The 56519-nt window shown below is 71.3% G+C and carries 55 protein-coding genes and 1 tRNA gene; 23 read left to right on the top strand and 33 right to left on the bottom strand.

The window, feature by feature from the left end; genetic code table 11:
- Positions 1-158 precede the first annotated feature (158 nt).
- Positions 159-602, top strand: coding sequence for a GNAT family N-acetyltransferase (locus OG352_RS17750; RefSeq protein ID WP_329218067.1), 444 nt, complete (start codon positions 159-161; stop codon positions 600-602).
- A 34-nt stretch (positions 603-636) separates the two neighbouring features.
- On the opposite strand, the gene galK is transcribed toward OG352_RS17750, so the two are convergent.
- From galK to galT, 3 genes are read right to left on the bottom strand one after another with little or no spacing between them, the layout of a single operon-like run.
- Positions 637-1800 carry a galactokinase gene (gene galK / locus OG352_RS17755; protein WP_329218069.1) on the bottom strand — a complete coding sequence of 388 codons (1164 nt, stop codon included), beginning with the start codon at positions 1798-1800 and terminating at the stop codon, positions 637-639.
- Complete coding sequence (gene galE / locus OG352_RS17760) at positions 1801-2802, bottom strand: UDP-glucose 4-epimerase GalE (protein ID WP_329218070.1); 1002 nt, start codon at positions 2800-2802, stop codon at positions 1801-1803. It abuts the gene before it with no gap.
- Complete coding sequence (gene galT / locus OG352_RS17765) at positions 2799-3869, bottom strand: galactose-1-phosphate uridylyltransferase (RefSeq protein ID WP_329218072.1); 1071 nt, start codon at positions 3867-3869, stop codon at positions 2799-2801. Before galT ends, galE begins: the two co-directional genes overlap by 4 nt.
- Before the next feature lie 123 nt (positions 3870-3992).
- Here galT and OG352_RS17770 point away from each other — a divergent pair, with 123 nt between their 5' ends.
- Complete coding sequence (locus tag OG352_RS17770) at positions 3993-5693, top strand: sodium:solute symporter family protein (protein ID WP_329218074.1); 1701 nt, start codon at positions 3993-3995, stop codon at positions 5691-5693.
- Positions 5694-5729: 36 nt separating this feature from the next.
- Complete coding sequence (locus tag OG352_RS17775; protein ID WP_329218076.1) at positions 5730-6113, top strand: hypothetical protein; 384 nt, start codon at positions 5730-5732, stop codon at positions 6111-6113.
- Positions 6114-6137: 24 nt separating this feature from the next.
- On the opposite strand, the gene OG352_RS17780 is transcribed toward OG352_RS17775, so the two are convergent.
- A complete protein-coding gene (locus OG352_RS17780; protein ID WP_329218078.1) occupies positions 6138-6929 on the bottom strand; it encodes a hypothetical protein in 792 nt (263 codons plus the stop codon).
- Between OG352_RS17780 and OG352_RS17785 the strand changes: the two genes are divergently transcribed.
- Positions 6930-7424, top strand: coding sequence for a DUF5753 domain-containing protein (locus OG352_RS17785; protein WP_329218080.1), 495 nt, complete (start codon positions 6930-6932; stop codon positions 7422-7424).
- An 8-nt stretch (positions 7425-7432) separates the two neighbouring features.
- A complete protein-coding gene (locus OG352_RS17790; RefSeq protein WP_329218081.1) occupies positions 7433-7687 on the top strand; it encodes a DUF397 domain-containing protein in 255 nt (84 codons plus the stop codon).
- Here the strand turns inward: OG352_RS17790 and OG352_RS17795 are convergent.
- From OG352_RS17795 to rsmI, 15 genes are all read right to left on the bottom strand, one after another.
- Positions 7684-8355 carry a helix-turn-helix transcriptional regulator gene (locus OG352_RS17795; RefSeq protein WP_329218083.1) on the bottom strand — a complete coding sequence of 224 codons (672 nt, stop codon included), beginning with the start codon at positions 8353-8355 and terminating at the stop codon, positions 7684-7686. The two genes, OG352_RS17790 and OG352_RS17795, sit on opposite strands and share 4 nt — an antisense overlap.
- A gap of 234 nt (positions 8356-8589) precedes the next feature.
- The gene (locus OG352_RS17800) at positions 8590-10389 is read right to left on the bottom strand and encodes an outer membrane protein assembly factor BamB family protein (protein ID WP_329218085.1); all 1800 of its coding nucleotides are present in this window, start codon (positions 10387-10389) and stop codon (positions 8590-8592) included.
- Positions 10390-10458: 69 nt separating this feature from the next.
- Positions 10459-12354, bottom strand: coding sequence for an outer membrane protein assembly factor BamB family protein (locus tag OG352_RS17805; protein WP_329218086.1), 1896 nt, complete (start codon positions 12352-12354; stop codon positions 10459-10461).
- A 191-nt stretch (positions 12355-12545) separates the two neighbouring features.
- Positions 12546-14363: an ABC-F family ATP-binding cassette domain-containing protein gene (locus OG352_RS17810; protein WP_329218088.1), complete on the bottom strand. Its 1818-nt coding sequence runs from the start codon at positions 14361-14363 to the stop codon at positions 12546-12548.
- A 149-nt stretch (positions 14364-14512) separates the two neighbouring features.
- On the bottom strand, positions 14513-16534 hold the full coding sequence (locus OG352_RS17815; RefSeq protein WP_329218089.1) for a sensor histidine kinase: 2022 nt from the start codon (positions 16532-16534) through the stop codon (positions 14513-14515).
- A 346-nt stretch (positions 16535-16880) separates the two neighbouring features.
- Positions 16881-17660, bottom strand: coding sequence for an MHYT domain-containing protein (locus OG352_RS17820; RefSeq protein ID WP_329218090.1), 780 nt, complete (start codon positions 17658-17660; stop codon positions 16881-16883).
- A gap of 235 nt (positions 17661-17895) precedes the next feature.
- Positions 17896-18186: a hypothetical protein gene (locus OG352_RS17825; protein ID WP_329218091.1), complete on the bottom strand. Its 291-nt coding sequence runs from the start codon at positions 18184-18186 to the stop codon at positions 17896-17898.
- Between the two features lie 223 nt (positions 18187-18409).
- On the bottom strand, positions 18410-18775 hold the full coding sequence (locus tag OG352_RS17830; protein ID WP_329218093.1) for a DUF6193 family natural product biosynthesis protein: 366 nt from the start codon (positions 18773-18775) through the stop codon (positions 18410-18412).
- Positions 18776-18803: 28 nt separating this feature from the next.
- Entirely contained in the window at positions 18804-18986 is a 183-nt protein-coding gene (locus OG352_RS17835) for a hypothetical protein (protein WP_329218094.1), read from the bottom strand.
- A 111-nt stretch (positions 18987-19097) separates the two neighbouring features.
- Positions 19098-20003, bottom strand: coding sequence for a 4-(cytidine 5'-diphospho)-2-C-methyl-D-erythritol kinase (locus OG352_RS17840; protein ID WP_329218095.1), 906 nt, complete (start codon positions 20001-20003; stop codon positions 19098-19100).
- Positions 20000-20911 carry a 16S rRNA (adenine(1518)-N(6)/adenine(1519)-N(6))-dimethyltransferase RsmA gene (gene rsmA, locus OG352_RS17845; RefSeq protein ID WP_329218096.1) on the bottom strand — a complete coding sequence of 304 codons (912 nt, stop codon included), beginning with the start codon at positions 20909-20911 and terminating at the stop codon, positions 20000-20002. Before rsmA ends, OG352_RS17840 begins: the two co-directional genes overlap by 4 nt.
- Positions 20912-21002: 91 nt before the next feature.
- Positions 21003-22412 carry a ubiquitin-like domain-containing protein gene (locus tag OG352_RS17850; protein ID WP_329218098.1) on the bottom strand — a complete coding sequence of 470 codons (1410 nt, stop codon included), beginning with the start codon at positions 22410-22412 and terminating at the stop codon, positions 21003-21005.
- A 124-nt stretch (positions 22413-22536) separates the two neighbouring features.
- The gene (locus OG352_RS17855) at positions 22537-23436 is read right to left on the bottom strand and encodes a TatD family hydrolase (RefSeq protein ID WP_329218100.1); all 900 of its coding nucleotides are present in this window, start codon (positions 23434-23436) and stop codon (positions 22537-22539) included.
- Between the two features lie 49 nt (positions 23437-23485).
- On the bottom strand, positions 23486-23914 hold the full coding sequence (locus OG352_RS17860; RefSeq protein ID WP_329218102.1) for a hypothetical protein: 429 nt from the start codon (positions 23912-23914) through the stop codon (positions 23486-23488).
- Positions 23915-24192: 278 nt separating this feature from the next.
- A complete protein-coding gene (gene rsmI / locus OG352_RS17865) occupies positions 24193-25089 on the bottom strand; it encodes a 16S rRNA (cytidine(1402)-2'-O)-methyltransferase (protein ID WP_329218104.1) in 897 nt (298 codons plus the stop codon).
- A gap of 73 nt (positions 25090-25162) precedes the next feature.
- Between rsmI and OG352_RS17870 the strand changes: the two genes are divergently transcribed.
- From OG352_RS17870 to OG352_RS17880, 3 genes are all read left to right on the top strand, one after another.
- A complete protein-coding gene (locus OG352_RS17870; RefSeq protein ID WP_329218106.1) occupies positions 25163-26926 on the top strand; it encodes a dolichyl-phosphate-mannose--protein mannosyltransferase in 1764 nt (587 codons plus the stop codon).
- A gap of 154 nt (positions 26927-27080) precedes the next feature.
- Positions 27081-28721: a penicillin-binding transpeptidase domain-containing protein gene (locus OG352_RS17875; protein WP_329218107.1), complete on the top strand. Its 1641-nt coding sequence runs from the start codon at positions 27081-27083 to the stop codon at positions 28719-28721.
- 177 nt (positions 28722-28898) lie between these two features.
- On the top strand, positions 28899-30581 hold the full coding sequence (locus OG352_RS17880) for a penicillin-binding transpeptidase domain-containing protein (RefSeq protein WP_329218109.1): 1683 nt from the start codon (positions 28899-28901) through the stop codon (positions 30579-30581).
- A gap of 32 nt (positions 30582-30613) precedes the next feature.
- On the opposite strand, the gene OG352_RS17885 is transcribed toward OG352_RS17880, so the two are convergent.
- Positions 30614-30970 carry an SsgA family sporulation/cell division regulator gene (locus tag OG352_RS17885; RefSeq protein WP_329218111.1) on the bottom strand — a complete coding sequence of 119 codons (357 nt, stop codon included), beginning with the start codon at positions 30968-30970 and terminating at the stop codon, positions 30614-30616.
- Between the two features lie 249 nt (positions 30971-31219).
- On the opposite strand from OG352_RS17885, the gene OG352_RS17890 reads away from it, so the two are divergent.
- The 6 genes from OG352_RS17890 to OG352_RS17915 all read left to right on the top strand — a co-directional run bounded on the left by OG352_RS17890 (position 31220) and on the right by OG352_RS17915 (position 36187).
- Positions 31220-32296: an energy-coupling factor ABC transporter permease gene (locus OG352_RS17890; protein WP_329218113.1), complete on the top strand. Its 1077-nt coding sequence runs from the start codon at positions 31220-31222 to the stop codon at positions 32294-32296.
- 4 nt (positions 32297-32300) lie between these two features.
- The gene (gene cbiQ, locus OG352_RS17895; protein ID WP_329218114.1) at positions 32301-33062 is read left to right on the top strand and encodes a cobalt ECF transporter T component CbiQ; all 762 of its coding nucleotides are present in this window, start codon (positions 32301-32303) and stop codon (positions 33060-33062) included.
- Positions 33050-33808 (top strand): energy-coupling factor ABC transporter ATP-binding protein, encoded by a 759-nt coding sequence (locus tag OG352_RS17900; protein ID WP_329218115.1) that lies wholly within the window; start codon positions 33050-33052, stop codon positions 33806-33808. Before cbiQ ends, OG352_RS17900 begins: the two co-directional genes overlap by 13 nt.
- Positions 33805-34281 carry a MarR family winged helix-turn-helix transcriptional regulator gene (locus OG352_RS17905; protein ID WP_329218117.1) on the top strand — a complete coding sequence of 159 codons (477 nt, stop codon included), beginning with the start codon at positions 33805-33807 and terminating at the stop codon, positions 34279-34281. The genes OG352_RS17900 and OG352_RS17905 overlap by 4 nt, the downstream gene beginning before the upstream one ends.
- A gap of 171 nt (positions 34282-34452) precedes the next feature.
- On the top strand, positions 34453-34926 hold the full coding sequence (locus OG352_RS17910) for an organic hydroperoxide resistance protein (protein ID WP_329218119.1): 474 nt from the start codon (positions 34453-34455) through the stop codon (positions 34924-34926).
- Positions 34927-34975: 49 nt separating this feature from the next.
- The gene (locus tag OG352_RS17915) at positions 34976-36187 is read left to right on the top strand and encodes a serine hydrolase domain-containing protein (RefSeq protein ID WP_329218121.1); all 1212 of its coding nucleotides are present in this window, start codon (positions 34976-34978) and stop codon (positions 36185-36187) included.
- A 39-nt stretch (positions 36188-36226) separates the two neighbouring features.
- Here OG352_RS17915 and OG352_RS17920 read toward each other — a convergent pair whose 3' ends face one another.
- Positions 36227-36520 (bottom strand): DUF1876 domain-containing protein, encoded by a 294-nt coding sequence (locus OG352_RS17920; RefSeq protein WP_329218123.1) that lies wholly within the window; start codon positions 36518-36520, stop codon positions 36227-36229.
- 140 nt (positions 36521-36660) lie between these two features.
- Complete coding sequence (locus OG352_RS17925; RefSeq protein WP_329218125.1) at positions 36661-40044, bottom strand: S41 family peptidase; 3384 nt, start codon at positions 40042-40044, stop codon at positions 36661-36663.
- A gap of 139 nt (positions 40045-40183) precedes the next feature.
- Between OG352_RS17925 and OG352_RS17930 the strand changes: the two genes are divergently transcribed.
- Entirely contained in the window at positions 40184-40807 is a 624-nt protein-coding gene (locus OG352_RS17930; RefSeq protein ID WP_329218127.1) for a TetR/AcrR family transcriptional regulator, read from the top strand.
- Between the two features lie 191 nt (positions 40808-40998).
- On the top strand, positions 40999-43242 hold the full coding sequence (locus OG352_RS17935) for an MMPL family transporter (RefSeq protein WP_329218128.1): 2244 nt from the start codon (positions 40999-41001) through the stop codon (positions 43240-43242).
- 171 nt (positions 43243-43413) lie between these two features.
- On the opposite strand, the gene OG352_RS17940 is transcribed toward OG352_RS17935, so the two are convergent.
- Positions 43414-43881, bottom strand: a complete 468-nt coding sequence (locus tag OG352_RS17940) for an ATP-binding protein (RefSeq protein WP_329218129.1) — start codon at positions 43879-43881, stop codon at positions 43414-43416.
- Positions 43882-44023: 142 nt separating this feature from the next.
- Between OG352_RS17940 and OG352_RS17945 the strand changes: the two genes are divergently transcribed.
- The gene (locus tag OG352_RS17945) at positions 44024-44878 is read left to right on the top strand and encodes a helix-turn-helix domain-containing protein (RefSeq protein ID WP_329218130.1); all 855 of its coding nucleotides are present in this window, start codon (positions 44024-44026) and stop codon (positions 44876-44878) included.
- Positions 44875-45123: a DUF397 domain-containing protein gene (locus tag OG352_RS17950; protein ID WP_329218131.1), complete on the top strand. Its 249-nt coding sequence runs from the start codon at positions 44875-44877 to the stop codon at positions 45121-45123. Before OG352_RS17945 ends, OG352_RS17950 begins: the two co-directional genes overlap by 4 nt.
- 60 nt (positions 45124-45183) lie before the next feature.
- Here OG352_RS17950 and OG352_RS17955 read toward each other — a convergent pair whose 3' ends face one another.
- From OG352_RS17955 to OG352_RS17970, 4 genes are all read right to left on the bottom strand, one after another.
- Positions 45184-45390, bottom strand: coding sequence for a hypothetical protein (locus OG352_RS17955; protein ID WP_329218132.1), 207 nt, complete (start codon positions 45388-45390; stop codon positions 45184-45186).
- A gap of 91 nt (positions 45391-45481) precedes the next feature.
- Complete coding sequence (locus OG352_RS17960; RefSeq protein WP_329218134.1) at positions 45482-46390, bottom strand: SDR family oxidoreductase; 909 nt, start codon at positions 46388-46390, stop codon at positions 45482-45484.
- On the bottom strand, positions 46387-47277 hold the full coding sequence (locus OG352_RS17965) for an alpha/beta fold hydrolase (protein WP_329218135.1): 891 nt from the start codon (positions 47275-47277) through the stop codon (positions 46387-46389). Before OG352_RS17965 ends, OG352_RS17960 begins: the two co-directional genes overlap by 4 nt.
- On the bottom strand, positions 47274-48842 hold the full coding sequence (locus OG352_RS17970) for a flavin-containing monooxygenase (RefSeq protein ID WP_329218136.1): 1569 nt from the start codon (positions 48840-48842) through the stop codon (positions 47274-47276). Before OG352_RS17970 ends, OG352_RS17965 begins: the two co-directional genes overlap by 4 nt.
- A gap of 135 nt (positions 48843-48977) precedes the next feature.
- On the opposite strand from OG352_RS17970, the gene OG352_RS17975 reads away from it, so the two are divergent.
- Positions 48978-49652 carry a MerR family transcriptional regulator gene (locus OG352_RS17975; protein WP_329218138.1) on the top strand — a complete coding sequence of 225 codons (675 nt, stop codon included), beginning with the start codon at positions 48978-48980 and terminating at the stop codon, positions 49650-49652.
- On the opposite strand, the gene OG352_RS17980 is transcribed toward OG352_RS17975, so the two are convergent.
- Positions 49640-50443: an exodeoxyribonuclease III gene (locus OG352_RS17980; RefSeq protein ID WP_329218140.1), complete on the bottom strand. Its 804-nt coding sequence runs from the start codon at positions 50441-50443 to the stop codon at positions 49640-49642. The genes OG352_RS17975 and OG352_RS17980 overlap by 13 nt on opposite strands.
- 90 nt (positions 50444-50533) lie before the next feature.
- Here OG352_RS17980 and OG352_RS17985 point away from each other — a divergent pair, with 90 nt between their 5' ends.
- Positions 50534-51016 (top strand): GNAT family N-acetyltransferase, encoded by a 483-nt coding sequence (locus OG352_RS17985; protein ID WP_329218142.1) that lies wholly within the window; start codon positions 50534-50536, stop codon positions 51014-51016.
- Positions 51017-51089: 73 nt separating this feature from the next.
- Here OG352_RS17985 and OG352_RS17990 read toward each other — a convergent pair whose 3' ends face one another.
- Positions 51090-51296 (bottom strand): FitA-like ribbon-helix-helix domain-containing protein, encoded by a 207-nt coding sequence (locus OG352_RS17990; protein ID WP_329218143.1) that lies wholly within the window; start codon positions 51294-51296, stop codon positions 51090-51092.
- Positions 51297-51324: 28 nt separating this feature from the next.
- Here OG352_RS17990 and OG352_RS17995 point away from each other — a divergent pair, with 28 nt between their 5' ends.
- On the top strand, positions 51325-52554 hold the full coding sequence (locus OG352_RS17995) for an RNA-guided endonuclease InsQ/TnpB family protein (RefSeq protein ID WP_329218145.1): 1230 nt from the start codon (positions 51325-51327) through the stop codon (positions 52552-52554).
- 270 nt (positions 52555-52824) lie between these two features.
- Here the strand turns inward: OG352_RS17995 and OG352_RS18000 are convergent, their stop codons facing one another.
- Both OG352_RS18000 and OG352_RS18005 read right to left on the bottom strand, forming a co-directional pair.
- Positions 52825-53478 (bottom strand): response regulator transcription factor, encoded by a 654-nt coding sequence (locus OG352_RS18000; RefSeq protein ID WP_329218147.1) that lies wholly within the window; start codon positions 53476-53478, stop codon positions 52825-52827.
- The gene (locus OG352_RS18005) at positions 53475-54797 is read right to left on the bottom strand and encodes a sensor histidine kinase (RefSeq protein ID WP_329218148.1); all 1323 of its coding nucleotides are present in this window, start codon (positions 54795-54797) and stop codon (positions 53475-53477) included. The genes OG352_RS18000 and OG352_RS18005 overlap by 4 nt, the downstream gene beginning before the upstream one ends.
- Before the next feature lie 15 nt (positions 54798-54812).
- On the opposite strand from OG352_RS18005, the gene OG352_RS18010 reads away from it, so the two are divergent.
- Entirely contained in the window at positions 54813-55433 is a 621-nt protein-coding gene (locus OG352_RS18010) for a VanZ family protein (RefSeq protein WP_329218149.1), read from the top strand.
- A 216-nt stretch (positions 55434-55649) separates the two neighbouring features.
- On the opposite strand, the gene OG352_RS18015 is transcribed toward OG352_RS18010, so the two are convergent.
- Positions 55650-55862 carry a hypothetical protein gene (locus tag OG352_RS18015; protein ID WP_329218150.1) on the bottom strand — a complete coding sequence of 71 codons (213 nt, stop codon included), beginning with the start codon at positions 55860-55862 and terminating at the stop codon, positions 55650-55652.
- Between OG352_RS18015 and OG352_RS18020 the strand changes: the two genes are divergently transcribed.
- The gene (locus tag OG352_RS18020) at positions 55853-56173 is read left to right on the top strand and encodes a hypothetical protein (protein WP_329218151.1); all 321 of its coding nucleotides are present in this window, start codon (positions 55853-55855) and stop codon (positions 56171-56173) included. The genes OG352_RS18015 and OG352_RS18020 overlap by 10 nt on opposite strands.
- Before the next feature lie 235 nt (positions 56174-56408).
- Here OG352_RS18020 and OG352_RS18025 read toward each other — a convergent pair.
- Positions 56409-56482: transfer RNA gene (locus tag OG352_RS18025), tRNA-Ala, on the bottom strand.
- Positions 56483-56519: the final 37 nt, after the last annotated feature.

The raw sequence follows: 56519 nt of genomic DNA on the forward strand, positions 1-56519 counted from the left end.
GTGCAGAGACTGCTACCCCACCGCGGGCGTCGTATCCGACTGTCTCGCCCCCTGATCGGCACCGGCCCCCACCGGTGCTGTTCACAGGGTAGGGCCGCGGGCTGACAGCGGAAGGGAAAACGCGGAACTGGTTGGCCAGGGCGTTTATGGTGTGCCGCATGTTTCGTCTTGAGACAGAAGTCGACAGGACCCGGCGCGATCTTCTCCGTTCCCGGCTCCTCGACACCAACACCGAGGCCTCTCCGACCCTGCGCGCCCTGCGCGGTACGCCCGCCGGACGCGAGTCCCCGCTCCACGTCTGGGCGACCGGCCCCGGGGGCGAGCTCGCCGGCGGTCTGGTCGGCCACACCTGGACGACCTGGCTGCACGTCGCCCACCTCTGGGTCGACGCCCCGCACCGCGGCACGGGCCTGGGCAGCCGCCTCCTCGCCCGGGCGGAACGCGTCGCCTCCGGGGAACGGGGCTGCACCCGCGTACGCCTGGAGACCTGGGACTTCCAGGCCCCGGAGTTCTACCGGCGGCAGGGCTACGAGGTGGTGTGCGTGATCGAGGACTACCCGCCGGGCATCACGGAGTACACCCTGACGAAGCGGCTCGGGTAGGGCGCCCTCGGGCAGGGCGCCCGCACCCTTCGGCTCAGCCCAGCCGCCGCGCCCCCGCCGCGGGCACCGCCTCGAACACCCTCGGGGCCTTGAAGCCGGCGGCGGCGAAGGCCTCTTCGACGGCCTTGGTGAGGGTCTCGACGTCGGTCGCCTCGGCCAGCACGATCGCCGAGCCGCCGAAGCCGCCGCCGGTCATCCGCGCGCCGAGCGCCCCGCCGGCGAGGGCGGTGTCGACGACGAGGTCCAGCTCGGGGCAGGAGACCCGGAAGTCGTCCCGGAGGGAGGCGTGACCCGCCGTCAGGACCGGCCCGACGGCACGGGTGTCGCCGCCCGACTCCAGCAGCGCCACGACCTGCTCGACGCGCTGGTCCTCCGTCACCACGTGCCGCACCAGCCGCCGGACCTCGTCCTCGTCGCCGAGGCGGGCCAGGGCCGCGTCCAGGTCGGCGTAGGGGATGTCCCGCAGGGCGTCGACGCCGAGCAGCGCGGCGCCCTTCTCGCAGCCGGCCCGGCGCTTGCCGTACTCGCCGCCGCTGTGCGCGTGCGTGACCTGCGTGTCGACGACCAGCAGGCGCAGTCCCTCGGCGGCCAGGTCGAGGGGGATCTGCTTCTGGGAGAGGTCGCGGGTGTCGAGGAACAGCGCGTGGCCGGACTCGCAGCACGCGGACGCCGTCTGGTCCATGATGCCGGTGGGGGCGCCGACGTAGACGTTCTCCGCGCGCTGGCACAGGCGGGCGAGCTGCCAGCGTGCCAGGCCGAGGTCGTAGAGGTCGTTGAGCGCGAGGGCGACGACGACCTCGAGGGCCGCCGAGGACGACAGGCCCGCGCCCGACGGGACCGTCGACGACAGGTGCACGTCGGCGCCGGTGACCGGGTGACCGGCCTCGCGCAGCGCCCACACGACACCGGCCGGGTACGCCGTCCAGGCCCGGTCGGAGCCGGGCGCCAGGTCGTCCAGGCGGAGTTCGGCGACGCCGCTGTCGAGGTCGGCCGAGTGCAGGCGCAGCCGGCCGTCCGTACGGCGGGAGACCGCCGCGACGGCGATGTGCGGCAGCGCGAAGGGCATCACGAAGCCGTCGTTGTAGTCGGTGTGCTCACCGATGAGGTTGACGCGGCCGGGGGCCGCCCAGACGCCGTCGGGCTGCGCCCCGTAGAGCGTGAAGAACGCGTCCCGGACGGCCTGCTGCTGTGCCCCCACCTACTGCTCCCTTGCTACTGCACTGCTCGCGCTGCCTGCGCTGCCTGCGATCTGCTGGGCGAACTCCCACGCGTCCGCGACGATACCCGCGAGGTCCGCGCGGGACGGGTTCCAGCCGAGGCGCTCGCGGGCGGTGTCCGCCGCGGCGACCAGGGCGGCCGGGTCGCCGGCCCGGCGCGGGGCCATGACCTCGGGGATCGGGTGCCCGGTGACCGTGCGGGCGGTCTCGACGACCTCGCGGACGGAGAAGCCGTTGCCGTTGCCGAGGTTGCAGATGAGGTGCTCGCCGGGCTGGGCGGCGGCGACGGCCAGCAGGTGGGCCTCGGCGAGGTCGGCGACGTGGATGTAGTCGCGGACGCAGGTGCCGTCGGGGGTCGGGTAGTCGTCGCCGAAGACGGAGACGGCCTCGCGGCGGCCCTGCGCGACCTGGAGGACGAGCGGGATGAGGTGCGACTCGGGGTCGTGCCGCTCGCCCTGCGCGCCGTACGCGCCCGCGACGTTGAAGTACCGCAGGGACACCGCGCCCAGCCCGTGCGCCGCCGCCTCGCCGGTGATCATGTGATCGACCGCCAGCTTCGAGGCGCCGTACGGGTTCGTGGGCCGGGTCGGGGCGGTCTCCAGGATCGGGACCTGCTCGGGCTCGCCGTACGTGGCGGCCGTCGAGGAGAAGACGAGCTTGCGAACGCCGGCCTCGCGCATGGCGGCGAGCAGGGCCATGGTGCCGCCGACGTTGTTGTCCCAGTACTTCTCGGGCTTGACGACGGACTCGCCGACCTGCGAGAACGCGGCGAAGTGCAGCACGGCGTCGAAGGAGTCGTCGAGGTGCTTGCCGGCGTCGCGGATGTCGGCCTCGACGAAGGCGGCGCCCGCCGGGACGCCCGCGCGGAAGCCGGTGGAGAGGTTGTCGAGGACGACGACCTCGTGGCCGGCCTCCAGCAGGTGCTGGGCGACGACACCGCCCACATAGCCGGCTCCACCGGTCACCAGGTACTTCCCGCTCATGAACTCGCTACCTCTCGCAGTCGCCGGGCCGCGAACTCCGGCGGCACGTCGTTGATGAAGACGTTCATGCCCGATTCGGAGCCCGCGAGGAACTTCAGCTTGCCGGAAGTGCGGCGGATGGTGAAAAGCTCGAGGTGGAGCCCGAAGTCGTCCCGGTTGACGGCTGTGCCTTCATCGAATTCCTCCATCTCACCGAACGGCGCCTGGTGCCAGGCCGCGATGTACGGCGTGGCGGGCTCACCTTCCCCGAAGATCCGGTCGAAGCGCCTCAAGAGTTCCAGGTAGACCTTGGGAAACTCTGTGCGCGCGTCCTCGTCGAGCCCGAGCAGGTCGGGGACCCGCTTCTTCGGGTAGAGGTGCACCTCGTACGGCCAGTGGGCGGCGTACGGCACGAAGGCGACCCAGTGTTCACCCTCCAGGACGACCCGCTCGCCGGCGAGTTCACGCTCCAGGACGGCGTCGAAGAGGTTCTCCCCGCCGGTGGCCTCCTTGTGCGCGGCGACCGAACGCAGCATCAGGGCGGTGCGGGGCGTGGTGAACGGGTAGGCGTAGATCTGCCCGTGCGGGTGACCCAGGGTCACACCGATCTCGGCGCCGCGATTCTCGAAGCAGAACACCTGTTCCACGGAGGGCAGATGCGACAGCTCGGACGTCCGGTCCGTCCACGCGTCGAGGACGAGCCGTGCCTGCTCCTCGGTGAGGTCGGCGAAGGACGCGTTGTGGTCGGAGGTGAAGCAGACCACCTCGCAGCGCCCGGAGTCGCCGGCCAGGGAGGGGAAACGGTTCTCGAAGACGGCGACGTCGTACGAGGAGTCCGGGATCTCGCTGAGCCGGTCGCCCTGCGAGGGGCAGAGCGGGCACTCGTCGGCCGGCGGGTGGTACGTACGCCCCTGCCGGTGCGAGGCCACGGCGACGGAATCGCCGAGCAGCGGGTCCCGGCGTACCTCCGAAGTGGTGACCGTGGGGTCCAGTGGACGCTTGTCCACCGCGTCGCGCACCGAGTCGTCCCGCTGGTCGTAGTAGATCAGCTCACGACCGTCGGCCAAGCGGGTCGAGGTCTTCTTCACCGCGACTCTCCATCCGTACACCTAGCGAATCTTCAAACAGAACCAAACACATAAAACCATAAACCCCCACGGCGGTCACCCCCCACAACCGAACAAAGAACCACCAAGCGAAGTGAGCGGTGCATGCGAACCCCCACATATACGGCATACACGGCAGCACAGTTGGCGGCCGAGCTGCGGCTGCCGACGAACTGGCTCGACTACACGATCCTCGGTATCTACTTCGTCGTGGTCCTGGGCATCGGTTTCGCCGCCCGGCGGTCGGTGAAGACCACCCTCGACTTCTTCCTCTCCGGCCGCTCCCTGCCCGCCTGGATCACCGGTCTCGCGTTCGTCTCGGCCAACCTGGCCGCCACCGAGATCCTGGGCATGGCCGCGAACAGCGCGCAGTACGGGGCGTACACCGTCCACTGGTACTGGATCGGCGCGATCCCGGCGATGGTGTTCCTGGGCCTGGTGATGATGCCGTTCTACTACGGCAGCAAGGTCCGTTCGGTGCCGGAGTTCCTGCTGCTCAGGTTCGACAAGGGCGCGCACCTGCTGAGTTCGGCGCTGTTCGCGTTCGCGGCGATCCTCATCGCGGGCGTGAACCTGTACGCGCTGGCGATCGTCGTCGAGGCGCTGCTGGGCTGGCCGCAGTGGGTGGCGATCGTGGTGGCGGGCTTCTTCGTGCTGGCGTACATCACGCTGGGCGGTCTGTCGTCGGCGATCTACAACGAGGTGCTCCAGTTCTTCGTGATCCTCGCCGCGCTGATCCCGCTGTCGGTGCTGGGCCTGAAGAGGGTGGGCGGCTGGGGCGGCCTGACGGACAAGCTGACGGCGACCCACGGTGACGACTTCGTGACGGCGTGGGGCGGCACGGGCATCGGCAGCCCGAACCCGCTGGGCGCGAACTGGCTGACGATCGTGCTGGGTCTGGGCTTCGTCCTCTCCTTCGGCTACTGGACGACGAACTTCGCGGAGGTGCAGCGCGCGCTGTCGGCGAAGAACCTGTCGGCGGCGCAGCGCACTCCGCTCATCGCCGCCTACCCGAAGGTCTTCATCGTGTTCCTGGTGATGATCCCGGGCCTGGTGGCGGCGGTGCTGGTGCCGAAGATCGGCACCAGCGGCTCGGACCTCCAGTACAACGACGCGATCCCGTACCTCATGGCCCAGCTCCTGCCGAACGGCGTCCTCGGCATCGCGGTGACCGGCCTGCTGGCGGCCTTCATGGCGGGCATGGCGGCGAACATCTCGTCCTTCAACACGGTGTTCACGACGGACATCTGGGCGAAGTACGTGGTGCGGGGGCGGGAGGACGCGTACTACGTCCGTTTCGGCCGCCTGATCACGGCGATCGGGGTGGCGGCGTCGGTGGGCACGGCGTTCCTGGCGTCCTCGTTCTCGAACATCATGAGCTACCTCCAGACGCTGTTCTCCTTCTTCAACGTGCCGATGTTCGTCGTGTTCATCGTCGGCATGTTCTGGAAGCGGGCGTCGAAGAAGTCGGGGTTCTGGGGTCTGCTGGCGGGCACGACGGCGGCGATGGTGAACTACTTCGTCCTCTACAAGCAGGACGTCATCGGCATCCCCACCGACCAGGGCGCGAACTTCGTCTCGGCGATCGCCGGTTTCGTCGCGGGCGCGGTGGTGATGGTGGCGGTGTCCCTGTTCACGGCCCCGAAGCCGGCCGAGGAGCTCCAGGGCCTGGTCTACGGCACGGTGTCCCCCGGCATGTCCGAGGCGCCGGCGGCGGGCGACGACGCCTGGTACCGGCGGCCCGCGCTGCTGGGCTGGGGCGCGCTGATCCTGGCCGCCGCCTGCTACATCCCGTTCTCGTTCTGAGCCCGGTCGCGACTACTGCGGGAGGATGGAAAGACCATGTCCGAACAGAACGAACCGAACGAACCGTCCGAGCGGGCAGAGGCGGCCGAGCGGCTGCGGCGGGCGGGGTACTCCGAGGCCGACGTCCAGCGGGAGGTCACCGAGCTGGAGGAGAAGTCCACGACCGCGGCCCGCATCTTCGACCTGCGCCGCATCATCGGCGGCCTGTTCGTCGTGTACGGCGTGATCGTCACGATCGCCGGCATCACGGACGGCGACGCGGAGATCGACAAGGCCCAGGGGATCAACATCAACCTGTGGACGGGCCTGGGCATGCTGGCCCTGGGCCTCTTCTTCCTGACCTGGCTGAAGCTACGGCCCACGGCGCCGGTGACCCGGACGTTGCCACCGGAGGCGGTGGAGGAGACGCGGGGCGAGTGAGCGGGCGGTGAGCCGAGCTGGGCGCTACTCGGCGGGAGCGGCGGAAGCGGCCGGATCAGCGGGAGCGGCGGTGAACAAGTCCTCCGCGTTCTCCGCGTGCAGCGCCCGCTCGACCCAGGTTTCCAACAGGTCGAGGTCAAAGCAGGCCGTCACCCGGTCACGCACCGAGTCCGGAACCGGGATGCCACGCAGGCGGAGCAGCTTGAGGACCGTCGCGGCGCGTTCCAGGGCGACGCCTTCCTCCCGGCCCTGCTCGCGCACCTCCTCAGCCAGCGGGTGCCGCCAGAAGTACTGCATCGTCGTCATGAGGTCCCTCCACATCTGCTGTGCCTGGGGGTCTGCCAGGCATGAGTCGACGAACTGTGCGAAGACCGCGGCGGTGTCCCGGTCGATGGTTCGCAGGGCGGACGCCAGCGATTCCAGTATGGCGGGGGCCTGCCGACCCCGGCCGTGTGTCATGGCGGACAACACCGCGAGGGGTACGTCCCGCGCCGCCTCCCGCTCGTCCGCGATCACCGGCACGTTCTCCGGCCCCAGCACGAACGGCCACACCGCCATGGACGGCCGCCCCGGCACCCCTACGTAGATGGGCTCCGCCGCCCAGCGGGCTGTGGCCCGGTTCTGTGTGACGACGATGAGGACGGGCTCACACCGGAACTTCCGGACGAGGCGTTCATCGACGCGCTCACGGCCATGGCGGGCGATCGCACACGCGGTTGGTGGGACGACTATCGCGGAGTTCTGCCCCAGGTCAACCTTGATGTGGCCGAGGCGGAGCACCACGCGACGTTTCTGCGCGAAGTCGTCATCACGCATGTGCCCGGACTGCTCCAGACCCCCGACTACGCCCGAACGATCTTCCGGTACATGCGTCCGGAGCTACCCGAAAGCGAGTTGGCACCCCGCGTAGAGCACCGAATGCGGCGACGCGCTGTCATCGAGGGCGACAACCCAACGCCGTACGAGACGATCGTCCACGAGTTCGCCCTACGCGTCCGAGTAGCCGACCGCCAGGCCTCACTGGCTCAACTCCGTTGGATCCTGGACCAGATCGAGCGAGGCCACGCGACCCTCCGTATCATCCCCACCGACCAGGACGGGTTCGCTGGAGCCGGGGCCTCGATGCTCTACATGGACGGTCCGGTCCCCCGGCTGGACACCTGCCTACGGGACACCCCCACCGGTACCGCGTTCATCGACGCCGAACCCCACCTGGCCCAACTCCGAGCCCTCCTCGGCAAGGTGGAGAAGGCAGCGTTGGACCCCGCAGCGTCTCGGGACTTCATCCACCGCCTGACAAAGGAACTGTGAGGCACCCCATGGACCACACCTTGCGCTGGCAGAAGTCCACCTTCTCCGACGGTGGCGAAGGCAACACCTGCATAGAACTCGCCGTCTCCTGGCAGAAATCCACCTTCTCCGACGGAGGCGAAGGAGACACCTGCGTTGAAGTGGCCGCCTCCCCCGCCACCCTCCACCTCCGTGAGAGCGACACCCCCGCCACGGTCCTCACGGTCACCCCAACCGCCCTCGCGCACCTCCTCGCAGGCATACGCCAGGCCGCCGACCGCTAGGTCAAGCGGCCCGCCCGGTCCAGCAGCCCCGTCCGCGCGGCCAGCGCCGCCGCTTCCAGGCGGGAGCCCACGCCCAGTTTCATCAGGACTCGCTGGACGTGGGTGCGGGCCGTGGAGGGGGCGATGCCCATGCCGGCGGCGATCAGGCGGGTGTCCTCGCCGTCGGCGACGCGGAGCAGGACCTCGACCTCGCGCGGGGTGAGCATCTGGAGGAGGCGCTGGCCCTCGTCGTCCGGTTGGGCCGCCGGGTTGAGGAGTTCGCTGAACGCTCCTTGCAGTAGCGCGGGAGCCACCGCCGCCTCGCCCGACCGCGCCTTCATGATGGCGCGTTCCACGCCCTCGATGCGTTCGTCGTGGCGTACGTAGCCGGAGGCGCCCGCCGCGAAGGCCGCCGCGATGCCGCGTGGGTTCGGTACCGGGCCCAGGACCAGGACCGCGACCTGCGGGCGTTCACGCTTGATGCGGACCACCGGGTCGAAGATGCCCGGCTCCGCCGGGGTCGCCGTGCCGATCAGGCACACCTCCGGGGCGCGGGTGATCACCAGCTCGGCCGCGCCCGCGGCCGGCGCCGCCGCGGCGAGCACCCGGTGCCCCCGCAGTTTGAGCGCCGAGGCCAGCGCCTCGGCGAGCAGTCGGTGGTCGTCGACCACCATCAGCCGCACTCCCATCGAGCAACCCCACCCCCCAGTCCCCCCATGGACCAACAAAGGGTGCCCCCCGGCACCCCGTTCTTCATGCCCCCGGAAGCTACACGCTTGTTCGACGTTGCGCGCCCCCTACCGGCGAGAAGTGCCCCGGATCGCCGAAATTCCTCGCATTCGAGGGTCATGGGCGGTAAGTGAACGGCCCCGCCCCTGAACAGGGACGGGGCCGTCACGGCTGGAGACAGGTGATTAAGACGATCAACTGCCCGCGCCGCCCCACGCGACCGCCAGGTACTGCGGGTCGCCGCCCGAGGTCCCGCCGTCGTCGGCGTACACCTCCGACATGTACAGGCGGCCCTGGGCGAAGAGGACCTCGGAGTACTCCGGGGACAGGCTGGTCTCCAGGTCGCGCACCGACTCCGTGGACGGGTTCTCCAGCAGCTTGGTCTCCTTGAAGGAGCCGCCGTCGATGCTGACGACCTGTCCGCCCTTGTCGTACGGCGGCCGCTTGTACGCGATCAGGTCGGGGCCGTCCATGCGCAGCGGGTAGATCGTGTAGCCGTCGCCGGCGTCGGCGCGCTGGCCGGTCTGTTTGCCGGTGGCCAGGTCGAAGGCGACGACCTCGTTGGTACGGCTGGAGTCGCCGCTGTCGTGCTCCTCGGTCGGGACGTAGATCCGGTCGTTGCCGACGGCCACACTCGTGCAGGCCTCGACCTTGGTGATGCCTTCGCAGTCGGCCGCGTACTCGTCGCCCGGCACCGAGATGCGGGTGCGCAGCTTGCCGGTCTTGTTGTCGATGGAGAAGAAGTCCGAGATGCCGCTGCCGTCACCGGCGCTGTCGCCGACGTCGGCGGCCACCACCAGGGGGTCGCTGGACACGACGGACGCGTAGTCGATGCCCGTGGCCAGCTTGTACTCGGAGAGCACCTTCCCGGAGGCCGGGTCGATGGTCTGGATCTGCAGCTCGGGGTTGTCGTACGAACCGCACTTGCGTACCGCGACCAGCTTCGGGCCGCCGCCGTAGCCGGCGTCGTAGCAGGTGTCGGCGGGCTTCGGCGACCACAGCACCTTGCCGGAGTCGATGTCGAACGCGGCGCCGCCGTCGGTGCTGCCCAGGGCGACCGTGTTCGCGCTGACGGTGACGTTGTCGAAGTCGATCGCGTAGTCGCCGGAGGTGACGGTCTTCGTCCACAGCTGCTTGCCCGCGGCGAGGTCGATCGCCCCGATCTGGTCGCAGCGGGACGTCTCGGCCGGGCTCGCCTGGAAGAGGATCGCGGTGCGGTAGTCCTCGGTGGCGAACCTGCTGGCCTCGCACACCGGGCCGGGCAGCTTGACCGACCACAGCTTGGTGCCCTTGGCGGGGTCGTAGCCGGTGATCTCGTTGACGCCGGTCTTCACGTAGGCCTTGTCGGTCACCCAGGAGCCCTGGACGCCGACGCTGTCGTCCTTCTTGACGACGGGCATCGGAAGCTTGAAGAGGACGTCGGACGCGGGGTCGGCCGGCACCTTCTCGCTGCCGCCGGACGACGTGCCGCCGGTGCCGCCGCCCGTGCCGCCCGTACCGCCTGTGTCGCCTCCGCCGCCGGTCGGACCGGCGGTGGTCTTCTCGTCGTCCTTGCCGCTGTCACCGGACTTCGAGTACCAGACCCCACCGCCGATGATCAGCGCGACCGCGACGGCGGCGGCGGCGATGATCGCCATCTGCGCGTTGAACTTCCGGCCGGCCTGCGGCGGTTGGGGGTGCATGGGCATCGTGGGCTGGCCCGGGTAGCCGTAGCCCGGCTGCTGGCCGTAGGCCCCCTGCTGGTGGGTCGGGTAGCCGTAGCCGGGGTTAGCGGGCGGGGGCTGCTGCGGGTACCCGTAGCCCGGCTGGGGCTGCGGAGGTCCGGGCGGCGGGGCCTGCGGCGGAACCTGAGGTGCCTGGGGTGGCTGACCCGGGGCCTGAGGTGCCTGTGGGTAGCCGTAGCCCGGCTGGGGCACCGCGTCCTGCGGCGGCGGGGGCGGGCCGAAGCCGCCCTGCGGGGGCTGGTTCGGTGGTGGGGGTGGCGGCTGGGTCATGGTGTGGGTACCTCGGGAGAGCGGGCCGCGGCGGCGGCGGACGACGGGCGGAGAAGGTGGCGGGTCGCCTCACTTGCCGTAGGCGAGCATCAGCTTCTCCTTCGTGTCGTCGTTGCCCGTCAGCCGGGTGGAGGAGAGGTAGAAGCGGCCGCCGACCCAGTCGAGGTCGCGCGAGGAGAAGCCGTCCTCGATGTCGGCCGTGCTCTCGGGCAGTTGCATCAGCGTCGCCGGGGTGTGGGCGGAGCCGGCCGTCGGGATGCCCACCACCCGGCCGGGCGCGTCGTACGACGGCTCCACGTACGCGACGAGGTTGCCGCCCTCGACCTTGACCGGCACCATCGCCTCGTCGGTCGGGGACTTCGCGCGCCACTTCTCCTTGCCGGTGGAGAGGTCGATCGCCACGATCTCGTTGGGACCGCTGTTCGCCTCGGTCGGCAGGTAGAGCGTGCTCGCGTCGGAGGCGGTGCCCACGCAGCCCGTCAGGTTGCGCTGGAGGAAGCCGAAGCCGCACTCGGGGGCGAAGTCCTCGTCGAAGCCGACCTGCGAGCGGAACGTGCCGTCCGGCTTGAACGTCGAGATGTTCCAGGAGTTCTTGTCCTCGTTGGTGCTGTAGACGACCAGCGGGTCGACGGAGTACGTCTTCGAGACCGTCCAGCCCTTGTCGAACTTCTGGGTCCACCTGACCTTGCCGGTCGCCGGGTCCAGTTCCTGGATCTCGTCGTGCTCGTTCGCCCCGGTCGCGTCGCAGGACGCCACCGCGTACAGGCGGGTACCGCCCGCGAACGCCGTCGGGAAGCACGCGTCGCCGTACTTCTGCTTGTCGTACAGCTTCTTGCCGGTGCGCACGTCGTACGCCGTCCCGGACTGCGAGCGGCCCACCATCAGGGTGTTGCCCGTGAGCGACAGCTCGATGGTGATCGCGCTGTCGAACAGCGCGCCGTCCGCGACCACGCCGCTCCAGCCCTTGGCGCCGGTGGCCAGGTCGATCTGCTGGAGCTGGTTGCACTTGGCGCGGTCGCTGGTGCCGGTCATGTAGGCGACGACGACCTTGTCGTCCGCCGTCTTCTGCGGGGTGACCGCGCAGATCTTCTGCGGGAAGCCGATGGTGGGCCAGGTCGGCCTGCCGTCGCCGACGTTGTACGCGACGACCTCCTTGTACGCCGCCTTCACGGCCGCCTTGGAGGTGATCCACATGCCGGGGGCGTCGGCACCGGAGGCGGGCGCGTCGGGCGCCTCCTTGTACCAGAGCACCTTCGCCTCGCCGGACTTGCGGCCCGCGTTGAAGTCCTCGGTGTCCGCTCCGCCGTCGCCGCTGCCGTCACCGGGGTTGACCGGGGCGTCGCTCGACGACGACGTCGCCTTGCCGTCGCCGCTCGGTCCGGCGACCGGCTCCTTGCCGCCCTTGTCGTCGCCGCCCGCGACCGCGAACACCGTCCCGCCGATCACCAGCAGCGCCGCCACCGCGGCCCCGACCACCAGCGCGGGCCGCCCCTTGAAGGGGTTGCGGCCGCCGCCGGGCGGGGTGCCGGGGGCTCCGGGTACGCCGGGCGCGCCCGGGAACTGGGGCGGCTGGGCCGGGTAGCCGTAGCCGGGCTGCTGGGAGTAGGAGGCGCTCGGCTGACCGTACGGGCCGGGCTGCTGGGCGGCGTAGGGGCCGGGCTGCGCGTAAGGGCCGGGCTGCTGTTGCGGCGGCCGGCCGTAGGGTCCCGGCTGCTGCGGGTACCCGTAACCGGGCTGCGGGGCCTGCGGTTGCGGCGGCTGAGGCGGCGTCTGGGGCGGCACGGGCGGCATCTGGGGTGCGCCGAACCCGCCTTGCGGGGCCTGGGGCGCCTGTGGTGCCTGTGGCGCCTGCTGCTTCTGCGGTTGATGCTGCTGCTGCTGGTGTTGCGGTTGTTGCTGCGGCGGCTGGTCCTGCGGGCTTCCGAAACCACCCTGCTGCGGCGGCTGATTGGGCGGCTGAGCCATCAGCGTGTTCCCCCTATGTCACTGCTTTTTAGCCACGCCCCCAGGTCAGTGACCCACCCTGAGCCGTCTTCAGAAAGTTCTCAGACGGCTCTTTCTATCACCCGTGACCGACGGCTCCGGGAGCCGATCCGCCCCTGTTCCCAAGGGAGGACCGGCCCGTGATGCCGTCGTTATGCGCCTTCACGCACCCTTCACGCGTCCTCGGCGAGTTCCAGCCATCGCAGCTCCAGTTCCTCGCGCTCGCCGGTCAACCGGCGCAGCTCGGCGTCGAGTTCGGCGACCTTCCCGAAGTCGGTGGCGTTGTCGGCGATCTGGGCGTGCAGCTTGGACTCGCGCTCCGAGAACTTGTCCAACTGCCGCTCGATCTTCTGGAGTTCCTTCTTGGCGGCGCGCTGGTCGGCGGCGCTCCTCTCCGGCTTCTCCGACCCGGACTTCTGCGCGAGCGCCGGGGCGGAGGCGGCGGCCGCGGCCTCCTCCATGAGCCGGCGGCGCTCGATGTACTCGTCGATGCCGCGCGGCAGCATCCGCAGGGCGGCGTCGCCGAGGAGCGCGAAGACGCGGTCGGTCGTCCGCTCGACGAAGAAACGGTCGTGGGAGATGACGATCATCGAGCCGGGCCAGCTGTCGAGGAGGTCCTCCAGTTGGGTGAGGGTCTCGATGTCGAGGTCGTTGGTGGGCTCGTCGAGGAAGAGGACGTTGGGCTCGTCCATGAGGAGGCGCAGGATCTGGAGGCGGCGGCGTTCACCGCCCGAGAGGTCGCCGACCGGCGTCCACTGCTTGTCCTTGTTGAAGCCGAACGTCTCGCACAGCTGCCCGGCGGTCATCTCGCGCCCCTTGCCGAGGTCGACGCGCTCGCGCACCTGCTGCACGGCCTCCAGGACGCGCAGCCCGGGGTCGAGTTCGGTGACCTCCTGCGACAGGTAGGCGAGCTTGACGGTCCGGCCGACGACGACCTTGCCGGCCGCGGGCTGCTCCTCGCCCTCGCTCCGCGCGGCGTCGGCCAGGGCGCGCAGCAGGGACGTCTTGCCGGCGCCGTTGACGCCGACGAGGCCGATGCGGTCGCCGGGGCCGAGATGCCAGGTGATGTGCTTCAGCAGTACCTTGGGGCCGGCCTGGACGGTGACGTCCTCCAGGTCGAAGACCGTCCTGCCGAGCCGGGACGAGGCGAACTTCATCAGCTCGCTGCTGTCGCGGGGCGGCGGCACGTCCGCGATCAGCTCGTTGGCGGCCTCGACGCGGAAGCGCGGCTTCGACGTCCGCGCGGGGGCGCCGCGGCGCAGCCAGGCCAGCTCCTTGCGGACCAGGTTCTGCCGCTTGGTCTCCTCCGTGGCGGCGATGCGCTCACGCTCCGCGCGGGCGAAGACGTAGTCGGAGTAGCCGCCCTCGTACTCGTGGACGTCGCCGCGCTGGACGTCCCACATGCGGGTGCAGACCTGGTCGAGGAACCAGCGGTCGTGGGTGACGCAGACGAGCGCGGAACGGCGCTCGCGCAGATGCCGGGCGAGCCAGGAGATGCCCTCGACGTCGAGGTGGTTCGTGGGCTCGTCCAGGACGATCAGGTCCTGGTCGTCGATCAGCAGCTTGGCGAGCGCGATCCGGCGGCGCTCGCCACCCGACAGCGGGCCGATGACGGTGTCCAGGCCCTGCGGGAAGCCGGGCAGGTCGAGCCCGCCGAAGAGCCCCGTCAGCACGTCCCGGATCTTGGCGTTGCCCGCCCACTCGTGGTCGGCCAGGTCCCGGATGACCTCGTGCCGGACGGTCGCGGCGGGGTCGAGGGAGTCGTGCTGCGTGAGCACGCCCATGCGCAGCCCGCCGGAGTGCGTGACCCGGCCGGTGTCGGCGTCCTCCAGCTTGGCGAGCATGCGGATCAGCGTGGTCTTCCCGTCGCCGTTGCGGCCCACGACGCCGATCCGGTCCCCTTCGGACACGCCGAGCGAGATGCCGTCGAGGAGCGCACGGGTCCCGTACACCTTGCTGACGTTCTCGACATTGACCAGATTGACGGCCATTTCTCTCCTGCCCGGGGTGGATCGATCGACCCTCCAGGGTAGTCCGGCGTGGCGTTTTGCTTTTCAGGCTGCTTTTCGGAGCGCTTCCCAGGTCGCTTTCAGGGCGTTTTCCGGCCTTTTTCGGGGCGTTTCGTGAGCGCCGGCCGTCATCACGGCTCGTTCCGGGGAAGCAGTCCGGCGGCCGGTGCCAGCCCCCGCTCCTGACCGCCGGTGACATGGAGCATGTCGTCGCGCAGCAGCGCCTCCGGGATGAAGACGGCCGCGGTCGCGCCGCCGCTGGGCGAGGACCGCAGCTCGACGCCCAGTCCCTGCCGTTCGCGCAGCCGGTTCACCACGATCAGGCCGATCTGCTTGGCGTCCAGGAGGTCGACCTTGTCGGACTGGATCTTGCCGTTGGCCTCGGCGAGGGCCTCCTCGTTCAGGCCGAAACCGCTGTCCTCGACCTCGATGAGCACGCCCTCGCGCAGCCGCGCGGCCCGCAGTTGCACCTGGGTGCTGGGCGGCGAGAAGGACGTCGCGTTCTCGACGAGCTCGGCGAGCAGATGGATCACGTCGGCGACCGAGCCGCCCATCAGCGACACCCGCGGCGCCACCCAGATCTGCACGCGCTCGGCGCTCTCGATCTCGGCGACGGCGGCCCGCAGGACGTCCGCCAGCGGGATCGGGTCGCGCCAGCCGCGGCCGGGCGCCATGCCGGACAGGATCAGCAGGCTCTCGGAGTGGCGGCGCATACGGGTGGCGAGGTAGTCGACGCGGAAGAGGTCATGCAGCTCGCCCTGGTCGTGCTGGCGGCGCTCCATGGCGTCGAGGAGATCGAGCTGGCGGTGCAGGAGCACCTGGCTGCGGCGCGCGAGGCTGACGTACACGCCGGAGATCCCGCTGAGCAGTTCGGCCCGCTCGGAGGCGGCCTTCAGCGCGGCCCGCTGGACGGCGGTCAGGGCGGTGGAGACCTGGGCGAGTTCGTCGCCGGCCAGGCGGCGCATGGGGGCCTCGGCGTCGATGTCGACGCCCTGCCCGGCGTGCAGCCTGCGCATGGCCTGCGGCAGGCTGCGGCCGGCCACCTCCAGCGCGGAGTTGCGCAGGTCGAGGAGTTCGACGATCAGGCCGCGGCCGACGATCACGGAGACCAGCAGCGACAGCAGCACACCGACGAGGCCCAGGACGACGGCGATCCCGGACGCGCCGAGCGTGTCCCAGCCGAACGGGTCTGCCTTCGCCGTCTCGCCGGTGCCGGCGACGGCCTCGGCCGCGGTGAGTCCGTCGAGGACGTCGGACGCGGCGGTGTCCCAGCCCCTCAGCGCGGCCGCCGACACGGCCGCGTCCCCGGGGCCCGCGGCACGCACCTGGTTCTCGACGCGCTGCACGCGCGCGTACGCGGCTGAGTCCAGTACGCCGTCGTACGCCGTCCGGTGGGCGGCCCGGAGGTCGGCGACCCCCGGTGCGAGCAGTTCGCGCTGGGTGGCGACGGCGCCGACGAACAGCGCGTACCGGTCGCGCGTGAGCGTCCCCTGTGCCCGCGCGGCCCCCAGCAGCGCCTGCTCCCGGGCGACCGCCTCGCGCGCCCGGCCCAGTTCCAGTACGACGCGGGCCTCGGACACCGAGTCGGTGGTGTCGTCGCCGGTGAGCGCGCCGGCCGCCGAGAAGCCGTGCTGGACGATCGCCGAGTAGCGCGTGTAGGCGACGGTGGCCGCCGCGCCCTTGGCGGTCGCCTCGTCGGTCGGCTTGGCGGTCGGCTTGGCGGTCGGCTTGGCGGTGACCTTGTCGCGCAGTGCGTCGAGGCCGCCCGCGTCGGCCTCCAGGACGTCCAGTCGCCCGGGCAGCCCGGCGTCCAGGAGCGCGGCGTCCGAGCTGGAGGAGTTGATGCCGGCCAGCAGGGCGACGGCGGCCTTGTCGGTGACCGACGCGGCCTCGGTGAAGGCGTCGGGGGCGTCCGCGTACCGCATGGCGGCGCTCCGCTCGGATTGCAGCGCGGTAATGAACTCGCCGACCGGGGTGAGCAGTTCGGCGTTGACGTCCTTGGCGCGCTCGGTGTCCCCGATGCTCGACGCGGTCGTCACCGCCGCGAAGCCCCACAGGGCCATGAGGGACACGACGGGCAGCATGAGCAGGGCGACGATCTTCGCGCGCACGGATCTGGGGCGCAGGCGGGCGGGGGTGCGGAGGATGCGCATGGGGACCTCGTGGGGGTGGGTGAGGTGAGGTGAAGGGGGCGAGGCGAAGAGGGCGAAGGGAGGGGGTGCGGTGGGGCGCGCGAGATGGGGGTGCGGTGTCGGGTGGGGCGCGTGATGGGTGTGCGCGCCGGTCACGGGCGGCGCGTGCGCGGGACGCTCACGCCCGCCCGGTGACGGCCGGGTGGCCGGTGACTCGCCCTGGACGGCGGCCGGTTGCACGGGCGGGCGGGCGACTCCCCGCGCACGCCCGGCTCACGGCGATCCGCGCAGGTGGGCGCGGGGCGACGCGCGCCCACTTTCACGCCGGGGGGGACGTACCGCAGGCCGACCTCCCTCACAACAGCCCTCAGGCCGTGGTCAGTTCGACCTCGCGCAGGAGTTCCGCGGCGACGGCCGACTCGTGGCGCTTGCCGGTCGGGGACAGGGCGACGTACGCGGAGGCGAGGAAGAGGAAGGAGCCGAGCACGACGGCCAGCGGGAAGATGAACCCCGTGGCGGTGACGCCGGGCAGGGCGGCGCTGCTGGGGGTGAGGTCGATGCTGACGGCCCACATCGCGGTGTAGTGCATGCTGCTGACCGCGAGTCCCATGACGAGGGCGGCGACGGCGGCCAGCACCGGGCCGCGCACGATCAGGGTGAGGGTGAGCGCGGCGGTCGCGGCGACGACGGCGATCACGATCGACGCGGTGACCAGGACCGGGTCGTAGCCGACCCGGCCGTGCAGGTTGAGGGCGGCCATGCCGGTGTAGTGCATGGCGGCGACGCCGAGCCCGGTGCCGAGGCCGCCGAGCAGGACCGACACGACGCGCGAGCGCCCGTATCCGGCGGTGCAGACGCCGGCCGCGACGACGCCGACGGCCATCAGCAGGCTGAGGACGGTCAGCGGGACGTCGAAGCGGATCGGGGTGCCCTCGACGCCGAAGCCCAGCATGGCGACGAAGTGCATGGTCCAGATGCCGGAGCCGATGGCGAGCGAGGCGAGCAGCAGCCAGTTGCGCTTGGACGCGCCGTCCGCCTCGAGTGCCCGGACGGTGCAGCGCAGTCCGAGCGCCGAGCCGACGCAGGCCATCGCATAGGACAGGACGGGGGTGACCCATCCGGCGCTGAAGTGATCCATGTGTCCCATGGGGACTTCCTCTCGGCCGTGGCGCGAGCAGGGCACGCGCACGCGGTACCGCTGGTAACAGCAGACGGGGGGGTTGGCTGATCATGCCACCCGCGGCTGTGACACAGACGGGCGCGAAAGGGATCATGGAGACGATTGTTGAACATTAAGTTACCGTGACGTGGGTAACACCTCTGCGGGACATTTGCGCAGGTCAAACGGCATCTTCACGAGGAGCGGGAAGCCTTCACCCGGCCTACTCCTCGCCTGCCTCGCACCTCCACATCGCCCGCACAAGGTTCCCGTCCGGCCATCCGTCCGGATCGAGGGGCAGCAGTCGCCGCTCGGCCTCCAGACAGCGCGGGTCACCACGCAGCGCGAGCCCGTGGGCGGCGTGCACACGGGTGTCCCGCAACGCGTCGTCGAGGAGTGCGGCGAGTACGTCGGTGATGCCGGGCGCCTCTCCGCCCCCACGCCCCTCCCCCTGAACGCCTGCCGCACCGACCCCACTCCGGGGGCTCCGCCCCGTGAGCCTTACGCAGGCCACGGCGGGGCAGGGTGCGGACCGCCTGATCACGCTTTTCTGGATCTTCGCAGTCGAGCGGTGCGCGCGAGCGTCCGGGGACGGGTGGACGTGGCCGCGAGAATGTGACACTCCGGCACAGAAGTGTCACATTCCATGGGCCCTGCATGCCTGAAGCCGTCCACGCAGGCCAAGTAGCGTGCTCCGGGCGCCAGTTCGGCCCGACCAGGAGTCCTCGATGCCCGAGTCATGCGGTGCTGGGGTCGGTCGGCCAGCCTCCCTCGATGGCCGGACCGCTGCCGGCGGGGACGTTCGCGGCCACCAATGCCGCGGCCTCGCGAGCACTGAGCCGAGTTCCGAGCACACGTGACCGCGCCTGCCGCGACCACGGTGTGACCACGTTCCACACATCGTCTCCCGCTGGTCTCACCCGCGGGACCTCCTCGTGGAACGGATCCGCGGTGCTGCTCAGCAGGCCGGACTCGCCGTGTGACGGAAACGGGAAGAACACGCGTAGCGCCGGCTGCGCGTACAGAGCCTCGGCCAGTTCGGCGTCGCCGAGCCGGATCACCGGCGAGCGTTCCAGAGTCAGCCGCCAAGCGGTCGGCACCACCCTGCCCGGCGGTGCCGCGTCCAGCGGGTCACCTGCGAGAAGCGGCCAGTCGCGCCGCAGTTCGGTCGATCGACGCGCCACCGCACCAGGCGTGCAGGATCGCCGCGACCACGGCGAGGTCGGGGGTGCTCCCGAAGGCACCCCACGGCCAGCCGGTGTCGGTTGATATCTCGAGACGGAACTCGCGTTCCTCGCGGTTGGTCGCGTACACGGCGAACCGCGCCTCCCCACGGGTGCAGCACGCAGCGACCGCAGAACCGGTATCGCTCACCATCTGGCCAAGAACCGCGCTTGCAGCCGGTTCGGCGTAGGGGTGTGGGGGCTAAGCCCCGGCCCCGATCACCGTCGCCCCCCGCGCCGGGCCCGATGTCACGCGGACGTTCTTGCAGGTGCCCGACGTGCGCAGCGTTTCCGCGATCTTCGACGCGGCCTCGGGGTCGCGGGCGAGGAACGCGGTGGTCGGGCCCGAGCCCGAGACGAGGCTCGCGAGCGCCCCGGCCGCACGCCCCTCGGCGAGCGTGTCCGCCAGCTCGGGGAAGAGCGAAAGGGCGGCGGGCTGGAGGTCGTTGGAGATGGCGGCCGCCAGGGCGTCCGGGTCGCCCTTGGCCAAGGCGTCGAGGAGGTCGCCGGAGGCGACCGGGGCCGGGATGTCCCGGCCCTCCGCCAGGCGGTCGAACTCCCGGAACACCGCCGGTGTCGACAGCCCCCGCTCGGCCATCGCGAACACCCAGTGGAAGGTGCCGCCGACCTCCAGGGCCGTCAGCTTCTCGCCGCGCCCGGTGCCGAGTGCGGCCCCGCCGACCAGGCTGAACGGCACGTCGCTGCCCAACTCGGCGCAGATGTCGAGGAGTTCGTCACGGGACGCGCCCGTGCCCCACAGCGCGTCGCAGGCCAGCAGGGCGCCCGCGCCGTCCGCACTGCCGCCCGCCATGCCCCCGGCGACCGGGATGTCCTTCGCGATGTGGAGGTGCACGTCGGGCGTGCGGCCGTACCGTTCGGCCAGGGCGATCGCCGCGCGCGCCGCGAGGTTCGTACGGTCCAGGGGGACCTGGCCGGCGTCCGGGCCCTCGCAGGTGACGCGGAGTTCGTCGGCCTGGGTCACCGTGACCTCGTCGTACAGGCCGACCGCCAGGAAGACGTTCGCCAGGTCGTGGAAGCCGTCCGCGCGGGCCGCGCCCACCGCGAGCTGCACGTTGACCTTGGCGGGCACCCGAACAGTGACGCTCACTTCTGACCCGACTCCTTGTTCTCGTCCGTGTTCTCGTCCGTGTTCTCGCCCTTGTTCTCCGCGATCCTCGCGAACTCCTCGACCGTGATGGCCTCCCCGCGCGCCTGCGGCGAGACGCCCGCCGCCACGAGGGCCGCCTCCGCCCGCGCCGCGGAACCCGCCCACCCGGCGAGCGCGGCCCGCAGGGTCTTGCGGCGCTGGGCGAACGCCGCGTCGACGACGGCGAAGACCTCGCGCCGCGACGCCGTCGTCCTGACCGGCTCGGTCCGGCGGACGAGCGACACCAGTCCACTGTCGACGTTCGGCGCGGGCCAGAACACGTTGCGGCCGATGGCGCCGGCCCGCTTGACCTCGGCGTACCAGTTGGCCTTGACGGAGGGGACGCCGTACACCTTCGAGCCGGGCCCGGCGGCGAGCCGGTCGGCGACCTCCGACTGGACCATGACGAGGGTGCGTTCGATGCTCGGGAACATCTCCAGCATGTGCAGCAGCACGGGCACGGCCACGTTGTACGGCAGGTTCGCGACCAGCGCGGTCGGGGCGGGGCCCGGCAGCTCGGTCACCCGCATCGCGTCGGAGTGCACCAGCGCGAAGCGGTCCGCGCGCTGCGGCATGCGCGCCTCGATCGTCGCGGGGAGGGCGGCGGCCAGGACGTCGTCGATCTCGACGGCCGTGACCCGGTCGGCGGCCTCCAGCAGGGCGAGGGTGAGGGAGCCGAGCCCCGGGCCGACCTCGACGACGACGTCGTCGGGCCGGACCCCCGCGGTGCGGACGATTCGGCGGACCGTGTTCGCGTCGATCACGAAGTTCTGGCCGCGCTGCTTGGTGGGGCGAACGCCGAGGACCGCCGCCAGCTCACGGATGTCGGCGGGGCCCAGAAGGGCGTCGGGGCTGGGGCTGGTACTCACGGGACAAGGGTACGGGGCCGTGCATACGGGGCCGCACCGTCACGACCACCACCCACGCAGCCCCCCGTACCCACCCCCGCACCCGCGCTCCTCAGCCGTGCAGCCGCGTCCCGCAGTGCGGCCACGGGCTCGCGCCGCGTCGCACGTACAACTTCTTCGCGCGGAGCGTCTGTTCCGTCGCCGATGCGTCCTGGGGCCGTCCGCTGCCGCCGAGGCTCTGCCAGGTGTGGGTGTCGAACTGGTACAGCCCGCCGTACGTTCCCGAGGGGTCGACGGCGTTCGGCCGGCCGCCCGACTCGCAGTGCGCGAGGCTCTGCCAGTCCAGGCCGTCGGCGCCGTGCACGGGCATCGGCAGCGGCTTCGTCCCGACCTTCACGACCTGCTCGCGCGGCTCGCGCACGATCTCGCTGCGGATCCGCTTCGGCCTCTGCCGCACGCCGTTGACGCTGCGCAGGGAGTACGTGTCCCGTCGCAGCCCGGGCTGTCCGGCCTGCTCCACCACCTCCGTGCCCTTGAACAGCGAAGGGTCGTCGGTGCGGCGGACCGCGAACGGGATCGGCTCCTCGCGCACCTCCTGGGTGCCGGTGATCCGCAGCACGGTGACCGTCTGCCCGTCGCGCGGGAAGCTGCCGGGCGCGACGGACGTCGTGTCCTCGCCGCGCAGGGTGATCCCGGCCGCCTCCACCGCCTCGCGCACGGTCGCCGCGTTGGTGCGGACGGTGCGGGCCCGGCCGTCGGCCATGACGGTCACCGCGCGCTCGGTGCGCACGTCCAGCGCGAGGCCCGCGCGTCCGATGCGCTGGGAGCGCGAGACGGACATGTACGCGCCCTCCGCGCGCACCCCGAGCTGCCGGAGCGCCTCCTCCACCGTGCGGCCGGTCGTCCACATCTCGTGCCGCTGTCCGTCGAGCGTGAGCCGGACGGGACGCCCGTAGCGGACGGCGATCTCGTCGCCGCTGGTCAGCTCCGTGCCGGGGCCGGGCGCCACCACGTCGTGCGCCCCCACCCGTACGCCCTCCTCCGCCAGGAGTTCGCCGACGTCGTCGGCGAAGGTGTGCAGGGTGCGCGGCGCGCCGTCGACGGTCAGCTCGACCGCCTTGTCCTCGGCGACGAAGGCGGTGGTGCCGCCGGCCAGGAAGGCGACGACGAGTGCCTGCGGGAGCAGGCGGCGCATCGTGGACTCCGGGCGCTCGGCGGACCGCGTCCTGCGCCGCCGCGCCGCCCGCCCCGCCGTCTGCCCCGCTGCCTGCCGTGGAAACGGCGGCTCGGTCAACTGGATCGGCTCCGGCAGCACGAGCGTCTCGGGCGGCGGCGCCACGTACGTCTCATGGGCCTCGTACGTCCCGTACGGCTCGTACCCCTCCTGTGCCTCGTACGCCTCGTACGCCGGCCGGTACGTGTCGTCGTACGTCCCGGGCGCCGCGTACACGCCGTACGCGACCGTCTCCGCGTTGTGCAGGTCGACATACGGCTCGTAGTCGAGGTGCTGCGAGTTGCTCACGCCGACACTCCAGGGGTGGGTCCGGATCGGGCCCCCAGAACCTAGCGGAGCGACCGTCACTCTCCAAAGTGACGCGGCTACCGAGAGTTGTGTTCGAGAGAGTCGAGGTGCGGTCGGGTAACGGTCAGTAGGCGAACGCGCGGGCCGTGTTGGCCGCCAGAGCAGCAGCCAAGGTGTCCTCGTCGATGTCCCGTACGGCGGCCATCGCGCGCACCGTGACCGGAATGAGGTAGGGCGCGTTGGGCCGTCCGCGGTAGGGCGCCGGGGTCAGGAACGGGGCGTCGGTCTCCACCAGGAGCAGCTCCAGCGGGGCCACGGCGACGGCGTCCCGCAGGTTCTGGGCGTTCTTGAAGGTGACGTTGCCGGCGAACGACATGAAGTAACCGGCGCGGGCGCAGATCTCGGCCATCTCGGCGTCGCCGGAGTAGCAGTGGAAGACGGTGCGCTCGGGGGCGCCCTCCTCCTTCAGGACCCGCAGGACGTCCGCGTGGGCGTCGCGGTCGTGGATGACCAGCGCCTTGCCGTGCCGCTTGGCGATCTCGATGTGGGCGCGGAAGGAGTTCTCCTGCGCCTCCTTGCCCTCGGGGCCGGTGCGGAAGTAGTCGAGCCCCGTCTCGCCGACGCCCTTGACGTGCGGGAGCGCGGCCAGGCGGTCGATCTCGGCGAGCGCCTCGTCGAGCGCCTGCGCGCCCCCGGGCGTGCGCGCGCCCTGCCGGGACCACCCGTCGGGGTCCCCGTGCACGATGCGCGGCGCCTCGTTCGGGTGCAGGGCGACGGCGGCGTGGACGCTGTCGTACGCCGCCGCCGTCTCGGCCGCCCACCGGGAGCCCCGTACGTCGCAGCCGACCTGGACGACCGTCGTCACGCCGACCGACGCGGCCTTCGCGAGGGCCTCCGGCACCGTGCCCGACTGCATGTCGAGGTGGGTGTGGGAGTCGGCGACCGGCACCCCGAGGGGAGCCGGAAGCGGCGGCACGGCACTCTTGTCGTGCTTGTCGCGCTTGTCGGAGGCGTTCGAAGACATGCCCCGATCCTACGGAAGGGGCATGCCCGCCCCGACGTCGCTCTTCTGCCTAGCCGGCCTTGCGGTGGAAGGGGTGCAGCAGATCGGACAGGTGCCAGTGGTGCTGCGGCTGCCCCTTGGCCTGCTCCTCGCCCTCGGCCGCCGTCACCGGCACCTCGACGGGTGCGGCGGCCGGGGCCGCCTTGGGCTGACGGGCGGCGCTGAGCACCGACGAGACCGACGACACCTGTCCCGCCCGCATGATGCGCACGACGTGCCCGTCGCAGTTCTGGCACGCGGGCCGGCTCAGGGGCGACGGCACGACCCGGCCGTCGGCCACGTAGAGGACGAACTCGTGGCCGTCGGCGTCGGTGTGGTGCTCTATCTCGTACGACTGCTCCCAGCCGTGCCCGCAGCGCATGCAGGCGAAGGAGTACGACTCGTTGACGACGGCGCTCGCGCCGCCCCGGAGGCCGGTCTGCCCTGTGAACTCACTCATGCCAGCTCCTGCTGTCCGCTGGACAAGCGCTCCCGGCGCGGGAATTCCCCCCGGAACACCCTTGGGAGCGAGGGACGGGTGCGTCCCTGTCACCAGTGGACGCCTAGGCCGACGCGAATGCATCAGACCTGTGCACTGTTGGAGTCGATTTGGGCGTTCCTTGCCAAAGCGGGCTCACCGGAAGGGGTTGGGCTTTGCCTTCGACGACAGCCCTTTGCCCGCGCATGGGGCGCACGCTCAAACGGCATGCGCCCTGCTCAGAGGGGGTGTGAGGCCCTTCACAATCCCCCCGGCAATCCTCCCGCGTTCTTCACGGCCACCACCGCGTCGAACACCTCCCGTTTGGGCAGCCCGGCCTCCGCCGCCACCGCCGCGATCGCCTCCTTGCGGCGCTCGCCCGCCTCCTCGCGCACCCGCACCCGCCGCACCAGTTCGGCCGCGTCGAGCTTCTCCGGTCCGCGTTCGGGCGCCCCGGTGACGACGACGGTGATCTCGCCGCGCACGCCCTCCGCCGCCCACTCCGCCAGCTCACCGACCGGACCGCGCTTGACCTCCTCGTACGTCTTGGTCAGCTCGCGGCATACGGCGGCCCGCCGGTCGGCGCCGAACACCTCGGCCATCGCGGCGAGGGTGTCGTCGAGCCTGTGGGGGGCCTCGAAGTAGACGAGCGTGCGCCGTTCGTCCGCGACCTCGCGCAGCCGCGACAGCCGCTCGCCCGCCTTCCGCGGCAGGAACCCCTCGAAGCAGAACCGGTCGACGGGCAGCCCCGACAGGGCCAGCGCGGTGAGCACGGCGGACGGTCCGGGGACGGCGGTGACGCGGACGTCCCGCTCCACGGCCGCGGCGACCAGCCGGTACCCGGGGTCGGAGACCGACGGCATCCCGGCGTCGGTGACGAGCAGCACCCGCGCCCCCTTCACCAGGTCCTCGACCAACTCGGGCGTGCGGGCGGACTCGTTGCCCTCGAAGTAGGACACCACCCGCCCCTTGGGCGTCACCCCCAGCGCCTGGGTCAGCCGCCGCAGCCGCCGCGTGTCCTCGGCGGCGATCACATCGGCGCCGGCCAGCTCCTCGGCGAGCCGGGGCGGGGCGTCGGAGACGTCACCGATGGGCGTACCGGCGAGAACGAGGATTCCGGGCGGGGGCGTGGGCGTGGTTCGGGGCGCGGCTGTCACGTTTCCATCCTCGCAGGGCCCGGGCAGGCCCCAAGCACGGGACTCACACAGACCTGTTCCCTACGATGGCGCGGTGACGAGTACCGCGTCCTCCATGGACTCCACGGACTACCGGCCGGACCGGCCGCCGCACGACCGGCCGGACGACCAGCGGCCCGCGTGGCAGCGGCGGCTGCGCCGTTTCGGATACACGGCGGAGCCGTCCGCCGACGTCCGTGACCGGCTGGTGCCGCCGTTCGCGCGGCCGAGCCCGCGGCTCTGGGCGGTGCTCGGCGTCCCGCACCGGTGGGCGGAGCGGATCGCGCGCTGGTCGGCCTGGGGCGGTCCGCTGCTGGTCACGCTGCTGGCGGGCGTGCTGCGGTTCTGGCACCTGGGCAGCCCCAAGGCGGTGATATTCGACGAGACGTACTACGCCAAGGACGCGTGGGCGCTCGTGCACCGCGGGTTCGAGGTCAACTGGGACAAGAACGCCAACGACGCCATCCTCTCCTCGGGCGGCCATGTCACGATCCCGGCGGACGCGGCGTACGTCGTGCATCCGCCGGTCGGCAAGTACGTGATCGGGCTGGGCGAACTCGTCTTCGGGTTCGACCCGTTCGGCTGGCGGTTCATGACCGCCGTGCTGGGCACCCTCTCCGTCCTGCTGCTGTGCCGGATCGGCCGCCGCATCTTCCGCTCCACGTTCCTCGGCTGCCTCGCGGGCACGCTGATGGCCCTGGACGGGCTGCACTTCGTGATGAGCCGCGCCGCGCTGCTCGACGGGGTGCTGATGTTCTTCGTGCTGGCGGCGTTCGGCTGCCTGGTGGTCGACCGGGACCGGGCCCGCGAGAAACTCGCCGCCGCGCTCGAGCCCGACGCGGACGGCCGCTGCCGCCCGGACGCGGACATCGCCGAGAGCACCCGCTTCGGCCTGCGCCCCTGGCGCTGGGGCGCGGGCCTGATGCTGGGCCTGGCCATCGGCACGAAGTGGAACGGCCTGTACATCCTGGTCGCGTTCTGCCTGATGACGGTGTTGTGGGACGTCGGCTCGCGCAAGGTGGCGGGCGCCCGCCGCCCGTACCTGACGGTCCTGAAGCGCGACACGGGCTTCGCGTTCCTGACGACGGTCCCGATCGCGCTGGTCACCTACATGGCGTCCTGGACGGGCTGGATCCTCTCCGCCACCGACGGCAAGGGCGGCTACTACCGCAACTGGGCGGCCACCGACGGCAGGGGCGGCAACTGGACGTGGCTGTTCCCCGACTGGTGGCGCAGCCTGTGGCACTACGAGCACGAGGTGTACGAGTTCCACACCCACCTCACCTCGCCGCACACGTACCAGTCGAACCCGTGGAGCTGGCTCGTCCTGGGCCGCCCGGTGTCGTACTTCTACGAGTCCCCCGCGCCCGGCAAGGACGGCTGCCCGTCCGACGCGGGCGAGAAGTGCGCCCGCGAGGTGCTGGCCATCGGCACCCCGCTGCTGTGGTGGGCGGCCTGTTTCGCCGTCGCCTACGTCCTGTGGCGCTGGCTGCTGCGCCGCGACTGGCGCGCGGGCGCGATCGCCTGCGGCATCGCGGCCGGCTACCTGCCGTGGTTCATGTACCAGGAACGCACGATCTTCCTCTTCTACGCGGTCGTCTTCCTGCCGTTCCTCTGCCTGGCGGTGGCGATGATGATCGGCGCGCTGGTCGGGCCCCCGGGGTCGAGCGACACCCGCCGCGTGGCGGGAGCGACGGGCGCGGGCGTCCTGGTCCTGCTCATCGCCTGGAACTTCATCTACTTCTGGCCCCTGTACACGGGCACGGCGATCCCGATCGACAACTGGCGGTCGCGGATGTGGCTGGACACCTGGGTCTAACGATTGCGGAAACCTTCGCCCCTTGCGCCCCCCTTTCGGCTTACTGTGAGCCTGAGCAGAGCTTTCTGAACGCGTTCAGAACACCCTCGCGGCTCTTCGCGGCGTCTTCGGAACGCGTTCGGGGCCATGGGGCCAACGGGGGAAGGTGCACAGCATGCGCAAGGGGGCCAAGGCGGCCGTCGTCGGGTCGGTTTTCGCCGTGATGGTGGGCGGGGCCGGGTACGGCGCTTTCAACATCGTGAACGCGCTCGACGGGGGCGGTAGCGGTGGCGGCGGGGCGGGTGGCGGGGACGAGCCCGTCGCCGTGAAGAGCGGGCCGCCCGGTGGGGCCGAGGTGAAGGACGTGAGCGGCAGGTTCTTCGGCGCGTGGGAGAAGGGGCAGGCCGCGGTGGCCGCCCGGCTCACCGACAACGCGGCGAAGGCCGAGCCGTTGCTGACCTCGTACGGCCGGGCCGCGCACATCACCGGGGTGAAGATCACACCGGGCGCGGCGGTCGGCGACAGCGTGCCGTACACCGTCAGGGCGACGGTGTCGTACGACGGGACGTCCAAGCCGCTCGCCTACAGCAGCCGGCTCACCGTGGTGCGGGGGCTGACCACCGGGAAGGCGCTGGTGGACTGGCAACCGTCGGTCGTCCACCCGGGGCTGAAGGACATGGACGACACGCTGGTCACGGGCGAGGCGGCGGCGCCGCCGATCGAGGCCGTGGACCGTGACGGCGTCGTCCTCACGAAGGAGAAGTACCCCTCCCTGGGGCCGATCCTGGACCAACTGCGCGCCAAGTACGGCGACGCGGCGGGCGGCACGGCCGGCATCGAGCTGGCGGTCAGGCACGCCGCCCCGGACACCGCCGACACCCCGCTGCTGACCCTCGCCGAGGGCAAGGCGGGCAAGCTGCCCACCACGCTCAGCGCGGGCGTCCAGGCGGCGGCGGAGAAGGCGGTGCGCAAGTACCCCGAGTCGTCGGTGGTGGCCGTCAAGCCGAGCACCGGCGAGGTGCTGGCGGTCGCCAACCACCGCACGGACGGCTGGAACGCCGCGTTCCTCGGGGAGGTCGCGCCCGGCTCCACCATGAAGATCATCAGCGCGGCCACCCTCATCGACAACGGCCTCACCACCGCGAGCGGCCCCGCGCCCTGTCCGCCGTCGGCCGTCTCGGAGAGCCAGACCTTCCAGAACATCAAGGGCATGACGCCGAACGAGAACGCGACGCTCTCGGAGAGCTTCGCGCGCTCCTGCAACACGGCGTTCGTGAAGTTCGCGGACGAGGTGAAGGTCGACTCGCTGACCGACGAGGCCGCCGACCGTTTCGGCATCGGTCTCGACTGGCAGACCGGCATCCCGTCCTTCGACGGCTCCGTCCCGGCCGCCGGCGGTCCGGACACCGCGGCCGGGCTGATCGGCCAGGGCAAGGTCCAGATGAACCCGCTGAACATGGCGTCGGTGACGGCGACCGCGATGACGGGCGCCTTCAGACAGCCGGTGATCGTGCCCCTGAGCCTGGACGATCGCGAACCGGCACGCGCGCGTGGACTGTCGTCGAGCACCGTGCAGCAGTTGCGCTCCATGATGAACCGCACCGCGACCAGCGGCACCGCGGCCGAGGTGATGGCCGGGCTCGGCGGCCGGATCGGCGCGAAGACCGGCTCCGCCGAGGTCGACGGGCAGGCGAAGTCCGACAGTTGGTTCACCGGCTACCGCGACGACGTCGCCGCGGCGGCGATGACCCAGGACGGCGGTCACGGCGTCGACGCGTCCGGCCCGATCGTGGCGGAGGTGCTGCGGGCGGGCTGAACCGCCAGGGGGTCCAGGGGGCCAGGGGCCCAGGGGGTGTCCGACGGGTGGCTGACGTCACACGTGACGTCATCGCACAGGACGGGACTCTAGGCTGGTGGCCGTCGTTGGGGTCATTGAGGGCAACGAGGGCAGCGGGGCCGGGGGCGAGCCCCTGGGGATCCGGAGGATCTGGCAGTGGGCAAGCGAAGGCGTGTCGAAGAGCGGCGCGGCAGGAGCAAGCGGCGTCCCGCCGTGGCCGGCGGCATGATCGCCGTCGTCGTCGGCGGGGCCGGGTTCGGCGTCTACGCGCTGTACGGGGGCGGGGCGGCGGCCGACGAGGGCTCGGCGGCGGCCAACGGCAAGCAGGTGCCGCGGGTCAGGACCGACCCGCCGTCGGCGGCCGAGGCGAAGGCCCTGGCCGCGACGTTCCTGACGGCCTGGCAGCAGGGCAGGGTGGTCCAGGCCGCCGCCGCCACGGACGACTCCACGGCCGCGTCCGCCCTCCTGACCGGCTACACCAAGGACGCCCACGTCACGGGCGTCACCCTCACCGCCGGCAAGGCCACCGGCACCAAGGTGCCGTTCTCGGTGAAGGGCACGGTGAAGTACAAGGACGTCAGCAAGCCGCTGACGTACGAGAGCGCGCTCACCGTCGTCCGCAACCCGAAGAACGGCAAGGCGCAGGTCGACTGGCACGCGTCGGTCGTCCACCCGGACCTGCTGGACGGCGACCGGCTCGTCACGGGCGAGTCCGGCACCCCGCCGGTGAAGGCCGTCGACCGGGACGGCGGCGAGCTGACGACCGCGAAGTACCCGTCCCTGGCGCCGGTGCTGGACGGGCTGCGGGAGAAGTACGGCAAGAAGGCGGGCGGCAAGGCGGGCGTGGAGCTCCAGGCGGTGCGCGGCAAGGCGGCGAAGGCGAAGAAGGCCTCCGACAAGACGCTGCTGGAGCTGAGCAAGGGCACCCCGGGCACCGTGAGGACCACGCTGAACCCGACCCTCCAGGCGGCGGCCGAGCAGCAGGTGTCGAAGACCGCGCGCTCCTCGGTGGTCGTGCTGCGCCCCTCCACGGGCGAGATCCTCGCGGTGGCCAACGCGAGCCGCGGCTTCAACACCGCGTTCAACGGCTCGCTCGCACCCGGCTCCACGATGAAGGTCATCACGTCGTCGCTGCTCATCGAGAAGGACCTGGCGTCGGCGGACAAGGTGCACCCGTGCCCGAAGACGTTCACGTACGGCGGCTGGAAGTTCCACAACGACGACGACTTCCAGATCACCGGCGGCACCTTCAAGGCGAGTTTCGCCCGCTCCTGCAACACCGCTTTCATCAGCCAGGCCCCCGAGCTGGACAACGACAGTCTGACCAAGCAGGCGCAGCAGGTCTTCGGCCTGTCGATGGACAACTGGGCGATCGGCGTCCCGTCCTTCGACGGGCGGGTGCCGGTGCAGTCGGCGGCCCAGATGGCGGCCTCGCTGATCGGGCAGGGCGGGGTGCGGATGAACCCGCTGAACATGGCGTCGGTGGCCGCCACGGTGAAGGCGGGGACGTTCCACCAGCCGTACCTGGTCGCCCCGTCCGTGGACCAGCGCACGCTGGCGACGGCCTCGCGCGCCATGTCGTCGGGCACGCTGTCGCAGTTGCGGGAGCTGATGAACTACACCGCCGCGGCCGGCACCGCCGCCGAGGCCATGTCCGGCCTCGGCCCGGACTACGGCGCGAAGACGGGCTCGGCGGAGGTCGACAACCAGGACAAGCCCAACGGCTGGTTCACCGCCTACCGCGGCGACCTCGCGGCGGCGGGCGTCGTCCAGGCGGGCGGCCACGGCGGCGACACGGCGGGCCCGATCGTGGCGGACCTGCTGCGGCTGGGCGGCTGAAGCGCGAGGCAGGTACAGCCCCGAGGGCGTTGCTAGCGACTGACGGGCTGCGCGGTCGCCGTGTAGGTGCGGCGCAGGAACCGCAGCAGCGCCTTCGACTCGAACTGGACGACCGAGACGCCGTGCGCGGAGTGGAACTCGACGACGGCCTGGACGCGCCCCAACGGCCACACCCGGACGTCGCCGGTGCCGGCCGGGGCGCGCAGGCCCTGTTCGAGGAGGGTGCGGGAGAACGTCCACTCGTGCCGGTCGGGCAGTCCGATCCGCACCGAGCGGGGGTCGTCCTCCGGGTCGTAGCGCAGGACGACGGGGACGGTCTCGCGTTCCTCCTCCACATGGTCCGCGTCGGTGACGATGTGGGCTCGTGCGTACTGCTCGACTACAGACATCGACCGGGCCTCTCACGCAACGTGACCTGTGGGGAACCTGTGTGTTGCCCCCTCCCCCTCCAATGTCCCATATTTTCCGGAATGCGCTCCTCCGTTCCGAGCTATCTCACATCTGCGATACGCACACCCCCGACGGCCACCCCCGACCGCCGCCCCTGACCACTACCCCCCTACTACCCCCGACTGCCGCTCAACAGACAAGCTCCTCGCTCTTGCGAACCGTTCGCATTAAGCCACTATCATCGACGGGTGCACGTACCCGACGGATTCATCAACGCCCCGACCTCCGCCGTGACCGGCGTCGTCGCCGCGGGCGCCATCGCAGTCAGCCTGCGCGGCGCGCGCCGTGAGCTCGACGACCGGACCGCGCCGCTGGCCGGCCTGGTGGCCGCGTTCATCTTCGCCGTGCAGATGCTGAACTTCCCCGTCGCGGCGGGGACCAGCGGCCATCTGCTCGGCGGCGCGCTCGCCGCGATACTCGTGGGCCCCTTCACCGGGGTCCTGTGCGTGTCCGTGGTCCTGCTGATGCAGGGCATCCTCTTCGCCGACGGCGGCCTGACCGCGCTCGGCGTCAACATCACCGACATGGCGATCGTGACGACCGTCGTGTCGTACGCCGTCTTCCGCGCGCTGGTGAAGGTGCTGCCGCGCGGCCGCCGGTCCATCACGGCCGCGTCCTTCGTCGCCGCCGTGCTGTCCGTCCCGGCCGCCGCCGTCGCCTTCACGTTCCTCTACTGGATCGGCGGCACGACCGACGTGGCGATCGGCAAGGTGGCCACCGCGATGATCGGCGTGCACGTGCTGATCGGCATCGGCGAGGCCGTCATCACCGCGCTGACCGTGGGCGCCGTCGTCGCCGTCCGGCCGGATCTCGTCCACGGCGCGCGGGGCCTGCAGCAGAAACTCCGGCTGCGGGTGAACGGCGCGCTCGTGGACGTGCCCCCGGCCGAGGAGGCGCGCACGGCGCCCGCCGCGGCGCGCACCTCCCGGCGCACGCTGTGGACGAGCGGCCTGGCCGCCTCCCTCGTCCTCGCCGGCTTCGTCAGCTTCTACGCGTCCGCCAGCCCCGACGGCCTGGAGAAGGTCGCCGCGGACAAGGGCATCGACGCGAAGACCGAGGAGCACGCGAACGCCGGCTCCCCGCTCGCCGACTACGGCGTCAAGGACGTGGACGACGCCCGCCTCTCCGGCGGCCTCGCGGGCGTCATCGGCGTCGGCACGACCGTCGCCGCGGGCAGCGCGGTGTTCTGGGCGGTGCGCCGCCGCCGTACCGCGGACGGCGACGGTACGGCGGGCGGATCGCCGTCCGCCGTAGAGAGCGCCTGAGGCCGTGGGCGCGGGGCACGCGCATCGCCTCTACCGGCACGGGCACTCGCCCGTGCACGCTCTCCCGCCGCACACCAAGCTCGCCGCCTCCCTCGCCTTCGTGGTCGTCGTGGTGTCGACGCCGCGGGAGGCGATGTGGGCGTTCGGCCTGTACGCCGTCCTGCTGGCGTTCGTCGCGCACCACGCGCGCGTGCCCGTCGGTTTCCTGCTGAAACGGCTGCTGATCGAGGTGCCGTTCGTCGCGTTCGCCGTGCTGATGCCGTTCGTGGCGCAGGGCGAGCGGGTGGACGTCCTCGGGCTGTCCCTCAGCGTCAACGGGCTGTGGGGCGCCTGGAACGTCCTCGCGAAGGGCACCCTGGGCGTCGCCGCCTCCGTACTGCTGGCGTCCACCACGGAGCTGCGCGAACTGCTGCTGGGCCTGCAACGCCTGAAGCTGCCCCCGCTGCTCGTGCAGATCGCCTCCTTCATGATCCGCTACGGCGACGTCATCGCGGACGAGATGCGGCGCATGCGGATCGCCCGGGAGTCGCGCGGCTTCGAGGCGCGGGGCCTGCGGCACTGGGGGGTGCTCGCGAAGTCGGCGGGCGCCCTGTTCATCCGCTCCTACGAACGCGGCGAGCGCGTGCACCTGGCCATGATCAGCCGGGGGTACGCCGGTTCGATGCCGGTGATCGACGAGGTGACCGCGGACCGGGCACAGTGGTCGCGGGCCCTCGCGCTGCCCTGTGCCGCCCTTGTCGTATGCCTACTGGGATGGACGCTGTGACCGCTTCTCTCGAGGTCCTGGGCCTCGCCTTCGCCTACCCCGACGGCCACCAGGCCCTGTTCGGCGTGGACTTCAGCGTCGCGCGCGGGGAGCGGGTCGCGCTGCTCGGGCCGAACGGCGCCGGCAAGACGACCCTCGTACTGCACCTCAACGGCATCCTGACCGGCGGCGCGGGCACGGTGACGGTGGCCGGACTGCCCGTCGGCAAGCGGCACATGGCCGAGATCCGGCGCAAGGTCGGCATCGTCTTCCAGGACCCGGACGACCAGCTCTTCATGCCGACGGTGCGCGAGGACGTGGCGTTCGGGCCGGCCGCCGCCGGGCTGAAGGGCGCGGAGTTGGAGGCGCGCGTCGACCACGCGCTCGCGCAGGTCGGCATGGCGGAGTTCAAGAGCCGTCCGCCGCACCACCTCTCCTTCGGCCAGCGGCGGCGGGTGGCCGTCGCGACGGTGCTCGCGATGGAGCCGGAGATCCTCGTCCTGGACGAGCCGTCCTCCAACCTCGACCCGGCGTCGCGCCGCGAACTGGCCGACATCCTGCGGTCGTTGGACGTCACCGTCCTGATGGTCACGCACGACCTGCCGTACGCCCTGGAGTTGTGCCCGCGCGCCCTGATCCTCAGCGACGGCGTGATCGCGGCGGACGGCCCGACCGGCGAACTCCTCGCCGACGACGCCCTCATGCGCGCCCATCGCCTGGAGCTGCCGTTCGGATTCGACCCGCGCTCCGCGACAATGGGCGCGTGACGAACGAGGCACCCACCGCACCCACCGCCGGCGGCACGCTGCTCCTCGACGAGCAGTTGTGCTTCGCGCTGTACGCGGCCCAGCGCGCGATGACCGCCGCGTACCGCCCGCTCCTGGACGAACTGGGTCTCACCTACCCCCAGTACCTCGTGCTGCTGGTCCTGTGGGAGCGCGGCGAGACCACCGTCAAGGAGCTGGCGTCGGCCCTGCGGCTGGACTACGGCACGATGTCGCCCCTGCTGAAGCGGCTGGAGGCGGCGGGGCTGGTGCGCCGGGAGCGCGCGGCGCACGACGAGCGCTCGGTGCTCGTCGCGTGCACCGGGCGCGGCGAGGAACTGAAGGGGCGCGCGGAGCTCGTACCCGGCTCGATGCTCGCGTCGACGGGGCTCGTGGCGGCGGAGGCCTCGCGGTTGCGCGAGGAGCTGCGGGGGCTCGCGGAGCGCGCACAGGGCGCGGCGGACCTCGCGCGCTGAGCCCGCCGTCGGCCGTGGCGGGTCCTGGTGTGCCCTGGTCGGCCGTGGTGGGCCCTGGTGGGCCGCACTTGCAGTTACCCGTGGTTACTACCCCCTGGTAGGCAAGCGCCTTCCTACCGGCCGGTACCTTGTGCACGATGTAATCGGGGAAGTCTCTGGGGGAGGTCCCGCATGACCGAAGGCGCCGCTGTCGACACCGGCGACACGATCGACACCGTCGACACCCGTCCGACGAAAATCGTGTACGTCGCCGAGGCGACCGCGCACGGAGGCCGCGACGGGTACGTGACCAGCCAGGACGGCCAGATCGAGCTGAAGGTGGCGATGCCGCCGCAGTTGGGCGGCGACGGCAACGGCACCAACCCCGAGCAGCTCTTCGCCGCCGGTTACAGCTCCTGCTTCCACAACGCGCTGATCCTCGTCGGCAACCGCGCGGGCTTCGACCTGACCGGTTCGACGGTCGCCGCGAAGGTCGGCATCGGCCCGAACCGGAGCAAGGGGTACGGGCTGGCGGTCGCCCTCAGCGTCTCCCTCCCCGTCCTGGACGCCGAGCTCGCCGCGAAGCTGGTGGCCGCGGCGCACGAGGTGTGCCCGTACTCGAACGCGACCCGCGGGAACATCGACGTGACGATCCTGCTTGGCTGAGAGGGAGATCCGGGCGGCGGGAACGCGGAGTGAAGTGAGGGGTACGGACGTGGATGTGCACGGCACGGTGGCCGACGGCTTCGAGCCGGTCCGGGAGGCGTTCGTCCGGAACTTCGAGGCGCTCGGGGACCGGGGCGCGGCCGTGGCCGTCTACCGGGACGGGCACAGGGTCGTCGACCTGTGGGCCGGCACGAAGGACGTCGACGGCGTCGAGGGGGCCGCGCCCTGGGAGCACGGCACCGCGCAGATCGTGCGCTCCGCGACCAAGGGCGTGGCCGCCGCCGCCCTTCTCCTCCTGCACCAGCGCGGCGAACTGGACCTGGACGCGCCCGTGGGGACGTACTGGCCGCAGTACAAGGCGGCGGGCAAGGAACGGACGCTCGTACGGCACCTGCTCGCGCACCGCGCGGGCGTGCCCGTGCTGGACCGCCCGCTGACGCCCGCCGAGGCCGCCGACCCCGAGCTGGGCGCGGCGGCGGTCGCCGCGCAGGCGCCGTCCTGGGAGCCGGGGACCGACCACGGGTACCACGCGCAGACGTACGGCTGGCTGACCGGCGAGCTGGTGCGGCGGGTCACCGGGCGGCCCGTCGGGGAGTGGATCGCCGACGAGATCGCCGGGCCGCTGGGGGCCGACCTGTGGCTCGGGCTGCCGGCGGCGCAGCGCGCGCGGGTGGGGCGCGTGGGGCAGGTGGACGCGCCCGCGCGCGCCGGGGCGCTGAAGACCCGGCCGAAGCCCGCCGTCGCCGCCGCCTACGCCGACCCCGCCTCCCTCACCTGCCGCGCCTTCGCCGCGATCACCCCGCTCCCCGACGAGAACGACCCCGCCTACCGGGCCGCCGCCCTCCCGGCCTCCAACGGCATCGCCACCGCCGACGGCCTGGCCCGCTTCTACGCGTCACTGATCGGCGAGGTGGACGGCGGGGGCGGGACAGAGGGCGAGGTGGACGGCGGGGCGAACGGCCGGGTGCGGCTGCTGAGCCCGGAGACGGTGGAGCTGGCACGCGGCGAGCAGTCGTCCGGCCCGGACCGGGTGCTCGTCGTGAACACCCGGTTCGGCCTCGGCTACATGCTGCACGGGGCGGCGTCCCCGCTCCTGTCCCCCACCTCCTTCGGCCACCCGGGCCGCGGCGGCGCCCTCGGCCTGGCCGACCCGGAGTCGGGCCTCGCCTTCGGCTACGTCACCAACGGCTTCCGTTCGAGCGTGACGGCGGACCCGCGCGCACAGGCACTGCTACGAGCGCTGCGCACGGCGACGACCTGACGCCGGGACCGACGCCAGGACCGACGCCAGGACCGACGCTCAGACGTTGATCGAGTGCGACGTCCGGCCGGACGCGTCGTCGATCTCGACATGGGCCTTGGTGAGCAGTCGCATGGCGATCTCGTTGAGGGCGCGGGCGCCGGCGATCTCCTCGCCGACTCTGGGCTGGTTGGCGTCCACGTTGTGCCGGCTGGCGTGCCCCTGGGCCCTGACCTCGGTCCCGTCGGGCAGGCGTACCAGCGCGACCGCGCGCGTGTGCCGGTCGTCCTCCTCGAACTCCAGCTCGACATGCCAGCCGACAGCGGTGCGCACAGCGGTGTGCGTGGTGGTCATGACGGTCACCTCCGAAACTCCTGTCTCCAGTGTCTCCAGGGTGCTCCCAGTCACGGCCGGACGCACCCACTCCCGCCGCGGGCACGCTGCCGGGCGTCCGCGGTGCTGGACGTCCCCGACCACCTGGTCGTCGCCTCGATCTAACCCCCCGGCGTCCGCGGCGGCAGTTTCGGGCGGGAGTGGTTCGGGACGGCCGTGTAGTCGGGCGGGGTCGCCGGCGGGGTGAGGGTGAGGAGGTCCAGGGCGAGTCGGATCGCGTCGTCGAGTTGGGCGTGGCGGCCCTCGGCCCAGTCCAGGGGGGTGCGCAGGACCTCCAGGTCGGGGGTGACGCCGCGGTTCTCCACCGACCAGCCGTACGCGTCGAACCAGGCCGCGTTCATCGGGACGGTGATGACGGTGCCGTCGCCGAGCTGGTGGCGGCCGGTCATGCCGACCACACCGCCCCACGTGCGCTGGCCCACCACCGGCCCGAGTTTCAGCAGCTTGAAGGCGGCCGTGATCATGTCGCCGTCCGACGACGTCGCCTCGTCCGCGAGCGCGACGACCGGCCCTCTCGGCGCGTTGGAGGCGTACGACACCGGCTGGGCGTCGCGGGTGAGGTCCCAGCCCAGGATCGTGCGCGTCAGCTTCTCCACGACCAGTTCGCTGATGTGGCCGCCCGCGTTGCCGCGCACGTCGACGATCAGCGCGGGCCGCGACACCTCCATCCGCAGGTCGCGGTTGAACTGGGCCCAGCCCGAACCGCCCATGTCGGGGATGTGCAGGTAGCCGCACCGGCCGCCGCTCAACTCCCGTACCACCGCCCGCCGTTTGGCCACCCAGTCCTGGTAGCGCAGGGGGCGTTCGTCGGTCAGCGGGACGACCGCGACCCGGCGGGCGTGATCCGTCCCGCCCTCCGCCGGGGTGAACGTCAGCTCCACCGTGGTGCCGCCCGCGCCGGCGAGCAGCGGGTACGGGCCGGTCACCGGGTCCACCGCCCGCCCGTCCACATGCGTGAGCACCGCGCCCTCCCGGATGCCGGTGCCGGCCAGCGGCGACCGTGCCTTGGAGTCGGAGGACTCACCGGGCAGGATCCGCCCGACCGTCCAACTATCGCCCCGCCGCACGAAGTTGGCACCCAGCAGCCCTTGCAGGCGCTGGTAGTGCGGCGGCCCCTCGTTGCGGCGGGCGGCGGTGACGTACGCGTGCGACGTGCCCAGCTCGCCCAGCACTTCGCGCAGCAGGTCGGCGAACTCGTCGGGCGAGGCGACCCGTTCGACCAGCGGCCGGTACTGGTCGAGCACCGCGTCCCAGTCGATGCCGCACATCCCCGGCTCCCAGAAGTACGCGCGGATCAGCCGCCCGGCCTCCTCGTACGACTGCCGCCACTCGGCGCCCGGGTCGACCTCGTGCAGGATGCGCCGCAGGTCGATCCAGACGGTGGAGTCGAGGTCCCCGGACTCGGTCGACGGCACGGCCCGCAGCTCGCCCTCGTCGACGACGACCAGCCGGGTGCCGTCCCCGCTGAGCGCGAACCAGTCGAGGTCGCCGACGAGTTCGGACTTCTTCGCCTTGCTGATGTTGAAGTACTCCAGCGTCGGCCGCCCGCTGGTGTCGTCCGGGTTGGCGAACGTCTCGCCCAGCGCCCCCGAGATCGGCCAGCGCAGCCAGACCAGCCCGCCGCCCGCCACCGGGTACAGCGCCGAGTACTTGGACGCCGTCACCGGGAACGGCGTGACCCGGTTCTCCAGCCCCTCGGTCTCGACGATCACCGACCCGTCGCCGTCGACGCCCTCGTCGTCCGCCACCGGGTCGAGGCCGCCGGCCGCCGGACGGCCCTCCGGGGTCAGCGCGAACGGGGACGGCGTCGCCGACGACAGCGGCACCAGGTAGGGCCGGCAGCCCAGCGGGAAGGACAGGTCGCCGGTGTGCACGTCGTACACCGGGTCGAAGCCGCGCCAGGAGAGGAAGGCGAGGTAGCGGCCGTCCCGCGTGAACACCGGGTTCTCGTCCTCGAAGCGGCCGTTGGTCACGTCGATGATCAGCCGGTCCTGGATGCGGGCCATCTTGATCTGGCGCAGCGAGCGTCCGATGCCCGGGTGCGCCCAGGTCAGCCAGGCCCCGTCCGGCGAGAACGCGAGGTCGCGCACCGGCCCATTGACCGACGAGATCAGCTCGGTGACCTCGCCGCCACCCGACGCCTCGCCGCCCGTCCCCTCTCCCACACCGACCTCACTCACACCGGCCTCTCCCACACCGACCTCGCTCACGCCGACCTCGCCTACCCCGACCTCGCTCACGCCGACCTCGCCCACGTCGGCCTCACTCACGTCGACGAGGAGGAGCCGTCCGTCGTGCGCGGCGACGGCGAGCCGTTCGCCCTGCGGGTCGCAGACCATCTCCAGCACCCGCCCGAGCCGCCCGGAGGCCAGCCGCCGGGGCGCGCGGTCACCGGTCGCGCGCGGCAGGTAGGCGATCTCGACGGCGTCCTCGCCCTCCGCGTCCGTGACGTAGGCGACCTGCCCGCCGGAGCCGAGCATCTCCGGCAGCCGCACCCGCACCCCGGGGGTGTCGGTGATCGTGCGGGCGGGGCCGTCGCGGTGCGTCAGCCAGTACAGGCTGCCGCGGACGACGACGGCGCTCGCCCGTCCGGTCTCGTCGACGGAGATGCCGTCCACGTGCTGGGCGGCCGGGATCTGGTACGGCCGCCGCCCGGCCCGCGGCCCGTTCAGCCGTACGTCGATCCGGCGCGGCCCGGAGTCGGCGGCGAGGTCGTCGACGATCCACAGGTCACCGGCGCACTGGTACACCACCCGGGTGCCGTCGCTCGACGCGTGCCGGGCGTAGAAGGCGTCGTGGTCGGTGTGCCGGCGCAGGTCGGAGCCGTCGTGGGCGCAGGAGTAGAGGTTGCCGACGCCCTCGTGGTCGGAGAGGAACGCGATCCGGCCGCCGACGAAGAGAGGGGAGCCGAGGTGACCGTCGAGGCCTTCCAGGAGCCGCTGCCCGTGCAGCCACAGGCGGCCGGTGGCCCCGCCCCGGTAGCGCTTCCAGGCGGCGGGTTCGTGCGGCGGGGTGCCGGTGAGGAGCAGGGTCTTGCGTTCGCCGTCGATCTCGGCGACCTGGAGGTCGCAGACCGGTCCCCAGGGGAGTTTGCGGCCGGGGTCGCCGTCGGTGGGCACCTTGTAGGCCCAGGTGAAGTAGGAGAAGGGTTCGCCGTGGGAAGCGACGGCGAGGATGTCGGCGTTGCCGTCCCGGTCGGGCGGCGTCCAGCCGCGGACCTGGGTGTCGGGGTTGCCCCAGTACGTCAGCCGCCGTGCCGGTCCGCCGTCGACAGCGACGAGGTGGATCTCCGGGACGAGGCTGCGCCAGCTCGTGTACGCGATGCGGCGGCCGTCGGGGCAGAAGCGGGGGTGCCCGGCCTTGGTGCGGTCGACGGTGAGCCGCCAGGCGCGGCCCGGGTCGGCGAGGGGGGCCAGCCAGAGGTCGTCCTCGGCGACGAAGCACAACAGGTCACCGCTGAGATGGGGCAGCCGCAGATAGGTCACTTCCCCATGCTTTTCCGGGGGCTGGACCGCAGCAACTCGTACGTGAACCAGCACACGTACGAAACAGTTTCGTTTCGCAGAAGAGTGCGCTACATTCGTCGTGTACGAAACAGTGCCGGTGCACGGAAGGGTGAGCGGGATGACTGAGATCGCAACGGCGCGTCGCAGCCGCATCACCCCCGAGCGCGAGGCCGAGCTGTACGGAGCGGTCCTCGACCTGCTCCGCGAGGTCGGCTACGACGCCCTCACCATGGACGCCGTCGCGGCCCGCACCCGCTCCAGCAAGGCGACGCTCTACCGCCAGTGGGGCGGCAAGCCGGAGCTGGTGGCGAAAGCGGTCCGGCACAACAAGCCGGGCGGCGCGTTCGTGGACACCGACACGGGGTCGCTCAAGGGCGACCTGCACGCCCTCACGGAGCGGTCGGACGACTGCCAGATGGAGCAGAACTCCGCGCTGATGCGGGGTCTGGCCATGGCCGTCCATGACGACCAGGCACTCCTGAAGGCGTTCAAGGAACATCTCATCGAACCGGAGCTGGCCGGGTTCCGTCGTGTGCTGGAGCGGGCGATCGACCGGGGTGAGGTCCGTGCGGACAACCCGGCGATCGATTTCATGATGCACATGATGATCGGCGCGTTCGCCGCCCGCACACTCCTCGACGAGCAGCCGCCGACGGTGGCGTTCCTCCTCTCGTACATCGACGCGGTGGTCCTCCCCGTCCTCTGCACACCCGTCACCCCCACCACCGCCACCACCACCTGAACCACCTTTACCGAACCCCTTCCGCACCTTTCTGAACCACCCCTCCCCCTTTGACCGTCCCCACGGTCCGCCCTTCCTGACGTCACCGCTCACGTCGTCGGGCCGATCACCCCTGCCTCCTCCCTGCCTCCTCGCCGGGTTGATCACCCCTGCCCCCGAACCACCCCACGACCTGACCGGGAGACGTCTCCATGGCCACGTTCCTCTACAAACTCGGCCGGCTCGCCTTCCGGCGACGGCACTTCGTAGCCCTCATCTGGGTGGCGCTGCTGACCCTCGCCGGAGTCGGCGCGGCCTCCGCGCCCACCGCGGGCGCATCCTCCTTCTCCATACCCGGCGTCGAGGCCCAGAAGGCCTTCGACCTGCTGGAACAGCGTTTTCCACAGGCCAGCGCCGACGGCGCCAACGCGCGGGTCGTCTTCAAGGCTCCGGCCGGTGAGAAGACGACCGACGCCGCGAACAAGGCGATCGTCGACAGGGCCGTCAAGGAGCTGCGCACCGGCTCCGAGGTCGCCTCCGTCACCGACCCCTTCACGACGAACGCCGTGAGCCAGGACGGGACGGTCGCCTACACCTCGGTGAAGTACAAGGTCGCGGCCCCCGAGCTGAAGGACCCCGCGAAGGACGCCGTGAAGGCCGTCGCGGACCGGGCCCATGCGGCCGGGCTGACCGTCGAGATGGGCGGCGACGCGCTCCAGGCCGAACCCTCGCCCGCGATCGTCGGCGAGATCATCGGCCTCGCCATCGCCGCGGTCGTCCTCGTCATCACCCTGGGCTCGCTGGTCGCCGCCGGACTGCCGCTGCTGACGGCGATCATCGGAGTCGGCATCGGCGTCTCCGTCATCACCGCCCTCGCCAGCGCCCTCGACCTCGGCGACTCCACCTCCACCCTCGCCCTGATGATCGGCCTCGCGGTCGGCATCGACTACGCGCTGTTCATCGTCTCCCGCTACCGCAGCGAACTGGCCGAAGGCCGTGACCGCGAGGAAGCGGTCGGACGGGCCACCGGCACCGCCGGTTCGGCGGTCGTCTTCGCGGGGCTGACGGTCGTCATCGCGCTGGCCGGTCTCACGGTCGTCAACGTGCCGGTGCTGACGAAGATGGGTCTCGCGGCGGCGGGCACGGTCGTCGTCGCCGTCCTCATCGCCCTCACCATGATGCCGGCGCTGCTCGGCTACGCGGGCCGCAGGATCCACCCGGCGGGCGAGAAGCGCAAGCGGAAGAACATGGGCGAGAACGAGCAGGCCAAGGAATCGGCAGGGGCGGCGGCCAAGCCCAACATGGGCACGCGCTGGGCGAGCTTCGTCGTACGCCGTCCGGTCGCCGTGCTGCTGCTCGGCGTGGTCGGTCTGGGCGCGATGGCGATCCCGGCCACCCAACTGGAACTGGGCCTGCCCGACGACGGCTCGCAGGCGACGTCCACGACGCAGCGCCGCGCCTACGACCTGCTGTCGGAGGGCTTCGGCCCCGGTTTCAACGGCCCCCTGACGCTCGTCGTCGACGCCGCGAAGAGCGCCGACCCGAAGGCCGCGGCCACGGCGGTGACCGACGAGGTCAAGGGGCTCAAGGACGTCGTGACGGTGACCCCGCCGATGTTCAACCAGCCCGGCGACACCGCGATCATCACCGTCGTCCCGAAGTCGAAGCCGTCGTCCGCGCAGACCGAGGAACTGGTGCACGCCATCCGTGACGCGGGCGCCTCGGCGTTGGCCGACACGGATGCGAAGGTGCTGGTCACCGGCGTCACGGCGATGAACATCGACTTCTCGCAGCGGCTCAACGACGCGCTGATCCCCTACCTGGGACTGGTCGTCGGCCTCGCCTTCCTCCTCCTGATCGTGGTGTTCCGCTCGATCCTGGTCCCGCTGAAGGCGGCCCTCGGCTTCCTGCTCAGCGTGCTGGCCGCGCTCGGCGCGGTCGTCGCGGTCTTCCAGTGGGGCTGGCTGAGCGGCCTGATCGGGGTCCAGCAGACCGGCCCGATCATGTCGATGATGCCGATCTTCATGGTGGGCGTGGTGTTCGGCCTGGCGATGGACTACGAGGTGTTCCTCGTGACCCGGATGCGCGAGGCGTACGTCCACGGCGAGAACGCCCAGCAGGCGGTGGTGACCGGGTTCAGGTACAGCGCCCGGGTGGTCGTCGCCGCAGCGGTCATCATGATCGCCGTCTTCGCGGGCTTCATCGGCGCGAGCGAGCCGATGATCAAGATGATCGGCTTCGGCCTCGCGATCGCGGTCTTCTTCGACGCGTTCATCGTGCGCATGGCGATCGTCCCGGCGGTACTGGCCCTGCTCGGCAAGAAGGCCTGGTGGCTGCCGAAGTGGCTGGACCGCGCCCTGCCCAACGTGGACGTCGAGGGCGAGGGCCTGCGCACACAGGACGACGCCGACACCTCCCGCGACGGCGACGAGGACCGCGAACTGGTACAGGTCTGACGCACCTGACCTGCCAGTTCGTCTGAAAGACCGCCGGTGAGGGCTCCGTGGGGACGGGGCGCCCTCACCGGCTTCTTTTGTGGGGTCTTCGTGGTCGAGCGGTGCGGCCCTCTCGAGGCCCGCCCCTGCCGGGGTACCTCCGCGTAAATGTGACACTTCGGCCGCGGAGTGTCACAGTTGCGCGGCACGGTACCTGTCGGGGCGGCGGGGGGACACGCGCAGGACGACCTCCGCCCACACCGTCTTGCGTGGACACGGCTGCGGGACCACGCCCCAGCGGTCGGCCAGCGCGTCCACGAGGAGGAGGCCCCGGCCTGACGGTGCGTCGGCCCCGGCGTGACCGAGGACCGGGAGACGGTCGCCCCGGGTGTCGGTCACCTCGATCCGGAGGGTGTCGGCGATGACGTAGAGGCTGAGCCGGAAGTCCCGTCCCGGTACGCGGCCGTGGGTCGAGGCGTTGGCCGCCAGCTCGGCGACGATCTGCGCCGCGCTGCCCAACGGGATCCCCCAGGACCGGAGTTGTTCCGTCGCGAGGAGCCTCGCCAGGCGGGCGCCGCGAGGTGTCGGCGACAGCAGCACGGTGAAGTCGCGGAAGTGAGAGGTGAGTTCGCTTTCGGGGGCACGCGTCTCTTGGTTCACATCACCCAGAGTGGCGGAATCCGCCTACCGTGATCAGTGGCGGCGCGTGCATGGGCGGCTACTGTCCGGCGTTTGTCTCGGTCTGTCTCGGCTGTCGCGTCGTTGGAAGGGGTACGAGTGCGCGTTGGAGGTGGGGTCCCACATGAGCAATGACGTGAACGACGTCGACGAGGCGGGCTGGGCGGTAGAGCCCGGCGACGAGATGGCTCCGACGATGGAAATCGTCGGCAGCGTCCTCAAGTTCCACCGAGAGGCGGCCGGAATCACGCCGGCCGAGTTCGGGGCGGCCATGGGCTACGGCGAGGACATGATCCGCAAGATGGAGCGCGGCACGCGCATCCCCAAGGTCCAGTTCCTGTACAGGGCCGACGAGTTCCTGAACGCCAAGGGCGCGATCAAGGTCCTGAAGAAACACGTGGAGGAGGCGCGGTACCCGAAGAAGGTGGTCGCGCTGAAGAACACGGAGGCGCGGGCGGTTGAGTTGCTGATGTACAGCAACCACAACATCCAGGGCCTGTTGCAGACACCTGAGTACGCGCGAGCGTTGTTCGAGATGACGCAGCCCGTGCTCTCCCCAGACGTAGTGGAACGGGAGGTGGCCGCGCGCATGGCCCGCAAGGCGATCTTCGAACGGGAGCCCGCCCCGACGCTCAGCTTTGTCCAGGAACAGGTGACACTGGAACGCCCCTACGGGGGGAAAATGGTGTTGCGTCGACAGCTCGAACACCTCCTGGAGGTAGGGCAGTTGCGGAACGTCACGCTTCAGGTCATGCCGACCGACCTTGCGGAGAATGCCGGAACGCAGGGCCTGATCCAGGTGCTGAAGTTCCCCGACGGCACGGCGCTCGGGCGGTCCGACGGAGCGTTCAACGGCCGTCCGGTCTCAAGCCTCCGAGAGCTTCGTATCCTTGAACTGCGCTATGGGATGATCCGGGCGCAGGCTCTCCCGCCGAGGGAGTCGCAAGCCTTCATCAAGCAAATGCTGGGGAGACTATGAGCACCACGGAACTCCACTGGTTCAAGAGCAGCTACAGCAGCAGTGGCGAGTCCGGCGACTGCGTCGAAGTCGCGCTCAACTGGTTCAAGAGCAGCTACAGCGACAGTGGCGAACCCGGTGACTGCGTCGAGGTGGCCACCACCCCCGCCACCATCCACGTCCGTGACTCCAAGAACCCCGCCCACGGCAAGCTCGCCGTCTCACGTGCCGCCTGGGCCGGTTTCGTCACGCACGCCGCGCAGTGAGGAAGGGGTGCCCCCGAACCGGGGACACCCCTTCTCATGCGTTGCGCGGAGCGCGTCGCGTCAGATCACGTCGTCGGAGTAGCGGGGAGACTCCGGCGCACGGCGCTCGGACTCCTCCTGCTCCGGACGACGCGTACGCTCCGGGTCACTCTCGCCCGGCCGCTTCTTGCCGCGCTGCTGGACCTGCTCCTTGCCCTGCTCGGCCTTCTGCTTGGCCTGCTGCTTCCACTGCTCGGACTGGTCCTGGAACTTGTCCTTCATACCCATGTGGGTTCACTCCTGTGGGAGATGAGGCGGTTGGGGCCCCGTGGTGGGGCCTCGACCAGATTCACACGGGCGGTCACGCCGCGCATGTCGATCAACTACGGTGCGTGATCCTCGCCTGCTCGTCGGCGGAGCCGCCCGCGCCGACCAGCCCCGTGCGCATCCCCCGCACCCTGGGCGCGAAGCGCCGCATCTCGCGGGCGCCGACCGCGCCGATGATCCCGGGCAGGTATCCGCGCACGCCCTGCATGCCCCGTAGCCAGCCCTGCCCGTACACGTGCGCCGAGCGCCGCTCGATCCCGGCGACGATCCGGTCGACGGCGGGTCCCAGCGGGTACGTCTTGTTCGCGGGCCACGGCAGCCGCTGCCTCAACTCCCGCATCACCTCGTCCTGATCGGCCCCGCGCACCATGTCGGTGTCGGTCCAGGAGAGGTAGCCGACACCGACCCGCACGCCCCGGTGCGCGACCTCCGCGCGCAGACTGTGCGCGTACGCCTCGACGCCCGCCTTGGACGCGCAGTACGCCGTCATCATGGGCGCCGGGGTGATCGCGGCGAGGGAGGCTATCTGGAGCAGGTAGCCACGGCTCTCCAGCAGCACCGGCAGGAACGCGCGGGCGGTCACCGCCGAGCCGATCAGGTTGACCTCTATGACCCGGCGCCAGGCCTCCGGATCGGAGTCGGCGAACGGCCCGCCGTTCGCGACGCCCGCGTTGGCGACGACGACGTCCACCTTGCCGAAGCGTTCCTTCACCTCCGCCGCGACCTGGGTCATGGCCTCGTGGTCGGTGACGTCGGCGTACCAGTGACCGCTGTCGCCGTGCAGCCGCTCGGAGACCTGCTTGAGCAACTCGGGCTCCAGACCGACCAGCGCGACCGTCGCACCGCGCGCGGACAGCTTGCGGGCGAGCAGCTCGCCCACTCCCCGCGCCGCCCCGGTGACGACGGCGACCTGCCCTTCTAGACTCCCCCTGCCGCTCCTGCCGCTCCTGCCGCTGCTCATGCGCCCTCCTTCAACTGCGTGTAGGTGGAGACGAGTTCACGTATGCGCGCCGTGACGAGCTCGGGCGCCTCGACCGGCGTCATATGGCCGAGGCCGGGCAGTTCGGTGAGGCCGACGCACTGCGGGAGCGCGGCGGCGATCCGGCGGGCCTGGACGGGCGGCGTCATCCGGTCGCCGGTGCCGACGATCACCGCCGTCGGCACGCTCAACTCCCGTACGGCGTGGTCGAGATCGAGCAGACTCAGGACGTGCGACCAGGCGTACCGCACCTTGCGCGGGCAGGCGTGCACGATCCGGGCGCACGTCTCCACCAGGTGCGGTGCCGAACCGGCGCCCATCGTCGCGTACTTGAGGACCGCCTTCGCGACCGGCGTGACCGGTCCGAGGGGCGCCCGCGACCCGAGGGCGTGCCGGGTCAGCCAGGTCCGCAGCCGCCCGGCCCGGATCGGGACGACGGTGGACTCGGCGACCAGCCGCGAGGCACCGGTGCTGCACAGCAGGACGGCGCCGGCATGCCTGCGGAAGACGTCTCCGGTGGCCGCCGCCAGCACCGTCATGCCGCCCATCGAGTGACCGGCGATCACGGCCTTCTCCCCGGGCGCGAGCGTCGCCGCGAGGACGGCTTCCAGGTCGTCGGCGAGGACGTCCGTACTGCACACCGGGCTCGCCGGGGTCCGTCCGTGGCCGCGCTGGTCGTAGGCGATGACCCGGTGATCGACGGCGAGATCCCGGATCTGGGCCGCCCAGAAGGCGGTTGAGCAGGTCCAGCCGTGGGCGAGGACGACGGCGGGGCCGGTCTCGGCGCCGTGGACCTCGACGTGCAGCGGGGTGCCGTCGGCGGAGACGGCGGTGAGTTCGCGGAAGGGGATCACCCGGGCGGAGGTCACGCGGTCACCTCGTCGTTCTCGGCGTGCTTCTCCACGGTGTCCCTCTCGATGACGTCCTTCTCGACGGCGGCGGGTGCGCGCAGCACCTCGTACTCCGCGAGGTCCACCCGTCGCGTCGCCCGCCGGAACTCGCTCGGCGTGCCCGGCCAGACGGTGGTGTTGCGGCCGTTGGCGTCCAGGTACCAGCTGGTGCAGCCGCCCGTGTTCCACACCGTGCGCCGCATCCGCTCCTGCACCCGGCGGTTCCAGGCGTGCACGGCGCTCGGCCGGGCGTCCAGGGCCGCGCGCCCTCCCCCGGTGCCTCGAGGGCCTGGGGGGACCCCCAGGACGTCCAACTGCCGCAGATAGTCGGCCAGATAGTTCAACTGGGACTCGATCATGAGGATCATGGAGGAGTTCCCGAGGCCCGTGTTGGGGCCGATGATCGTCATCCAGTTGGGGAAGCCGGCGGCGGACGCGCCGCGCAGGGCCTCCATGCCGTCCTTCCAACTCTCCGCGAGCGTCCGCCCGTTCGCGCCCACCACCCGGTCGGCGATCGGCATGTCGGTGACATGGAACCCGGTGCCGAAGACGATCGCGTCGGCCTCGGTCTCGCTCCCGTCGGCGGCCACCAGCGTCGACCCCCGGACCTCGCTCAGCCCGCTCGCGACGACGTCCACGTTGGGCTGCGCGAGGGCCGGATAGTAGGTGCTGGACAGCAGGATCCGCTTGCAGCCGATGCGGTAGTCCGGGGTGAGCCGGGCACGCAGGGCCGGATCCTTGATGGACCGGGCCATGTTGCGCCGCGCGATCCGCTCGACGATGCCGAGCTCGTTCGGGTGCTTGGTGAACGCCTGGACCTGGAGCTCCCGGATGCCCCACAGCAGCCCGCGCCGCACCTGCGCGGTGACGGGCAGGGCGCGGTGCAGCGCGCGCTCGGCGCCGCTGATGGCCCGGTCGACGCGGGGCATCACCCAGGGCGGGGTGCGCTGGAAGAGGGTGAGCCGGGAGACGGCCGGCTGGATGGCGGGCACGATCTGGATCGCGGAGGCGCCGGTGCCGACCACGGCGACGCGCTGCCCGGCGAGGTCGTGGTCGTGGTCCCAGCGGGCCGAGTGGAACACCTTGCCGGGGAAGGTGTCGAGCCCCGGCACGTCCGGGATCTTCGGCTCGGACAGCGGCCCCGTCGCGGAGACGACGACGTCGGCGACGTACCGCCCCGCACTGGTCTCGATGTCCCAGCGCAGTTCCCGCGCGTCCCACGTCATCCGCAGCACCTCGGTGCCGAGGCGCAGGTGGGGCCGCAGCCCGAACACGTCGGCCACCCGCTCCAGATAGGCGCGGATGTGCCGCTGCCCGGAGAAGGTGCGCGGCCAGTCCGGGTTCGGCGCGAAGGAGAAGGAGTACAGGTGGGAGGGCACGTCACAGGCGCACCCCGGGTAGTCGTTGTCCCGCCAGGTCCCGCCGACGCTGTCCGCCCGTTCCAGGACGACGAAGTCGGTGACCCCCTCGCGGCGGAGCCGCACGGCGGCCCCCAGCCCACCGAAGCCGGACCCGATCACCGCCACCCGTACGTGTTCGGTCATCCCGACACCTCCCGCTGCACGACTCCCGCGACTGCGCCAGTGAACACTGGCGCAATGGGAGCGTAGAGCAGCTCCGTACCGATGGGTAGGGCCGCGAGGGGGAAAGTCACCGGCGGCACACCATAGGCTTCCGCCGTGACGGACGAGCGGGAGCAGGAGCAGCAGCACCGGCGGGAGTACCGGACGGAGGAGCTGGCCAGGGAGGCCGGCATCACGGTGCGCACCCTGCGCTTCTACCGCGAGCGCAAACTCCTCCCGCCGCCCCGCCGCGAGGGCCGTCTCGCCTGGTACGACGACCATCACCTGGCCCGGCTGCGCACGATCGCGGCGCTGCTGGAGCGCGGCCACACCCTCACCGGCATCGCGGAACTGGCCGACGCCCTCGACCACGGCCGCGACGTCGCCGACCTCCTCGGCGTCGGCGGCCCCACCGAGGAGGAACCCGTCCGCCTCACCCCCGAGGAACTCGCCGCCCGCTTCGAGGGCCAGGTCACCACCGAGAACCTCGCCGCCGCCCTCGACCTCGGCTACCTCGGCACGGACGGCGACGAGATCGTCCACATCAGCCGCCGCCTCCTGGACGTCTCGGCGGCCCTGGTCCGCGAGGGCATCCCCCTCGCCGAGGTCCTCGCCGCCGGCGCCCGCGTCCGCGCACACGCCGACGCCCTCGCCGAACTCTTCACCGCCCTCGTCCTGCGCCACACGGACGAGACCTCCCTGCCCCGCCTGCGCCCCCTGGCGAGCAGCGTGGTCGAGGCAGAACTGTCACTGGCCCTGGACCGACACCTACAGGGTGGTCAGAGGTCGTAGACGACGGTCACCGGCGCGTGGTCCGACCAGCGCTCGCCGTGCGTGGCCGCCCGCTCCACGTACCCCTTGACGGCCTTGCCCGCGAGGCCGGGCGTCGCGACATGAAGATCGATCCGCCATCCCGAGTCGTTGTCGAACGCCCGCCCCCGGTACGACCACCAGGTGTACGGCCCCTCCACCTCCGTATGCAGCTCGCGCACGACGTCGACGTACCCGCCGTCCGCCCGGTCGAGAACCCGGCCCAGCCACTCCCGCTCCTCCGGCAGGAAGCCGGAGCTCTTCTGGTTGGCGCGCCAGTTCTTCAGGTCGGCCTGCTGGTGGGCGATGTTCCAGTCGCCGCAGACGACCACTTCCCGGCCATCGGCGGCGGCACGCTCGCGCAGCTCCTTGAGGTAGGCCAGGAACTCGCCCATGAAGCGGACCTTCTCGTCCTGCCGGTCGGTGCCGACCTCGCCGGACGGAAGGTAGAGCGAGGCGACGGTCACACCGGGCAGGTCGGCCTCGACGTAACGGCCGCTGCCGTCGAACTCGGCCGAGCCGAAGCCGACGCGGACGGCGTCCGGCTCGCGGCGGGTGTAGAGGGAGACGCCGGCCCGCCCCTTGGCGGCGGCCGGGGCGTGGGTGACGTACCAGCCCTCGGGGGCCCGGACCCCCGCCGGCAACTGCTCCGGCTCGGCACGCACCTCCTGCAGGCACAGCACATCGGCGGAGGTGTCGGCGAGCCACTCCACGAAGCCCTTCTTCGCGGCGGCACGCAGTCCATTCACGTTCACGGAAGTCACGGTGAGCACCCGGGCACGATACCGGCCGGGTTACGGGCACACTGGACGGCGTCCGGAATCGAGCTTCCCCCGATTGTGCATACAAATACAATGACCAACATGAACATACGCCAGGTCTCCTTCGACCACCCCGACGCCGTCAAACTCGACGACGAGGTCCAGGCCGAGTACCACGAGCGCTACGGCGACGGCGGCGACGCCACGACCCTGGAGCCGTCCGACTTCGAGCCGCCGCACGGGCTGTACCTCATCGCGTACGACGAGCTGGGCCGCGCCGTGGCCACCGGCGGCTGGCGCAGCCAGGACAGCAACGGCGAGGGCAACGAGGACGGCGACGCCGAGCTGAAGCGGATGTTCGTCATCCGGGAGATGCGCGGCCTGGGACTCGCCCGCCGCATGCTCGGCGCACTGGAGGACGACGCGCGTACGGCCGGCCGCATCCGCATGGTCCTGGAGACCGGCACCGAGCAGCCCGAGGCCATCGCCCTGTACACGTCCAGCGGCTACGAACCGTGCACGAAGTTCGGCTACTACCGAGAATTCGAAGCAAGCCGCTGCTTCGCCAAAACCCTCAACCCCTGAGACACGTCAACCCCTGAGACACGTCAGCCCCTGGGGCACGCGTCACCCTGAAAACCGGAGGATGCCCCGGCGTTCACGCCGGGGAGGAATCCGGCTTCCCGCGTAGCGGGGCAGGAGAAGCCGAATCGCCGCCGGGCGATTCGGAGTCCACCACGGGAGAGCCGAGGGCGACCTCGATGAAGTGCAGGATCTCGGCGTTGAGGGACCGCCGGTCCGCAGCGGCGCGAGCGGTCAGCTGTGCATGAAGAGCGTCGGGGAGCCTGAGGTTCAGTTTGACCATACCCCCAGAATAGGGCCATTATGGGGCCATGGTGACAGTGAAGGAAGGCGAGGACACCGGGTATGCCCGGTGGACTTTCCGGCTTCGCGTGCCGTCCACCGCGCTCGCCGCCCTTGAGGCGGAATGGGCGCGCTGCCGATGGATCTGGAACGAGAGCTGCGCCAAGTCCAAGCAGACCCACGTGTGGAACAAGAGCCGCCCCGAACGTGCGGACAGGCGAACGTGCGGCCCTGCTCAGCTCGACAAGATGCTGACCGAGGCCCGCACCGCGAACGCGTGGCTGCGTGAGGGCAGCTCGGTCCCGCAGCAGCAGATCATCCGCGACTTCGCCAAGTCCCGCGCCAAAGCACAGAAGGACATCAAGGCCCGGCTGCCGCAGCGGCAGCGCGCGGGGATGCCGAAGTGCAAGAAGAAGCGCGAGGCCGACCCGAGCCTGAACTACACACAGCGCGGGTTCCGCCTCAAGGACGGGCTCCTGTACCTGGCCGGGGGCATCGCGCTGACCGTGGTGTGGTCGCGGGAACTGCCCAGGCCGCCCAGTTCGGTACGGGTGTACCGGGACGGTATCGGCCATTGGTATTGCTCCTTCGTTGTTCCCGCCGAGGTCCAGCCGTTGTCCGGGACCGGTTCGGTGATCGGCATCGACTGGGGCGTGAAGGAGACCGCGACCACCACGTCCGACGCGCACGACCTCCCCCACGCCGAGCACGGCAGGAAGGCGCAGGCGGAACTGACCCGGTATGACCAAATGATGGCCCGGCGCAGGCCCAAGAAGGGGCAGGCCGCCTCGAAGGGCTACCGCGAGGCGAAGAAGCTGCGGGCCAAGACGTACAAGAAGGCCGCCCGGCAGCGTGAGGACACCGGCCGCAAGTGGGCCAAGAAGGTTGTCCGCGACCACGACGCCCTCGCGGTCGAGGACTTCAAGCCGAAGTTCCTCGCCAAGTCCACCATGGCCAAGAAGGCCGCTGACGCCGCCATCGGCGCCACCAAACAGGCCCTGATCGGGATGGGCCGCAAGCACGGCCGGGCCGTGTACCTGGTACACCCCGCGCACACCACGATGGACTGCGCGCACTGCGATGCGAGAGCCAAGCACGCACTGCCGCTGGGGATGCGCACCTACACCTGCACCACATGCGGAGTCTCCTCCCCCAGGGACAAGAACTCCGCACGTGTGATGCTCATCCGGGCTGGTCTCGACCCGGCTGGTGCTGATGGCGGAAGACCCCCGGAGGCGCTGCCTCCGGAGGCGGCCTGAGCCAGGAATCCCCCTCGTTCACGATGGGGAGGATTCAACTTCCCAGGCACGTCAGCGCCTCAAGTACGTCAGCGCCTCAGGTACGTGAGCACGGCCAAGGCCCGCCGGTGGGTGTCGTCCGCCGGTCGCAGGCCCAGCCGACGAGGTGATCGTTCCCCACCCGGGCCGGCCCGGGTGGGGAACGTCGACGCCATGGGGAGGAGGGCAGGAAGCCGGGGCAGGGCTTCGGCACAGAAGGAGAGACAGTCGCCGGGACGGTCGTTCCTGGTCTCACTCCTGGCCGACGAGGCCGGATTCCCAGGCCCAGGCGGCTATCTCCACCCGGTTCCGGGCGTTCAGCTTGGCCTGCACGTTCCCCAAGTGGGTCTTCACCGTCCCCACCGTGATGGTCAGTGCGGCGGCGATCTCCGCGTTGGTACATCCCCGTGCCACCAGGCGCACGAGGTCCAGCTCGCGTGCCGACAGGGGGCTCGGCGCCACCCGACGGCCGGGCGCCGGAGCGTTCAGACGGCGTAGCAGCCGCACCGTGACGGAGGGGCTGACCAGCGCTTCACCCGAGGCCGCCGCCCGCACGGCCTCGACGAGCAGGGCCGGACCGGAGTCCTTGATCAGAAAACCGCAGGCACCGTCGCGCAGGGCGCGGTGGACGTACTCGTCGTCGTCGAAGGTCGTCGCCACGACGACCTTCGGCGGGTCGACGGCGCCGGTGCGGTTCAGCCGGCGCAGCGCGTCGAGACCGTCGAGGCGGGGCATCCGGATGTCCATCAGCACCACGTCGGGGCGGTACCGCTCGGCGAGTTCCACTGCCTGAAGACCGTCCACCGCTTCGGCCACGACCTCGATGTCGTCCTCGGCGCCCAGGATCATCGTGAATCCGGCGCGGACCATGGCCTGGTCGTCGGCGATCAGCACCCGGATGGTCAACGGGTCTCTCCGCCCGGGACACGGACCAGGGCCGGGGCCGGGGCCGGGGCCGCCGGAAGGGTGGCTTCGACGCTCCAGCCGCCCTCCACGGCCGGGCCCGTCCGGAGGTCACCACCGACCAGGTTCACCCGTTCGGCCAGCCCTCGCAGCCCGAACCCACCACCGGAGGAACGGCGCGGCCGGCCGTCGTCACTGACCCGCACCGTGACGCCGTCGCCGCACCGGACCGCGCGCACCCGCACCTCGGCGCAGCCCTGGGCATGTTTGCGTACGTTGGTCAGCGCCTCCATCACCACCCGGTGGGCGGTGGTGGTCACCTCCACCGGCAGGTCGTCGAACGGACCCGTCAGTTCGAGCCGGGCCCGCGCGCCGCCGACCGCCGAGAACCCCTCGACGAGCGAGCGCACCTCCGCCATCCCGGCCAACGGCGCGAGGGCCGGTTCCCCGTCGGCGTCCCGCAGCATCCCGACCATCTGCCGCATGGACGTCAGCGCCTCCGACCCGGCGTGTTCGATCCGCTCCAGGGCCGGTGGCACCAGCTCCGGCCGCCGCTGCGCGATCGCCAGCGCGCCCTGCGCCTGCACCACGATCCCGGTCACGTGGTGGGCGACGAAGTCATGCAGATCACGGGCGAACTCGGCCCGCTGCTCGAGGCGCAGCGTCGCCGCCCGCCGCCGCCGGTCCGCCACCACCAGCCGCCAGGCGACGCCGCCGCCCAGAACCGCGGTCGCCCCGACGGCGAGGAACAGCGCCACGATGACGCTGTTCTCCCGTACCGCGACCGCCAACGGCCGCAGCACGATCGCCGCCCACAGCAGCGGAGGCGCCGCCCACGCCACCCAGCCCCGCCGCCCGTGCAGCGTGACAAGCAGCATCAGCCACAGCAGCGCCATCGGCTCCGCGAGCCCGTACGCGTCCGAGGCCAGGGCATCGGGAGCGCCGCCGGGACCGGCGCGCAACAGGACCGAGACTGCCAGCGACGCCACCCCCACCAGAGCACCGACCACGGGCAGGGCCCGCGCACCGAGCCACGGCGTGCCGGCGACAGCGACCACCGCCAGCAGGGCGCAGACCGACTTGGCGGAACGGCTGCCGAATCCGTCGTCGATGCCCAGCGCCGGGTGGTCGAACCGCAACGCCGGCCACACCAGCGCCAGCCACACCACCCACACCAGCGATTCCGCCCAGGACCCCCGGACACCGCGCACCGCTCTGCCGAAAGTCGTAGCGGACGGTGCGAGATCTGGCTTTCGGCCGATCCGGTGCTCCGGACCGCCGGGCAGAGTCGGCTTCGTCAGGCCGGTTACACGATCCGTCACACCGAGGAGCATGTCATGAGCGGTATCAACTTCCGCATCGAATCCGTCGAGGTGCTCGGGCCGCTCCTCGCCGCCTTCACCGTGCTCTTCGCCGTTCGTGCCACCCGTCACCGTCCGGGCTGGCGCGGCAGGCCCGCGCTCACCCGGCTCGTGGCGGCCCTGTACGCGGCGGGTGCCCTGCACTTCACCCTGTTCCCGATCATCGTGGACCGGGCCCAGAACCTCGCCCCCTGGACCGGTCAGGTCCAGCTGATCCCTCTCATGGGCCTCCTCGGCATGGATGTCTCGTTCCCGCTCAACGTGCTCCTGTTCCTCCCCTTCGGGATGCTGCTCCCCCTCATGACCCGCCGGGAGATCGGCCCGGGGCGGGCCGCCCTCCGTGCCCTGGCCGTGAGCGCCTCGATCGAGCTCACCCAACTCGGCATGTACATCCTGTTCAGCAACGGCCGAGGGGCGGATGTCGACGACCTCGTCACCAACACCCTCGGCGCCGCGCTCGGCTGTCTCCTCGTCCACCTCGCACTCCGCTCCGCCACCCTCTCCGCTCTCACCCGCACCTTCGCTCTCCCGGGCACCGCCTTCGCCTCCCCCGCCCTCGAAGCCCGGCCCACCCCTGCAACGCATCAGGCCGTCTGACGGCCGGCGCCCACATCGAGCGATCTCAAGTACGGCCGCCCGTGCGTGTCGGTACCCGCAGGCCCCGCAGCCGCGACAGGTGAAGGGGCTTGGAGGGTCTTGGAGGGTCTTGGAGATCGTTTCCCGTTCGGTTGCTGATCGCTTCCCATGGCGTGTGGACGACGCCCGTCGGCTTGCGGATCTCGCACTGGTGGGGTGGCGCCCTTTGATCCTTCTTCAGCCCTTGGCGTGCGCCTGTTCCGGCTCATGGGCGTGTGGAAAGTCGCGTTCGCGGCGCATCGGGCTCATGGCAAGGACGAGCCGGCTGGGCGCGACGACACCCGTCATGATCCACATGGCCGGCCGGTACCCGACGGCGTCGGCGAGCACACCGCCGAGGAGAGACCCGAGCGGGATGGTGCCGTGGTTGATCATCATGGTTGTCGCCACGACCACAACTCGCCCAGCATCGCGGGCTGTTCAAGGGCCGGCCCGGCGACATCGGCGCCGACACCACCCCCGTCCCCGCCCGGCACCATCCGCCCAGCGAACGCCGCGATCAGGCCTCGGTCGAAGTCACGGCGGGCTGGCACTACTGCGGCGGCGCCGAGGAAGGCGTCTTCGGACACAGCGCCACCCTGCTCGTCGCCGCCAGCCGCCGCCACCCCTACGGACACCGAACCGAACGGCACCACGCCGGGCGCCAGCACCACGACCGGCCCTTCCCGCCCGGCTCGGCAGCAGACCTCACCAACACCTGACGCCCCAGCACACCACCGGGAAGATCCGCACGCCCAGCAACGGCTCCAGCGCGTGTCCCGCATCGCGACCACCCCCAAGCCCAGGCGAACAAGCCGCTCAACAGCCGCTTCCGGCCCCGCCGCCGTTCGGACACCCCATCGAACAAGCCCCGGAAAACCAAAGATCCCGCCCGATCAACAGATCGGACGGGATCTCGTCAACTACCCCTGAGCTAACTCAAGAACAGTCGGTGCGTGGACCTGTGGGGATTTGAACCCCAGACCCCCTCGATGCGAACGAGGTGCGCTACCAGACTGCGCCACAGGCCCTTGCAACGAGTGAAACTCTAGCACCCCCATCGGGGTG

This window comes from Streptomyces sp. NBC_01485 (assembly GCF_036227125.1).
GTDB lineage: Bacteria > Actinomycetota > Actinomycetes > Streptomycetales > Streptomycetaceae > Streptomyces.

Coding starts and splice junctions, on each gene's coding strand:
- OG352_RS17750 (WP_329218067.1), top strand. CDS start 159: ATGTTTCGTCTTGAGACAGAAGTCGACAGGACCCGGCGCGATCTTCTC.
- galE (WP_329218070.1), bottom strand. CDS start 2,802: ATGAGCGGGAAGTACCTGGTGACCGGTGGAGCCGGCTATGTGGGCGGT.
- OG352_RS17770 (WP_329218074.1), top strand. CDS start 3,993: ATGCGAACCCCCACATATACGGCATACACGGCAGCACAGTTGGCGGCC.
- OG352_RS17775 (WP_329218076.1), top strand. CDS start 5,730: ATGTCCGAACAGAACGAACCGAACGAACCGTCCGAGCGGGCAGAGGCG.
- OG352_RS17780 (WP_329218078.1), bottom strand. CDS start 6,929: ATGCGTGATGACGACTTCGCGCAGAAACGTCGCGTGGTGCTCCGCCTC.
- OG352_RS17790 (WP_329218081.1), top strand. CDS start 7,433: ATGGACCACACCTTGCGCTGGCAGAAGTCCACCTTCTCCGACGGTGGC.
- OG352_RS17795 (WP_329218083.1), bottom strand. CDS start 8,355: ATGGGAGTGCGGCTGATGGTGGTCGACGACCACCGACTGCTCGCCGAG.
- OG352_RS17800 (WP_329218085.1), bottom strand. CDS start 10,389: ATGACCCAGCCGCCACCCCCACCACCGAACCAGCCCCCGCAGGGCGGC.
- OG352_RS17805 (WP_329218086.1), bottom strand. CDS start 12,354: ATGGCTCAGCCGCCCAATCAGCCGCCGCAGCAGGGTGGTTTCGGAAGC.
- OG352_RS17810 (WP_329218088.1), bottom strand. CDS start 14,363: ATGGCCGTCAATCTGGTCAATGTCGAGAACGTCAGCAAGGTGTACGGG.
- OG352_RS17815 (WP_329218089.1), bottom strand. CDS start 16,534: ATGCGCATCCTCCGCACCCCCGCCCGCCTGCGCCCCAGATCCGTGCGC.
- OG352_RS17820 (WP_329218090.1), bottom strand. CDS start 17,660: ATGGGACACATGGATCACTTCAGCGCCGGATGGGTCACCCCCGTCCTG.
- OG352_RS17855 (WP_329218100.1), bottom strand. CDS start 23,436: ATGTCTTCGAACGCCTCCGACAAGCGCGACAAGCACGACAAGAGTGCC.
- OG352_RS17860 (WP_329218102.1), bottom strand. CDS start 23,914: ATGAGTGAGTTCACAGGGCAGACCGGCCTCCGGGGCGGCGCGAGCGCC.
- OG352_RS17875 (WP_329218107.1), top strand. CDS start 27,081: ATGCGCAAGGGGGCCAAGGCGGCCGTCGTCGGGTCGGTTTTCGCCGTG.
- OG352_RS17885 (WP_329218111.1), bottom strand. CDS start 30,970: ATGTCTGTAGTCGAGCAGTACGCACGAGCCCACATCGTCACCGACGCG.
- OG352_RS17900 (WP_329218115.1), top strand. CDS start 33,050: ATGGACGCTGTGACCGCTTCTCTCGAGGTCCTGGGCCTCGCCTTCGCC.
- OG352_RS17910 (WP_329218119.1), top strand. CDS start 34,453: ATGACCGAAGGCGCCGCTGTCGACACCGGCGACACGATCGACACCGTC.
- OG352_RS17920 (WP_329218123.1), bottom strand. CDS start 36,520: ATGACCACCACGCACACCGCTGTGCGCACCGCTGTCGGCTGGCATGTC.
- OG352_RS17930 (WP_329218127.1), top strand. CDS start 40,184: ATGACTGAGATCGCAACGGCGCGTCGCAGCCGCATCACCCCCGAGCGC.
- OG352_RS17935 (WP_329218128.1), top strand. CDS start 40,999: ATGGCCACGTTCCTCTACAAACTCGGCCGGCTCGCCTTCCGGCGACGG.
- OG352_RS17945 (WP_329218130.1), top strand. CDS start 44,024: ATGAGCAATGACGTGAACGACGTCGACGAGGCGGGCTGGGCGGTAGAG.
- OG352_RS17950 (WP_329218131.1), top strand. CDS start 44,875: ATGAGCACCACGGAACTCCACTGGTTCAAGAGCAGCTACAGCAGCAGT.
- OG352_RS17955 (WP_329218132.1), bottom strand. CDS start 45,390: ATGGGTATGAAGGACAAGTTCCAGGACCAGTCCGAGCAGTGGAAGCAG.
- OG352_RS17960 (WP_329218134.1), bottom strand. CDS start 46,390: ATGAGCAGCGGCAGGAGCGGCAGGAGCGGCAGGGGGAGTCTAGAAGGG.
- OG352_RS17970 (WP_329218136.1), bottom strand. CDS start 48,842: ATGACCGAACACGTACGGGTGGCGGTGATCGGGTCCGGCTTCGGTGGG.
- OG352_RS17985 (WP_329218142.1), top strand. CDS start 50,534: ATGAACATACGCCAGGTCTCCTTCGACCACCCCGACGCCGTCAAACTC.
- OG352_RS17990 (WP_329218143.1), bottom strand. CDS start 51,296: ATGGTCAAACTGAACCTCAGGCTCCCCGACGCTCTTCATGCACAGCTG.
- OG352_RS17995 (WP_329218145.1), top strand. CDS start 51,325: ATGGTGACAGTGAAGGAAGGCGAGGACACCGGGTATGCCCGGTGGACT.
- OG352_RS18010 (WP_329218149.1), top strand. CDS start 54,813: ATGAGCGGTATCAACTTCCGCATCGAATCCGTCGAGGTGCTCGGGCCG.